This is a genomic window from Actinoplanes sp. NPDC051475, assembly GCF_040689425.1.
Classification (GTDB): domain Bacteria; phylum Actinomycetota; class Actinomycetes; order Mycobacteriales; family Micromonosporaceae; genus Actinoplanes.
In genome coordinates, this window is the sequence record NZ_JBFAZZ010000002.1 from 56,841 (window position 1) to 113,843 (window position 57,003).

Consider the following 57,003-nt stretch of genomic DNA (forward strand, 5'->3'; position numbering starts at 1 on the left):
CGCAGCGTGCTCAGTACGGTTGATAACCAGTCCGACCGGCGGCAAGTGGTGCGCACCATCGAGGTGTCGTTCAAGGCATTCGAAGATGAAATAACATACCTCTCCGAGGGTCCGGAGTATGACTACATCATCGAAGGCCAGCAGGTCGGCATCGCTACGGAAACGACTCGACGATTCGAAGGAGCTGCTCACGAAGACATTTCGTCCGACTCTGCCGGCAAGTCCCGGGCATGGCCTGTGCGAGGGGAGATCCACGGCAGTTTGGGGAGCGGGGCAACGATCAACTTGACACTGTCCACAGCCGTACACCTGGAACCGCGCTCGCTTACGACAATCGAGCTGACCATCGGTCGAAGCGTTTTCAATATCGGCGGCCTTGCCTGCGACGACACCAGCGGCCTCGGCGCGGGGGCCGCCGCCGACTTCCTGCATGCCAACGTGTACAGCGCCAGCCCATACGAACTATCCGCTATATGCCCAACCGAGAAAGGAGTCCGCTTCCGCTGGATCGTGCCGGCCTCGGTCAACGTCAGGATGACCCTTTCCAACGGCACGAGAATCGCACGTCACGCCTAGGACTGCAGCCCGCATGTCCGCCGGCCACCGGTACCGGCCGAATCACCCACGCTCGGGCTCGGACACCAACAGTTCGAAGCCCTGATTACAGCCGCCCGGTACTCGGTGAACATCAATGACTTCGCGCTGATCGCGATGCTGGGCCTGCTCGGCCTTTGGATCTTCGAAGCCTCCGGCGCGAACATCGGCAACCTCGGCGAGGAACACGGCCACCATGTGCTGAAGATCCGCGGCATGGGCGAGAAGACCGCTCTGATTCGCCTGCCACCGGCGGTGGCCCGCGCGATCGACCGAGCCGTCGGCGGCCGTGAGCACGGGCCGATCCTGCGCAACACCTACGGCACCCGGATGGACCGGCACGCCACGAGCCGCCGCCTGAAGGCCCTAGCCGACGGGGCCGGGATCCGGATCGCACGAATGCACCCGCACATGTTCAGGCACACGTTCGTGACCACCATGCTCGACGCCGGCGTCGGCCTGCGCGACGTGCAGATCGCCGCCCGCCACGCCGACCCGCGAACGACCATGCGTTACGACCGCGCCCGCAAGAACCCCGACCCGGCACCCCAACTACATCCTCGCCGCCTGCGTGGCATCCGGAACCTGAGCAGCCGACACGCGGAACTGCCGAGATGCGTGCAGCGGATCTTGTGCAACAACAGCCTGGTTGGGTCTTGCGAGATGACTCCGAGAGGACCTGCCATCCGCGAACGGCGGAATCACACCGCCACAACGGCCCCGGTGTCAGCCGACAAGATCTACTACTGTCGGAACGTGAAGCGTAAGCACATAGGGTTCACCGTCGCGGTGGTCGTCAGTATCGGGCTGGCGGTGAGCGTTGCTCTGTTACGTCAGACTGCTGACGCGGCTGAGACGCCGCCGTTGCTGGCGAGCGACCTGGTGGTCGACGAGTCGGTGCCCGAGTACAAGTTGTTGCAGGACGCCCTACGTATCGACCTGGATCGGCGGGCCGGGGAGAGTCAGCATTTCGCCCTGGTGCCGAAGACCCGGCCGCCTGACCTGCTGAGAATGAGCATCGGATCCGATGGGACCCATTCGGTGGTGGATACGTATCAGTTCGGCCAGCAATGGCTGCACAGCCTCGTGGAGCTGGCCGCGCAACCGACCGACACCTGCGAGGGTATCCGGGACGAGCAGTCGTCCGGGATGTGCGTCAGGGACGGATCCCTCACCCGAGTTGCTCCGGAGATGCCAAGTCTTCGGCACGTGACGGTGTATTTCACCGGCAACGTCAGCACCACACCGAAGGTCGGGGACCCCGAAACCGACAGGGCCCGAACGTTCTGGACCGAAGTCGAGATGGTGCCCCTCGATGAGGCCGCCTGGTTCACCGACGTGGTCACGCGTGGCAGGGCCGCCCTTCAGAGGTAGAAGGTCCGGCCGGCGCCCTGATTTGCCGCAGCACGGGCGTTCAGTGGGGGAACGCGCGTGGGATGCGGGGGGAGACTTCGTTGCGGAATGCCTCGATGCGCCCCGTCACCTGGCGCCTGCCGAGGGTGTGCTCGATGCGGTCCAGGTACAGGCATCGAGCGGCAAGCTTGTCCAGATCGACGGTGAAGTAGATCGACATCAGCGGGTTGACGAACAACGGGCTGCCGCTGGTGCGCTGGGTGAACTGAACGTCGCCGAACGCGCCGCGGGTTGCGGCAGCGATCTGGCCGTTGACGATGCTCGGCCGGGCCGGGGTGGCGGCTTGAGCGTCGGCGACTGCGTCGCGGTACAGCGCGGCCTCCCGGCTCGCGTTGGGTATGGAGAGCGCGCCCAGGTAACCGCCGTCGCGGTCGAGCGCTGCGATGTTCTCCAGTACCTGCACATGGTTGACGCCGTCATAGGCGTCTATGCCGAAGCCGAGACAGGTCACCAGCTTGACCGGCAAGTCGAGACCTGCGACGGCGCCGAGGCTGGTGATGTCCTCCACCGGCGTGCCGAGGGTGCTTTCGTCCCCGCGTAGCAGGATGTCCGTGCCGCCGTCGACCAGCACCACCGCGTCGATGCTCAGACGCTCGATGAGGTACCGGTAGGCGTCCCGCAACAGCTGGACACCGAGCGGAGGAAGGGCGTACACCGTCGACGGCAGATCATGAGCCGCTAGCCATCGGGCGAGCGTGCCCTCAGGGAAGTACCAGTCCGAGCTGGTCGTGTCCGGCGTGACCTCCACGACGTGCTCCGCCACCCACGAGTCACGATCAATCAGTACGAGTTCGGAGAACGACAAGTTGGCCAGATGCACCTGCACGCCGCTGCGCCACAACGCGATGGCCAGCGGCAGACCGGCATACACATCGAATCCGCCGCCCGCACCGGCGATGAGGACACTGCGGGCCGAAGCCAAAGCGGCAAACAGCGGCGGAGTGGTCAGCGAAAACGTCCTCGAATCAAGAGGCGGCATGGCAGGGCTCATCACCCGCACCATGATCCGTCACCCTCGCAAACCACCCCACGAGTGGTGCCGCCGCCGGTGGACGGCAGATGCGCTCAGGAGAGGGCCTGCGCCGTACGGATCCATCGCTGCCCGACGTGACGTAACGTCGCCGGCCAGCCGTGCCCAACTAAGCGTTGCACTGGCCGACCAGCCGTTGCAGTCACAGCGCGGACGCCCGGCGAGAGGATCAGCGGGAGGCGGCTCGGCGGTATTGGCGGATGGCGAGGGGCATGAAGACCGCCAGGGCCACGCCGCTCCAGATGAGGCTGTAGATGGCCGGGTGCTGGAGGGCCCACGTGTCCGGGACCGGGACGGCCGGGTTGGTGTTGCCGAAGAGCTCGCGCGCCGCCTGGGTCACCGCGGACACGGGGTTCCACTCGGCGATCACCTTGACCACCGTGGGGAGGTTGTCGGTCGGTACGAACGTGTTGGCGATGAACGTCAGCGGGAAGATCACGATGAAGCTGGCGTTGTTCACCACCTCGGGCGTGCGGACCGACAGGCCGACGACCGCCATGATCCAGGAGATCGCGTATGCGAAGGTCAGCAGGAGCAGCACCGCCAGGATCGCCTCGCCCGGCGACGAGCGGATCCGCCAGCCGACGAGCAGGCCGGTGGTCGCCATGACGGCGAACGTGACGAGGTTGATGCCGATGTCCGCCGCCGTGCGGCCGAGGAGCACCGCCGAGCCCGACATGGGCAGGGTGCGGAACCGGTCGATGATGCCCTTCTGGAGGTCCTCGGCGAGGCTGGCGCCGGTCCACGTGGCGCCGAAGACGACGGTCTGGACGAAGATCCCGGCCATCAGGAACTCGCGGTAGTTGACGCCGGGGACCTCGATCGCGCTGCCGAACACGTACGCGAAGAGCAGGACGAACATGATCGGGGACAGGGTCGAGAAGACCAGGACGTCCGGGACTCGTTTGATCTTCAGCAGGTTGCGGCGGGTGATGACCGCACCGTCCGCCAGCGCGGTGGCGACTCCGTTCATCGCACGGCCTCCTTCTCGCGCGGTGCCGCGGCTTCGGGTGCCGCGGCGTGGCCGGTCAGTTTGAGGAACACGTCGTCGAGGGTGGGGCGGCGTACGCCGACGTCCAGGACGCCGATGCCGCTCTCGTCGAGGCGGCGCAGCGCCTCCACCAGCACCGTCGCGGCCGGCCTGCCGCCGTCCACCGGGGCGGACAGCTTGCGGGTGTGGTCGTCGGCGCTCACCCTGCCCCGGCTCACCTGGTCGAGGATGCCGGAGGCGGCCCCGATCTGCGCCGGGTCCGCGATCACCATCTCGATCACTTCGCCACCGACCTGCGACTTCAGTTCGTCGGCGGTGCCCTGGGCGATCACCCGTCCGTGGTCCACGACCACGATGGAGTCCGCGAGCCGGTCGGCTTCCTCGAGATATTGCGTCGTCAGCAGCACGGTCGTGCCGCCGGCCACGAGGTCGGCCAGGGTGCCCCACATCTCCGTGCGGCCGCGCGGGTCCAGCCCGGTGGTCGGCTCGTCCAGGAACAGCACCTGGGGCCGCGCCACCAGGGCGCCCGCCAGGTCGAGCCGGCGCCGCATGCCGCCCGAATAGGTCTTCACCGGCCGGTTGGCGGCATCCTCCAGCCGGAATTGGGCCAGGAGCTCACGGGCCCGGTCGGCGGACGGGCGGCGGCCCAGGTGATACAGCCGCCCCACCATGTCCAGGTTCTCGAATCCCGTCAGATATTCGTCGACCGCCGCATACTGGCCCGAGACGCCGATGCGTTCGCGGACCCGTTTCGGCTCGCGAAGCACGTCGATCCCCATGACCTCGGCGTGGCCGGAGTCCGGCCGCAGCAGGGTCGTGAGCACCCGCACGCATGTCGTCTTTCCCGCCCCGTTGGGTCCGAGCAGGCCCAGGACCGTGCCCTCCGGGATCTCCAGATGGAGCCCGTCGAGCGCTTTGACCTCCCCGTACGTCTTCACGAGGCCGTCCGCCACCACCGCCGTCGTCGTCATGGTGGCCGACGCTACGCGCGCCCTACGACAATTTCCGCCCCGATCGATGTCTGCCCGGTCGATGAGCGCGGGAGGCCGGGGGTGGACGTGGCGGCGTCCACCCCCGACCTCGTCCGAGGGCGTTGCGTCCGGCCACCGCAGCGGCGGGCGACCGGACATCTCGCATTGGCCGTCCACTGTAGGCGAGTCTCCTCGCCGGCGCCTCAGCTTCGCGTCGTCGCGCGCGGGCAGCACGCCGGCGATTCGCCGGGAAAGTCTGACTCGACGGAGATGTCGCGCAGGTCGATGCCCTCCGCCCGCTCGAGGAGGATGGGTGACCACGAGTCGCCCGTGCCCGCGCCGCGCAGCCGGCAGTTCCGGATCACCGTGTCGCGGTAGCGCAGCACGCTCACCACTCCGTCGATCTCGCTGCGACCCCATCCGGCGGCGCGGACCGCGTACAACGGGCCGTGCCAGTGCACGCACACGTCCGAGACGTCGATGGCCGCGCCGACCACGTCCGAGGTCACGAACCGGTCGGTGTTGTCGCCGGGCAGCAGCCGGAAACCCATCTCGACGTCGCGCAGGCAGGCGCCCTCGACCCGGACGTCGTGCACCGAGCTGAGGTAGAAGCCCTCGATCGCGTCGCTGACCCGCAGGTCGGTGACGGTGAGCCGGTGCGGGTGGTAAGTGGGCCCGGTGATCGTCGAGACGTCCGCACCGACCGCGCCCCAGTGCACGGCGACTCCGGTGTAGCCGCCGCGGATCGTGAGGTCGTGCAGGGTGATGTCGTGGACGGCGCCCATGAGCGCCACGCAGTTCGCGTGCTTCTCGGTGGGCCGCTCCACGTGCACCCGCCGGACGTCCACACGGGCGATCCACTCGGGCGTCTCTTCGTAGAGGTAGTCCCCGATCGTGATGGCGGTGCCCCGGTCGCCGCCGTGTTCGCCGGGGTCGGCCGGCGGCGGGCGCAGGCCCAGGTCGCTCACCGACACGTCGGAGCCGACGACGTGCAGGACCGGGTGCCCGGTGGTGCCTATCGACTCGAGCCAGGTGCGCGGCCGGCCACCGTTCGCGCCGACCACCTCCGAGCCGCGGATGGTCCAGCCGCCGGGCACGCGCAGGCCGTCGCTGACCACGTACGTGCCGGGTGGCAGCTCGAGCTTGCCCGCCGGCGTGGAGTCCAGCGCCTGCTGGAGCAGGCGGCGGTTGCGGTCCGGGTCCGCCCCGAGCGCCGGCCGGTGGATCATCGGCCCGGGACCGTGATCCGGCAGGACAGCCCCCGGTCGCCCGGGTCCAGGCCGATCAGAATCGGACCCTCCGACGGAGTGGTCCGGCGCAGCTCCAGCGCGGCGGCCTCGCGTTTCACCAGCTCCAGATTCACGGGTACGCCGGTGAGCAGGTCGATCGCGCGCACACCGGTCGCGGAGCCGGGGCGGGACCGGTGCACCTCGGCCAGGACCCGGGTGCCGGCGCGGCGGGCGGCCCGGAGCACCTTGAAGCCGGCCCGGGCGGGCTTGCGGCGGGTCAGCCTGGTCGAGGGCGAGCGCGGCAGGGGCGGCGCCGGGGTGACGGGGGACACCTCCAGCCGGAATTGCTCAGGGCCGCCGGGCGGCAGCAGCGCCAGGTCACAGCCCGTGGGTCCGTCCGGCACCGGTGTTGCGGTCGTGGCCGGCTGTGCCCGTACCGATATCTTGTCGATCCGCACGCCCAAGGCGGAACGCGCGGCGACCCGGCCGTGCACCCAGTCGGGCCGCGGGGGTTCAGCGAGCTCGACCATGAGCAGGCCGTCGCCGTCGAGATCGGCCGCGGCCAGGTCGAACTCGACCGTGACCTTCGCTCCCCCGGCGTGGCGCAGGCCCTGCCGCCGCGCCAGCACGGCGGCACCGCGCAGCTCGCCCTGCGCCCGGACCAGGACCAGCCGGGGCAGCTCGGGGGCGAGCCGCGGCGGGCGCACCCGGTCGGACCACCACCGGGTGCCGGTCTCGTCGAGGTGGATCACCACCGAGATCCGGGTCGGCACGCCCGGGCTGCTGACCTTGAGGCCGACCGCGCCGTGGTCGCCGGTGACCCGCCCGAGGATGGCGGCGCCGCGCACGACCTGGTCGACGATGCACACGCCGGGGTCGCGACCGCTGCCCACCTCGACCGGCAGCCCCTCGATAACGTGCTGCGGTTCGTCGTAGTCGGTGGCGAACCAGGAACCGATCATGCCCGAAAATCCGTCCGGGTCAGCATCGGTTCCTTGCGGGTCCACATCCGCTCGACCGAGGCGTAGAGCGGGTCGGCGTCGGCCTCGATGTGCCGGAAGGTGGCGCGCATGGTCTTGAGCAGCGTGTCTGCCGGCCAGACCTCCCACTGCGGCACCAACGGCGTCACCACGTCGGTGCCGCTGCGGTAGAGCCACAGCCAGAGCCGGGCGCGCCGGACCTGTTCCTCGCTGACCAGGTCGACTCCGTCGCGGATGGCGGAGATGCTCTGCTCGAGGGTCTTCCAGTAGGCGTCCTGATCGTCGACGACGGTGGAGAGCCCGCACGAGCTCCACTCCGACCAGCCGGCCTGGATGACCGGGATGCCGTACGCGGGCAGCTCGTTGCTGACGCTCCCCCGGACCGTGACTCCGAGGTCGGTGAGACTCCACAGCGCGTTCTTGCTCAGCGTGGCGCTGGGCCGGAACGCCATGTGCTTCACGCGCTTGTACTTCGCCGCGACCGAGTCGAAGAAGCCGGTGGAGTCGTAGAGCGCCTGGCTCGGGTGGTCGAGGAAGAGCCACTGGGCGCCGGTGTTCTCCGCCGCATGCGCCGCCGTGTCAGCGAACCAGTCGGCGAGGCTGGGGAAGAGCTCACGGTTGGTGCCGAGCGCGTCCGAGACCGCATGGTTGAAGACGGTCACGACCGGCCGGGCCGGGTCGAAGCCGATCCGGTCCACGACGTGGGTGCGCAGGCGCGCCCGCTCGGCGGGGTTGTTGAGGTCGACGGAGGCGGTCACGCCGCCGCGCCACCAGCTCGGCCGCCCGAGGTTGACCTTGGCACGCCACGCGACCAGCTCGGCGCTGGGCCGCAGCTCCTCCTGCCGGGACCAGACCTGCGTCTCGAAGACGTCGCCGATGTGCCGGGTCAGCTCCTCGCGGAACGTGCCGGTGCCGGTGTCGGTCTCCGGGAAGAGCCCGTACGCCTTGAGGCACCCGGTCTGCTGCATGTGGATGATCGGGATCCGGGCGCGCCGGGCCGACTCGACGGCGAGCCCCCACTGGTCGTAGTCGACGTGGCTGGTGACCAGCGCGACCACGTTGCGCCGCATCAGCTCGTCGTAGAAGTCTGCGAGCCGGGTGGCGTACGTGTGCCGGAGCTTGTAGTCCGCCCGCGACCGGTAGCCGTCGGGCAACCGCGGCACCTTGGCGAGCCGGCAATAGGTCGCATCGGCGTACGCGACGACGGTCTCGTCATCCCGGGCCGGCGTGTCCGAGCGGCGGACCCGGTCCCAGACGTCGATCACCTCGGAGGCGGCGAAGGCCTCCGACACCTTGCGGACCACGTCCACGTCGAAGCCGCTCCACAGCGTCCTCGACCACTGGTCCTCGACGCCGGTCAGCACCACCATCCGCGCCGGATGCACGCGCCGGATGGCATTCGCGAACGCCAGGTTGCGCAGGTTGACCCGGATGTCCTGGTGGAACGCCTCCACCAGGATGACCGCGTCGTCAGCCGGCCGCGGGAGGTTCTTCTCCCAGTACACAACTGCCGACTCGAGGAACCACTGGAGTTCCTTCGCGTTCGCGTTCAGCCACACCGTTGCTCGCGCCTCTCAGATCAGGTCCCAGGACAGCGGCGATCCCTTGGCCGCGTCCCGCTGGAAGGTGCGCCCGAGCACCATGCCGATGGCGTCCGGGGCCAGGCCGCCGGTGGGCCGGATGGAGCGGACGTTCTCCTCGGTGACGGGATCGCCCGCCTTGACGTCGGCCACCACGAAGAGCGAACGCCGGAAGCGCAGTCCCTCCCGCTCCGCTTCGGTGGGGCCGATGGAGGTGGTGCCGAGCGCCTGCCAGGCCCGCTCCGACTCGACGACCAGGGCGGCGAGCTCCTGCGGCTCCAGGGAGAACGCCGAGTCCACGCCGCCGTCCCCGCGGTCCAGCGTCACATGCTTCTCGATCAGGCAGGCCCCGAAGGCCACGGCGGCCACGGGTACGCCGATGCCGAGCGTGTGGTCGCTCAGGCCGATCGGCACCCGGAAGGCCTCGGCCAGCACCGGGATCCGCCGCAGGTTGGTGTACTGCGGCGGGGCCGGGTAGGAGGCGGTGCAGGAGAGCACGACGATGTCCTCGGCGCCGGCGGCCCGGGCGGCGTCGACCGCTGCGGCGATCTCCTGCACGCTCGCCATGCCGGTGGAGATGATCAGCGGCTTGCCGGTGCTCGCGCAGAGCCGGATCAGCGGCAGGTCGGTGATCTCGGACGAGGCGATCTTGTACATCGGCGCACCGAGTTTCTCGAGCAGCTCCACCGCCGTGCGGTCGAACGGGCTGGAGAACGGGGTCAGGCCGCGCTCGCGGGCCCGCTCGAAGATCGCGTCGTGCCACTCCCACGGCGTGTGCGCCCGCTCATAGAGCTGGTAGAGGTACTCGTCGCCCCACAGCTCGTGGCCCTTGGAGATCTGGAACCGCGGGTGCTTGACGTCGACGGTCATGGTGTCGGCCGTGTACGTCTGGATCTTGATGGCGTGCGCCCCGGCGTCGGCGGCCGCGTCCACCAGGGCGAGGGCCCGGTCGAGCGAGCCGTTGTGGTTGCCGGACATCTCGGCCACGATGTACGGCCGGTGCCCCGCACCGATCTCCACGTCGTCGACGTTCACTGCACTCTCACTTTCTCGATCCACACCACGGTCTGCGGCGTGCCGTCGATCAGCCGTTCGTAGCGCTTCGTCTCCCGGAACCCGAAGCGCCGGTGCAGGGCCAGCACCTGGGCGTTGACGGCCAGCGTCTCGCCGCCGAGCCGCTCGAGCCCGAGGTCGTCGAACGCGTACCGGACCGCGGCCCGCTCGAGCCGCATCCAGGTCGGCAGGAGAGCGCCGCCCAGGCCTGCGACGTCGAGGTAGAAGCTCCAGCTCGGCGGGTCCTCGCGCAGGTCGAAGACGACGACCCCCTTGTCGTCGAAGATCAGGAGGTGCCGCCGGGGGTCCCCCATGGCGGCGTCCCACCACTTCGCATGCTCTTCCGGCGAGATGACGTGGGTGGTCAGGCTGACCGAGCGCACGTCCGGGTGGTTGCGCCAAGCGAGCACGGTGTCGCGATCAGCATCGACAGCAGCACGCAACACTCGGGGCACACCTCTCACGTTGTCCTGGTGGAGGCGTCACCGTATGGTCGCCGCTTGAGCCGGCTGTGGCGCGGAGGCAAGGGCCGGGCGAACCGCAGGTGACAGCTCGGGGTCGCGCTTGCCGATCCGGTACGCCTGCCGCAGCCCCGCGTACAGCGGGTAGCTCCCGATCCGGACCAGGCGGTGCTTGACGCCCGGGTGGCCCGGATAGTCGGCGGGCAGGTAGCGGCGGTACTGCGTGACCAGGCGCTTGAAGAAGGCGCGCCGTCGCCCGGGCTGGAGGCGGCCGTCGTTGCCGGCCACCACCAGGAGGTGGTTCATCATCAAGGTGAACAGCTGGTGACACAGCCACGGCTCGGGATTGCGGGCGGCGACCCAGGCGAACATGCGGTCGTACTGCTCGAAGGCCTCGAAATGCCGCTCGCTGCGGGTGGCGGTGATCGCTCCCAGGCGGCCGATCCGGTAGTGGTAGCAGACCCGATCGAGGACGGCGATGCGGTCCGCCGCGATCAGCACCGGATTGCTGAACGGGACGTCCTCGTACCAACCGGGCAGGAAACGCAGGTCGAGCTCCTCGAGCAGGCCGCGGCGCACGACCCGGTTCCAGGCGGTGTGCTGGAGCTTGATGAGGCTGGTGAGGCGCGGGTCCTTGAGGACGCCGCTGCTGGCGTCGGGCTCCAGCCGCCCGTTCTCGTGCACCCTCAGGTGGTCGACCAGCAGGACGTCGGGCCGCTCCGCGCGCAGCCGGTCCAGCACCGCGCGGACCGAGCCGGCCGGGAGCCAGTCGTCGCTGTCGACGAACCAGACGTACTCGCCCCGGGCCTCGGCCAGGCCGGCGTTGCGGGCGAGCCCCAGGCCCACGTTGTGGCTCAGGTGCACCACCCGCAGGTCGCCGTGGCGGTCGGCGTACGCGTCCAGCATCGCCCCGCACCCGTCCGGCGAGGCGTCGTCGACCGCGATCACCTCGACGGCCGCCGACTCCTCGGCGGTCAGGCCGGCGCGGATCGACTCGAGGCACTGATACAGGTAGCCCTCGACCCGGTACACCGGCACGACCACCGACAGCAGCACGGTATTCATGCCGATCACGCTCGACCCCCGGGGTGACCAAAGGTGAAACCCCGGTTGTCCGGAACACGTCCGCGGTGAGGCGGGCCGCAAATTCTCACGCCGGCGGCCCAACGACCGATCAGTGCAGTACCGAACCGGAAGCTGAGGGAGTGAGCGTGCACAAAACGGACCGGCTGCTGCGCGCCTCCGGCATGTGCGCACTCATCGCGGCCCTGTGGTTCACCGTCAACCTGGTGCATCCAGTGGGGCCACGCGTGCTGCTGTGGTTGCCCACCGCCGTCGCCGCCTGCTTGCTGGTCGCCGGTTTCGTGCGTACCGCGCGGACTGAGTCGTTGCTCCCGGCCACCCGACGGTTCTGGCAGCACCTGACGGTCGCCGCGGTGGTCATCGGCGTCGGCGTGTCCTCGCAGGCGTTCGACGTCCTGGCCGAGGCGCACCCCCGCGGGCCCCAGACCGGGCCGGTCATGCTGATCGGCTCCGGCGTCGGCGTCTTGATCATCATGTACGCGCTCTTCCGGCTCCCGCTCGGCCGGCAGTCCGCCGGTGAACTCCTGCGCGTCGTGCTGGACGCCGCCACGCTCATGCTGGCCGCCGCGGTGTTCCTCTGGCACTTCTCGACCCGCTCGGCAATGCACAACGGTGACGACACGGGCATCTTCATGTCGCTGCTGGTCACCATCATCGCCCTGCTGGCCGTCTTCGCGGTCGCCAAGTTTGTGCTCTCCAGCCACTCGCACGTCGACAACGAGGCGCTGCGGCTGCTCGCCGTCGCCATGTTCGTAGGTGCCGTCGCCCCGATGTTCCGCCCCTTGTTCGAGGAGGTGAACCCGCACCTGTTCCCCGACATGGCGAGCACCCCGATCGTCTACTACATCGCCCTGCTGGCGGCCGCGCGGCAGCGGGTGGCGCCGGGCGGTAAGCGGCGTGGGGCGGTGGTGCCACGGCAGCGGTCGTTCAGCGTGCTCCCGTACGCGGCCGTCGCCGCGGTCGACGGGCTGCTCGTCTCGGTGACCTGGTCGCACGGCGCGGACGAGATGGTCGTGGTCGGCTCCGCGGTACTGCTCACCGCGCTGGTGGTGCTGCGCCAGCTCACCGCGTTCCGGGACAACAGCCGGCTGCTGGCCCGCCTCGACCACAGCGCCACCCACGACGGCCTCACCGAGCTGCCCAACCGGGTGCTGTTCCACTCCCGCCTCGAGAAGGCCCTCGACGCGACGAGTGACCGCCCGGTGGCCGTCGCCCTCATCGACCTCGACGACTTCAAGGAGGTCAACGACACCCTCGGGCACGAGGTCGGCGACCTGCTGCTGGTCGGGGTGGCGAAGCGCCTGGAGGGCTGCGTCCGCGCCGAGGACACCGTTGCCCGGCTCGGCGGCGACGAGTTCGTCGTGGTGCTCGACGACGCCGACCCGGCCGCCGCCGACCTGGCCGCCGAACGCATGATGAACGCGCTGCGCCAGCCCGTCTACGCCGACGGCCACGAGCTGCCCATCCGGGCCAGCATCGGCATCGCCGACGGGCGTACCGGCGACCGCGCCTCCGTGCTGCTGCGCCACGCCGACATCGCAATGTACGCGGCGAAGAACCTGCCCGGCACGGCCTGCCTGCACTACGACCCGACCATGTCGGTCAGCGGCAGCGACCTCGGCACGGAGCTGCGCGACGCGATCACCGGCGGCCAGCTCTTCCTGCTCTACCAGCCGATCGTCTCGCTGGACGACGGCCACATCATGGGGGCCGAGGCGCTGGTGCGCTGGGCCCACCCGATCCGGGGCACGCTCGCGCCGGACGCCTTCATCCCGGTCGCGGAACGTACCGGCCTGATCGTGCAGCTGGGGCACTGGGTCATGCGTACGGCGTTCGCCCAGCTCGCGGAGTGGAACGTGATGCACGGTGACGCCGCCCCGCAGGTGCTGAACGTCAACGTGTCGGCCCGTGACCTGCGCGAACCCGGCTTCGCCGAGCACGTGGCGGGGCTGCTCACGGAGTTCCGCCTGGCCCCCGAGCGCATCGTCCTGGAGATCACCGAGACGATGGCGCTGGAGCCCGGACCCTCCGTGGTCAACCTGCTCCGGCTGCGGGGCATGGGCGTACGCGTGTCGCTGGACGACTTCGGCACCGGCCACTCGACCCTGACGCTGCTGCACGACTGCCCCATCGACGAGATCAAGCTCGACCGCTCGTTCACCCAGTCCCAGGTCGACGACCGCCCGCCGGTCTCGGCGGCGGTCATCCACCTCGCCCAGGCGCTCGGCCTGCACGCGGTGGCCGAGGGCGTGGAGACGGCCGACCAGGCGGAACAGCTGTTGTCGCTGGGCTACATCGCTGCGCAGGGCTACCACTTCGCGCGCCCGATGCCGCCGGCCCGGCTCAGCGAGCTGCTCGCCGCGAAGAAGTCCCTGATCCCGTCCGCGGAGACCGTTTCGACGGCGTGACCGCTCCGGAAGGGTTGCATCGGCCGAACCGGGGGTACATCGCGGTCGTAGGCAACGCTTCCCCGGGAGGTTTCCATGGGTACCGATGACAAGATCGACAACAAGGCCGAGGAGCTGGGCGGCAAGGTCAAGGAGGGCGTCGGCAAGGCGACCGACGACGAGAAGCTCGAGGCCGAGGGCAAGGTCGACCAGAGCAGCTCGAAGCTCAAGCAGGCCGGCGAGGACATCAAGGACGCTTTCAAGAGCTGACGTCCCACGCATCGAAGGGCGACCGCCGTGGCGGTCGCCCTTCGCGCGTACTCAAGCGGTGGGCACCAGCTCGCGGTGCTGGTCCGCGGGCACCGGCGCGGCCGGGGGCGGCTCGTGCGCCACCTGCGGAAGCCACTCCAGCCAGCGCGGCAGCCACCAGTTCCGCTCGCCGAGCAGCGCCATCACGGCCGGCAGCAGCACCGCCCGGATGATCGTCGCGTCGAGCAGCACCGCCGCCGCCAGCCCCACCCCGAGCTCCTTGGTCGAGATCAGCGGCAGCGTCGCGAAGAGGGCGAACACTGCCACCATCACCACCGCCGCGCTGGTGACGACACCGGCCGTGCCACCGACGCCGCGGGCCACCGCTTCCCGGGTCGGCAGACCCCGGTCATGCCCCTCGCGGATGCGGCTCAGCACGAACACGTGGTAGTCCATGGACAGTCCGAACAGGATGATGAACAGGAACAGCGGCATCCAGTTGGTGATGCCGCCGGCCGCCCGGAAGTCGAGCAGCGACTCGAAGTGGCCGTACTGGAAGACGTACACCAGCATCCCGTACGCCGCCGCGACGGAGAGCAGGTTGAGCACGACGCCGGTCGCCGCCACCACCACCGAGCGGAACGAGACCAGCAGCAGCACGAACGCCAGCCCGAGGACGAAGCCGAACACCCACGGCAGCGACGCGTCCAGCCGGCGGTTGAAGTCGACGTTGCTCGCTGTGTCGCCGGTGACCGCCACCGTCACGTCCGGGAGCCTGCCGAACGCCTGCGGCGCCACGGTCGTGCGGAGAGTCTGCAGCGCTTCTTCCGACGTACGGTCACTGCCGCTTCCGGGCAGCCCCACCGAGACGACCGCGACCGTGCCCGCCGGATTGACCCGGACGTCGATCGGCTCCCGCAGCCGGCCCGTGGCAACCGCAGCCCGTTTGAATCCGGCCAGTGCGGCCTCGAACTCCGGCCCGCGCACGGTCCGCGCGCGCACCACCACCTCGGCGGGCGAGGTCTCGCTCGGGAAGGCCGCGTTGATCCGGTTGAACGCCTGCACGATGGGCGCATGCGGGGAGAAGTCCTCCAGCCCCTCCCCCTTCGTCCGCAGGTCGAGCATCGGCGCCGCCAGCGCGGCAAGGGCCGCGACCGCCACCAGAGCCGAGAGCAGCGGCTTCGCCAGCACGACCCGCAGCACCGCGGTCCAGACGCGCCCCTCGGTACGCCGCCGGTACAGCCCCGGGATCTTGATCGCGTCGACCCGGTCGCCGAGCGCGGAGAGCAGCGCGGGCAGCACGGTCAGCGAACCCAGGACGGCGGTCGCCACCACGAGGATGGTGCCCACCGCGAAGCTCTGGAACGTCGCGTCGTACGTGAGGAACATCCCGGCCATGGCGACGATCACGGTGAGACCCGAGACCCAGATGGACCGGCCGGAGGTCTGCGCGGCGATGACCAGCGCGCGGTGCGGATCGGCCCCCTGGCGGCGCTCGTCACGTTCCCGGCGGATGTAGAAGAGGCAGTAGTCGACGCCGACCGCGAGGCCGACGAGGAGCATGACGTGCATCGTGGTGTCGACGGCCGGCACCAGGCGGCTCGCCCCCGCGAGCAAGCCGACTGCGGCGACCACGGCGGTGACGGCCAGCCCGACCGGCAGCAGCGCGGCGACGACCGCGCCGAACGCCACCAGCAGGATGCCGATCGTGATCGGGATGGACAGCATCGACAGCCGGTTCAGGCCCTCGTCGAGCGAGTCGCCGATGAGCTTGTCACCGCTGGCGTCGCCGGCCTCGGCGACGTAGTGGCCCGGATGCCGCCCCTGCACTCCGGCCACGGCGTCGAGCAGCGGCTGGACGCGGTCCTTGGCGGTCTCGGCATCGCCCTTCATCGTGAAGGGGATCAGCGTCGAAGCGCCGTCCGGCGAGACCAGCGGGTCACTCACGGCGGCGACCTCCGCCTGCGCCTTCAGCGTCCGCGTGACATCGTCCACCACGGCGTCACGGCGCGCGCCCTGGACGAGGACCATCTCGCCGGCCGGGCGTGCGGGAAAGCCGGCCTGCTCGACGATCCGGTCCGCCCGTCCCGACTCGCCGTGCCCCTGATCGGCGGCAGACGCCTCCCGGGTGCCGAGATGTCCACTGAGGATGGCGATGCCGACGACGAAGGCGATCCACCCGAGGATCGCCAGAGTGCGGTGCCGGGCGCTCCACACGGCGGCACGGGCCGCTATCCCGGTGACGTTCTCCCTGTGTTTCATGACATCCGACGTTAGGAATTCGAAGGCTCCGAGACGACCCGGCCAGCCACCCGGTGCCGGGTAGGGCTAGCACCACCTCCGCGTGCGAGGCTGTCCGGATGTGGGAGACCGTGACGACCGGGCTGTCCGGCGCGGTGGTGACCCGCCGGGCCGGCGTCTACCGCAAGACGTCGGACGACCAAGGCCACGACCTCGTCGCCGAGGGCGAGCGCCTGAGGTGGCTGCGCGCCCGCGGCATCCCGGCGGCCGAGGTGCTCACGTGCCGCCCCGGCCTGCTCGAGACGGCCGAGGTCCCCGGGCGGCCGGCGTCCGAACACTGGCCCATGGCAGACCGCCCACGGATCGTCGACGCCCTGGCCGACTTCACCCGCCGGCTGCACGCCCTGCCGGTGGCGGAATGTCCCTTCGACCGGCGACTGGCGGTGACCATACCGGAGGCCCTGGCCGCGGACGTCGCCCTGGACATGCTCGACGCCGAACGCGCCGGCTGGGACCGCGACCAGCTCGTAGCGCGCCTGGTCGCCACCCGCCCGGCTCTCGAGGACCTAGTCGTCTGCCACGGCGACCTCTGCCTGCCGAACGTCCTGCTGGACCCCGTGACCTGCGAAGTCACCGGCGTGGTCGACGTGGGCCGGCTGGGCGTGGCGGACCGCTGGGCGGACCTGGCCCTGACCACCCGGTCGCTTGTCGGCGACGGCGACCGCTTCCTCGACCGGTACGGCATCCCTCTCGACCCGGCGAAGCTGGAGTTCTACCGCCTGCTCGACGAGTTCTTCTGACCGGTCAGCTCTGCAAGTAAGTCAGCACGGCGAGCACGCGGCGATGCTGTTCCTCGTCCGGCGGCAGGTCGAGCTTGGTGAAGATGTTGCGGACGTGCTTCTCCACCGCGCCCTCGGTGACCACGATCTTGCGGGCGATCGCGGTGTTCGACCGTCCCTCGGCCATGAGGCCCAGCACCTCCCGCTCGCGCGGCGTCAGGTTGCGCAACGGGTCGTCGCGGCGCCGCCGGACCAGGAGTTGGCCGACGACTTCCGGGTCGAGGACGGTCGCACCGGCGGCCACCCGGCGCAGGGCGTCGAGGAACTCGCCTACCTCGGAGACCCGGTCCTTGAGCAGGTAGCCGACGGCGCCCAGCCGGTCGGCGAGCAGGTCGTCGGCGTACTCGACCTCGACGTACTGGGACAGCACCAGGACCGGGCTCCCCGCCACCCGCTTGCGGGCCTCGACGGTGGCGCGCAGCCCCTCGTCGGTGTGGCTGGGCGGCATCCGTACGTCGACGATCGACACGTCGGGCTCGTGCGCGACGATCGCCTCGACGAGCGCCGGGCCGTCACCGACCGCGGCCACGACGGTGACGCCGTTCTCCTCGAGGAGCCGGACCAGACCCTCGCGCAGGAGCACGGCGTCGTCGGCGATCACCACACGCATGCCGAGGAGCCTAGCGAGCCGCGCCCGTGAACCGGTGCCGTGGTCCGTCCGTTGGTGCGGTGACCGCCGCCGTGCGGCTCAGCACCGCGTCGGACATCACGGCCGGCAGACGAACGCGAGGACTCGGATGGCAGTGGGCAAGCTGCGGAAGGCCGCGGCCGTCAACGACGCGCAGAAGGCGATCACCCAGCCGAACGCGACGCACATCGTGCTGGCCGCGATCAGCCTGATCGGCTTCGGGCCCGTGATCGCCATGGCCCTGCTCCTGCTCATCGTGATCATCGCGATCACCGGTTCCGCGGCGTCGCAGCCCGACCCCAACTCCTCCAGCGGCGCGGGGGACTTCGCGAGCGCGTACATCGGCGGTGACGGCAAGGGGACCCTCGCGGAGGACAAGCTGCCCGACAAGAGCCTGGCGGCGCCGATCAAGAAGGCGGCGAAGGAGTGTGATCTGCTCAGCCCGGCCGTGCTGGCCGCGCAGATCGACGTGGAGTCCGGGTTCGACGCGAAGAAGGTCGGGCCGAACGGCGAGAAGGGCATCTCCCAGGTGCCGGCCGAGGCCTTCACGAAGTTCGGCAAGGACGACGACGACAACGGTACGGTCTCCGCCCTCGACGCCGAGGACTCGATCTCCGCCCAGGCGCGGTACCTGTGCTCACTGGGCGACGAGGTGCAGAAGCTGCTCGACGACAAGAAGGCGATCGGGGACAAGCTGACCCTCACGCTGCTCGCCTGGGACAAGGGCATCGACCACGTCCGGGAGGTCGGCGGCATCAAGGGCATCGACCTGCGCAGCTATCCGTTCCAGGTGCGGTCGCTGTTCGCCAATTACGTGACGGGCGAGCCCGAGCCCAGCGCCTCGGCCACCTCCGGCTCCGCGAAGCTTCCGGCCGGTTCGGGACCGGTCACCGAGGCCCAGTTCGACGAGATGTTCCCGGGGCGGAACCCGCTTTATTCGTACGCCGGACTGGTCGCCGCGATGGGCAAGTTCCCGGACTTCGCCGGCACCGGCGACGACACCCTCCGCAAGCAGGAGGTCGCGGCGTTCCTGGCGAATGTGAGCCACGAGTCCGGCGGCCTGAAGTACGTCGACGAGGCGAACACGGCGAACTGGGGCCACTACTGCGACGCCTCGCGATCGTACGGGTGTCCCGCCGGCCAGACCGCGTACCACGGCCGCGGGCCTTTGCAGCTGAGCTGGAACTACAACTACCAGGCCGCGGGTGACGCCCTCGGCATCGACCTGCTGCACGAGCCGGACAAGGTGGGCACCGACGCGTCGGTGGCCTGGCAGGCGGCCCTGTGGTTCTGGATGACCCAGAGCGGTGCGGGACCGATGCCGGCGCACGCCGCGATCACCGGCGGCGCCGGGTTCGGCGGGACGATCCGCAGCATCAACGGCTCGCTGGAGTGCAACGGCGGCAACGCGGGCCAGGTCCAGAGCCGGGTCAGCCTCTACCGCACCTTCACCGGCAAGCTCGGCGTCGAGCCCGGCGAGAACATCAGCTGCTGACCCGAACGCCGAGGCGCGGCGGTTGTCAAGATCCTAATTCTCCCTCTGTGCCGGCGGCCGGCCGCTTCCCTATGGTCACGGCGGCAGCGTCGTGACCACGGGACCGGTCACGACGCTCCCCTGACCGCTGCCCGGCGGTCTGCTCAACGGGGGTCCTCACCGCAGGTGAGGGGAATTGCTCATGAGGGAGATATGAGGCGAACGACGTTGCGCTGGTACGCCACCGCGGGGCTGCTGGGGCTGGCACCGTTCACGGCGGTGTGGGCCGCGAGCCCGGCCGCCGCGGCCACGGTGGACGTCCAGGCGACCATTGCCGGCGGGACGCTCAGCATCACGTCCGCCGGCGCGACCGGTGACGAGATCACTGTCTCGGGGCCGGTGACGTCCGCTGACGGCTCGTGGCTGACCGTCGAGTCCCGCAAGGGGATCGGCTCGCCGCAGGGTGGATGCAAGGTGACGGACGCCCGGCACGTCAAGTGCGGCACGAACGCGTCCTCTCGGGTCGTCGTGTCGTCCGGGGACGGCGACGACCGGGTGACCGTGGAGACGACGATCCTCACCGTGGTGCACGGTGGCGAGGGCGCGGACGGCCTGTTCGACGGGGCCGGCAGCAACGAACTGTGGGGCGACGGCGGCCCGGACTCCCTCCACGGCGGTGCCGGAGACGACAGGCTTTCCGGCGGCGACGGCGGCTCGGCGGCGCCGGCAACGACCATCTGACTCCCGGGGACTACCGGACGGGGAAGCCTGACAGCTCCGTCGATGTGTACGACGGCGGGGCGGGCACGGATGTCCTCGCCTACGACGCTTCTCCCCTGGCGGTGACGATGAGCCTGGACGGCGCCGCCAATGACGGCACGCCGGGCGAGACGGACAACGTGCTGGAGGTCGAGAACCTCGACGGAAGCGCCTACGGCGACACCCTGACCGGCGACGGCGGGGCCAACCAGCTCAAGGGCCTCGGCGGCGACGACGTCATCGACGGTGGCCCGGGCACCGATCTGCTCGACGGCGGCGACGGGCGGGACACGCTGCAGGTGAGCAGCGCGAAGGAGGATGACGGCTGCGAAGCCGACTCCGACGACGCCGTCGTGAACTGCGCTCGGCTCAGCATCGCCTAGCGGTCGTCCCCGTCGTGGCCGCCCGGCAGCGCGCCCGAGACCACATTGCCCGCGTGGCGGGCGGCGCTGGGCGCAGCCTGGGAGGCGTGCCCGGCGACGTAACCCACTGCCGCCGCCGCGGTGCCCACTGCCGTGGCGGCGCCGCGCATCGCTCCGGCAGCGACCCGCGCGCCGCCGCTGCGGCCCGAGGATCCGTTGCTACCCGACGAGCCGTTACTGCCCGAGGAGCCGTTACTGCCCGACGAGCCGTTACTGCCCGACGAGCCCTTGCCGCCCTGGGAGCCACGGGCGCCGGCGGCGGAGGCGCCGCCGCTCGGGCCGCCTTTCTTGCCGCCGCCCGCCAGCGACGCGGCACCGGCCGCGCCCGCCGCGATCGCGCCGGTGGCCAGTTTGCCGGCGGCACCCGCTCCGCCCGCGGCGACGCCGGACACGCCGTCGGACGAGCCGAGGGCGGCCGCGGCCGGGACGACCAGGCGCAGGAGGGCGGGCAGCGCCACCGCGGACAGCAGGAGTACGCCGCAGCCGGCGATCTTCTGCTGGTCGCCGTTCGCGCTCGTCGAATTGATCATCACTGTGCCGGCGTAGATGACGAGGCCGGTCGCCGGTTTGAAGACCAGCCAGGCGACGAGCCACGCGATGTGCTTGCGCCACCAGGACCCGCCCCACTCGGTCATCGAGGCCGCCGCGGAAAGGGGCAGGGTGGCCGTGAGCACGACCATCACGCCGAGGCGGATGTAGAGCAGGATGACGTGGATGATGCCCGCGATGATCAGCAGCAGGCCCACAATGATCAGCAGGAACGCCGTGCCGCCGCCCGTACCGCACTCGGCGATGGTCTTGATCTGTTCCTTGACGCCGGCTTCGTAGAGGTAGTTCGTGTAGGTGTCGCCCTCCTTGGCGAGCCGGGTGATGACGAACGACGCGGCACCGCCGACGAGGATCATCTTCACCAGGCCCTTGAGCGCCGTGATGCCGGCCTGCCCGCGGCGTTCCAGGGCCATCCGCGCGGCGGAGAACAGCAGCGACGCGACGGCGATGGCGACCACGAGCCAGTTGAGCTGCGTACTGATCTTGGTGACGGTGGCCTCGTCGCCGAAGGTCGGGATCTTGTTGGCCACGTCGGAGAAGAGGCTGATGGCCGCCTTCAGGATCGCGCTGGCGATCGAGCTGAGGATGCCGTCGATGCCCTGGTCGAAGAACGAAACGGCGCCTGACATGCTCCCGAAGTACATGGGGTCGCCGCTGGAGCATTCCGCCATCTCACACCTTCCACATCACGAAGCCGCCGTTGGCCGTGACGGCCGTGACCGGCGTGTGCAGTTCGCCGCCGGACAGCGGCCGGAGCTTCCAGTCGCCGCCGTCCCACGCGACCGTGAAGTCCGCGGTGCCGTAGACGGCCGGTGACTGCCGGATCAGCAGGCGTACCGTCGCGGTCTCCGGGGCGTACGACAGCAGCATGAAGCCGGCCAGCGTGTTGGCGGTGTACTGCGCCGACGAGACCGGCATCGAGGACCGCCGGGCCACGAACACGTCCCGGTCCACGCCGGGGACCACCTGCTGCTCGGTCACGGTCTGCCACTCGGCGCCGCTCATGTGCCGGGGGATGACGTTCGCCGCCATGACCGCGCCCATCGGCGTGTGCGCGAAGCACCACAGCACCGGTCCGCTCTCCTGCACCGGCCCCGCCGACGGGGACACCGGGATCTTCGCGCCGTTGAGCGGTCGCCAGGTGACGTCCTCCGGCGCCTGCTGCGGCGGGCGCTGGTCCCCGTCGTCGGTACGGCAACCGGCCGGGCGGGACTGCCCGTCGGCGACGCCGGGCACCAGGGGACCGGCCGCCGCCCGGGGCTGATCGTCCGTCCCGTCGCCGGAGACGCCGACGACCGCGGTGACGGCACCCGAGCACAGCACGAGTCCGAGGAAGGCGGCCGACAGCTGCCAGCCCCGTTGGTGCCAGAACGGCCGGTCGTCCGCCGTACCGGAATCGGTTCTGCGCATCAGAAGAAGAAGTTCACGACCGGGCCGGCGACGGAGACGAGCACACAGCCGCCGAGCACCATGCCGAGCCGGCTCATGTGTTCCGAGGTCTCGCCGCGCTTGTGCGAGATCGCCATCATCATGCCCGTGATGAGGACGCCGGCCACGCCCGCCGCGGTGCCGGCCCAGGCGACCAGGCCGAGACCCTTGCCGACCGCGGTGATCAGCTCGCCCGGCGCGGTCTTGACCGGCGTGGGGACGCCGCCGCCTCCGCCGGGCGGCGCCGGTTCGGCCAGCACTCGGCCCACTGCGGAGTAGTAGAGACCGGACATGGACATGGTTTCTCCCCTTGGGTGTGGATGGTGAGCAGCGCAGGCCGCGCCGGTCAGACGAGGTCGAGGAAGGCGACGATCGGCCCGGCGGTCGTCCCGATGAAACAGCTGACGGCGACCAGGAACGCCCCTCGCCAGTGGGTGCTGAACTCCCCCGGCTCGCCCCGCCGCAGCTGCAGGGACATGCTGACGCCGGTCAGGACCAGGCCCGCCACGCAGCAGGCGCTGACACACCACGCGAGCAGGCCGAGCAGCGACATCATGTCGCTGTTGGGGTTGTTGACGTCGATCGCGTACGGAGACATGGGCTTTTCCGAGAACTTGCGTCCCGGAGCATCGCTGGTCGGCACGTGACAGTCCACTTTGGTGGCGTTGATGATGCCCTCGGCGGTGCACTGATGACCGCCCGTGATGACGTTGCCGTCGTGGGTGTGCTCGCCGAAGATCTCGAAGTCGAGATAGACGACGTCGCCCTCCTTGTACTCGATGTAGAGGGTCGCCGTCTTGCGGGCGTTCAGCCGGCCCGAACAGGAGCGTTTCGTTCCCGAGGTCGTGGTTCTGATGCAGAACTCGGTGTCCGCGCCCATCTTGTTGTCGACGTCGACCTTGTAGACGTTCGCCGAGTCCGGCACGTTGCAGGACATGTGGGGTGAGGTGACGGTGCCGGTCAGCTTGCAGTTGGAGGCACCGGTGATGAGGTTGCCGTCGTGGGTGTGCTCCCCGAACACCTCGTAGTCGAGATAGATCTGGTCACCCTGCTTGTAGTCGATGTACAGCGTGTCCGTCTTGCGGGTGTTGATCCGGCCGGTGCAGTCCCGCACCACCCCGGAGGTGGTGGAGCGCAGGCAGAACTCGACGTCCGCGGCCATCTGGTTGTCGACGTCCAGCTTGAACTTGTCGTCGGCCCGGGCCGGGGTCGACGCGAGCGCGCCGAGCCCCACCACCGCCGTCGCGGCGAGGACGATGACGGCTATCCATCGCCACGCTCTCGTCGTCACAGCCGCTCCTCCCGTCGCCCGGTTCCGGCCCCGTTCGGACAGCAACAACGGGCGCCCCGGTACGCCGGTTCACGGGTCGCGGATTTCTTTCAGGCAGCGGCGACGGCGGCGTGCACGGCCGTCGCGATGTCCTCCAGCGGGTCGTCGTGATCCCCGCTGAGGTGGTTCCTTGTCGCCGCCACGGCCAGGTTGAGCTCGGGGTGGAAGCCGGTCAGGCCGCCGCCCGCACTGCTCCAGCCGACGCGCGTGGAGCCGGGGCGGGCGGCGTACCCGAGGGTCTTGGGCAGGTCGGCGCCGATCGTCCAGTCCGGGCCCGTCGTCGCCACGGCGCTGATCGTCCGGAGCCGCTCCGGGGAGATCAGCCGTACGCCGTCCACCTCGCCCATCAGCGCGGCGTACACGCGGGCGATGCCCCGGGCGCTCATGACCGCGGTCGACGGGATGTCGGCGCGCAGCAGGTCGCGGCGGTTCGCGAGGGTGGCGTCGGGGCGTATCCCCATCGGGTAGACCCGGTCGAAGTGCTCCACCCGGGCGCTGAGCCGGTCCAGCGCCGCCGACCAGCTGCGGTCCTTGAGCCGGGCGACCCGGTTCACCAGCTCCGGGGGTACGCCGAAGAACAGCTCGCGGTCGACGCCGAGCGGGCGGGAGATCTCCTCGGCGAGGACCCAGCCGATCGGCCGGTGCGTGACCCGGCGGACCACCTCGCCGACGAGCCAGCCGTACGTCCACTCGTGCAGGCCGTGCTGCGTACCGGGCGTCCACACCGGGTGCGCGCCCGCGATGGACCGGCACATCTTGTCCCAGTCGAGCAGGTCCTGCGGCATCGTGTACGCGGGCAGCCACGGCACCCCGGCCGCGTGCAGGAGGACGTGCCCGAGCGTGGTGTCCTGCTTGCCGTGCCGCCCGTACTCCGGCCACACGTCGGCGATGCGTAAGTCGTAGTCGAGATCCCCCCGCCCGGCCAGGACGTGCACCACCGTGCTGGCCAGACCCTTGCCGGACGAGTAGTTGAGGAAGGGGGTGTCCGGGGTGACCGGGGCACCGGTGGACTCGTCGGCGAGCCCGGCGGCGGCGTTCACGATCAGCCGCCCGTCCAGGTATGCGGCGAACTGCACCCCGATCTCGCGCCCGCCGTTGACCAGCGCGTCGAGCCGCCGCTGCACCTGCTCGTGCAGGCCGGTCTCTTTACCCACGAGGTCAGCATCGCGCACCGGCAGCACCCGGAGGCGGAAATCAGGTGGGGTTAACCCTACCGCCGGTCGGGCGGTCTGCGGGATCGGCCGGGAGGCGTCCGGTGACTAGCGTCGACGGCATGACCACCAGCATCGCCTCGGCGCCGGAATATCGGTCCCCGGTCCGGCGCCTCGTGCGGCAGATCGGGCTCGACACCCAGTTCATCCTGCTCGGCTTCCCGCTGGGCATCGTCACCATCGTCCTCTGCGTCACCGGGTTCGCCCTCGGCGTGGGCACCGCGATCATCTGGGTCGGCGTTCCCGTCCTGCTCGGCACGCTGATGCTGGCGCGCGGTTTCGCCACCGTCGAGCGGGCGCGGATCGGCCCGGTGCTGGGGCGGCGGCTGCCGCATCCGTATTACAAGCGGGCCCGGCCGGGCGCGAGCTTCGGCAAGCGGGTCCTCGTCCCGCTCAGCGACGGCCAGGCCTGGCTGGACCTGCTGCACGGCGTGTTCCGGTTCATCCCGAGCACCATCGCATTCTGCTTCGCGGTGACCTGGTGGGCGGGCACGCTCGGCGGCCTCACGTTCCCGCTGTGGGACTGGTCGATCCCGCGCGGCCCGGACAACTCGGATCTGCCGGAGCTGCTCGGCATGGGCGACGCCTGGTCCACCCGGATCGTCTTCCACCTGGCGCTCGGCTTCTTCTTCCTCGGCACCCTCTATCCGGTGCTGCGCGGCACGGCGCTGATGGAGGCGCTGTTCGCCCGGGGGCTGCTGAGCGGCGTCACCGAGCTGCGGGAGCAGGTCGCCGAGGCGGAGGCCGCCCGCGACACCGCCCAGGCCCAGAAGGCGGCCGCCGTCTCGGCGGAGGCGACCGCGCTGCGCCGGCTGGAGCGCGACATCCACGACGGCCCGCAGCAGCGACTGGTACGCCTGGCGATGGACCTCGGCCGCGCCGAGCAGCAGTTCACCACCGATCCGGAGGCGGCGCGAGCCACCGTGGCGGAGGCGCTGGCCCAGACCCGCGAGACGCTGGACGAGCTGCGCGCCCTCTCCCGGGGAATCGCCCCGCCGATCCTGGTGGACCGGGGCCTGCAGGCAGCGCTGACCGCGCTGGCCGGGCGCAGCACCGTTCCGGTGGACCTGGACGCGCCGCCGATGTCGCGGCTCGACCCGGCGGTGGAGACCACGGCGTACTTCGTGGTCGCCGAGGCGCTCACCAACGTGGCGAAGCACAGTCACGCGGCGGAGGTGCAGGTCAGCGTCCGGCGCGCGCCGACCGGCCTGATGATCACGGTCGCCGACGACGGGGTGGGCGGGGCGAGCCTCGCCAAGGGGCACGGCCTGGCCGGGCTGGCGGACCGGGTCGAGGCGGCCGGCGGGGTCATGAACGTCGAGAGCCCCGACGGCGGCGGCACCACCCTCACCGCGGTCCTTCCGCTCTAGACAGCGGGCTTGCGCGCCCCGGCCGAGCGCCGGGGCGCGGCCGAGCGTGGCGGCGCCGTCCGCATCCGGTCGCGGACTCGGCCGAGGATCTCTGTGATCGCCGCCATGTCCTTGCGGCTGAGCGAGCTGAGCAGCAGCCGCTGCACCACCTCGATGTGCCCCGGCATGACCCTGCCGAGCCGCTCCCGGCCGCTCGGCGTGAGGGCCACGACGGTGCTGCGCTCGTCGTCCTCCGCGGGCGCCCGGGTGATCAGTCCCGCCTTCTCCAGCTGAGCCGCCTGGTACGTGAGGCCGCTGCGGCTGTAGACCAGGCCGTCCGCGAGGTCGGTCATGCGCAGGTGACCGGCCGGCGAGTCGGCGAGCCGGGCCAGGATCTGGAACTGCGGGCCGCTCAGCCCACCGTCGACCCGCAGCTGCTGCTCGACGGCGTGCTCGAGCAGACTGCCGACCTCCTTCAGGGCGAAGTAGGCGGCGAGCTGTTCGGCATCCAACCACGTGGCATCGGTCACGCCCCATTCTACTTGCTTCGAATTCGAAGCGTGCTACGGTCGCAAAGTGCTTCGAGTTCGAAGCAAATTGATCGTAGGAGGAACCATGCGCGCCATCCGCTTCCACGACTTCGGCGACCCGGGCGTGCTGCGTCCGGACGAGATCGACCGGCCCGTCGCCGGCCCGGGCCAGGTGCTGGTCAGGGTCGCCGCCACCTCGTTCAACCCGGTCGACGCCGCGCTGCGCGCCGGCTACCTGCGCGAGGCGATGCCGCTCACGCTGCCGCACACCCCCGGCGTCGACGTCGCCGGCACCACCGAGGACGGGCGCCGGGTCATCGGGTTCCTGCCGATGACCGAGGCGGGCGCCGCCGCCGAGTGGGTCGCCGCCCCGGCCGACGTACTCACCGCCGCGCCCGCGAGCATTCCGCTCGCCGATGCGGCCGCCGTGCCGGCCGTCGCACTCACCGCCTGGCAGGGCCTCTTCGAGCATGCCGGGCTCCAGGCCGGGCAGCGCGTGCTGATCAACGGTGCGGGCGGCGGCGTCGGCGGCTATGCGGTGCAGTTCGCCAAGGCGGCCGGTGCCCACGTGCTCGCCACCGCGAGTGCCCGCAGTGCCCGGACGGTGCGGGAGCAGGGCGCCGACGAGCTCCTCGACTACACCGCCGGCCCGGTCGCCGACACCGTGACCGAGCCCGTCGACGTAGTGCTCAACCTGGTCCGTGCGGACGACGCGGCGATGGCGGCTCTGGTCCGGCTCGTGCGCCCGGGCGGCGTCGTGGTGACCACCGCCTCCCCGGCGCCCGAGGACACCGAGCGCAAGGTCAGAACCGTCAGCATGTACGTCCGCAGCGACGCCGCCCAGCTGGCCCAGGTCGTCGAGCGCATCGACGCCGGCGCGGTACGCGTCGACGTCAGCGCCCGGCACCCGCTCGCGGACCTGCCCCGGGTGCACGAGGCGAGCGAGGCCGGCCGGCTCCGCGGCAAGGTCGTCATCGAGGTGGCGCCGTGATCCCGCCGAGCTCGTAGACGCCGACCGGGCCGGACGTGTAGCGCAGCCGCGCCAGCCGGGCGAGCAGCGGGGAGACCGCACCCGCCCGGCTGTCGGCGAAGAGCCACCTGACGCCGGCATCGCGCAGCGCGTCCAGTCCCAAGGGATATGCCTCGGTGAAGACCCGCTGGTTGAGCTCGTACCGCACCGGGTCCGGCGGAGGCTGCAGGACGTACTTCAGGCCGTCCAGCCCGTTGGCCGCGACAGCGGCGTCGGAGTAGGCCCAGCTCTCCACCAGCGTGCGCCGGCCCCCGAGCCCGGCCACCCAGAAGGCCCGGGCGTCGCACGGCTGGTAGCGGCCCATCGGTACGCAGTGCACGTTCGTGGCGACCACGTCATCGGCGGCGGCGTGGTCGTCCAGCCACAGTGCCGCGCTCATCTCCTCCCGGGTGACCAGGCGTGCGGTCGGCGGCTGTTCCCGCCCCGCGTCCAGGGCTTCCTCGACGGACACGGTCACACCGGTGGCCAGACCCGCCCCCAGCACCGCCGCGACGATGCCGGCCCCCAGCGCCCGCGGCCGTCTGCGCAGGATCAGCAGGACCGCGGCGGCCGCCGCGACGAACGGCAGGGTGCGCAGGACCGGCAGGGCGATCGTCCAGCCCCACTCCGCCAGGGAGGTCTGATCCTGCGGGGGCGGCACCGCGGGTGCGAGCACGGCCCACGCCGCGCCGGCCGCGAAGCCGGCGACCGGCACCCACCAGCGGCGGGTCAGGCCGGCGAGCAGCCAGGTGGTCAGCACCGCGCCGAAGGGCGCCGCGCAGAGGAAGAAGTAGAGCTGGCTCGCCGACGGATGCCAGAGCAGCCAGGCCGCGGCCGTACCCGCGGCGGTCATCCCGGCCAGCAGCCACGCCGCCGGGTCGCGCCGCAGCCCGCGGCCCGGCAGCCCGGCGATCCCGAGCAGCCGCGGCGACTGGGAGACCAGCCACCACACGATGATCCCCGAGATGAGATACCAGCCACCGGCGTCCGCCTGCTGGACCCCCGGCGGCAGCAACCCGCCCGGGACCACCCCGTCGAAGCGGCCCAGGCTCGTGGCGTACGGCTCCATCCAGCGCAGCAGGCTGAGCGGCTGGACGCCGAGGGTCCCCGCTCCCCCGCCGGCGAACAACCGCATCCCGGCCAGCATCGCCACGATCACGAGTGCGAGGAGCCCGGCCGTCGCCCGCAGCCGGGCCCGGTCCCGGGCGACCGCGACGCCCGCGAGGAGCAGGCCCACGACCAGCGGCGGGAGGGAGCTCGATTTGGCACCCGCACAGGCGAGCGCGAGCGGGGGGACGAGGATCCAGGCCACCCCGAGCCGCTCGCCGCGCAGCACGTCGACGGCGATCACCACGAGCAGCGCCAGCAGCGGCATCGCGTACGTCTGGGAAGGGCTCGAGAAGGACAGCGACGTCCCGCCGTACGCCTCGATCGGCGCACCCAGAGCGAGGGGCAGGCCGAGCAGGGCGACCCCGGCGGCCGGCGGCCCTGCCCACCACCGGCCGCTCACGTCCCGGGTCAGCGCGGCGAGCACGAGCACCGCGACGGCACCGATCGGCACCATCCACAGCCGCAGCAGCACGGTGGTGGGCGCGATACCCGTGATCATGCTGGCGGCGGCCATGTCCGCGTCCGACAGGTAGTGGTAGCGCAGCGTGTCGCCGGCGAGCTGCGGCACCTCGAACGGCATGGACCGGGTCATCTCGTGCACCAGCGCCAGGTGGTACATGAGGTCCGGGTAGTAGACGGTGTCGGCGGGCGGCAACGGCGTCGTGGTCCACGCGGCCACTCCCAGGGCGACGACGCCGATCAGCACCCCGCAGACCATCCAGGACCAGCGCAGCGGCAGCGGCTGCGGCTCGGCGATCCGCCAATGCCGGCGCAACGCGGGTACGGCCACGAACACCGCGATGACCAGCACAGGCCACCAGCGCAGCAGCGGCTGCAGGCCCGTGGCCGCGGCGAGCACCCAGCCCGCGAGTTGCACGACGAGTCCGGTGGCGGCGCCGAGCCCCATGTCCTCGGGAAGGTTGCCGCGGCTGCCGCGGAGCGCGCGGTGCACGAGCGTGCCCGGCACGACGATCCCGGCGAGCAGATAGGCGCCGTAGACCGCGACGTCAACGCCGGGTGTTCCGGTCGCGAGCAGCGCGCCGGCGAACACGGCCGCCGCGACGACCCAGGGCAGCGGTCTCAGGACGCCGGTCACCGCGCCGCGGCAGCCGGACGTTGCTGCGGCGCTTCGATCGAGTCGGATGCGACGTGGAAGGGCGGCCGGCTCTGCACCGTACGGTAGATCCGCGCGACGTACTCGCCGAGCAGGCCCAGGCAGATCAGCTGCACCGCGGCGAGCAGGAGCACGGCCAGGAACAGCGATGTCCAGCCCGGGATCACCGTGCCGTTGGCCCACACCACGATCCCGAAGACCATCAGCGCCAGGCAGGCGAGGAAGGCGAGCGCGCCGAGCCAGGTCGCTATCCGCAGCGGCGCCGCCGAGAAGTCCGCCGCGCTGTCCCACGCCAGCTCGACCATCTTGCGCAGGGGGTACTTGGTGTCGCCTGCGGCGCGCTGCTCCCGTACGTAGGAGACCGAGCCGGACGCGAATCCGAGGGACGGCACGAGCAGCCGGTACACCGGGGTGCGCTCGGGCAGCGCCCTGAGCACGTCGACCGCCTCGCGGCTGAGCAACCGGAAATCGCCGGCCTGGGACGGTACGTCGCCACCGATGAGCCGGCGCATCAGGCGGTAGTACGCGCCCGCGGTGTACCGCTTGAACGGGGTGTCGGTGCTGCGGTCGGCGCGGACGCCGTACACGACGTCGAGACCGCGGTCGCGGGCCAGCGTCAGCATCTCCGGGATGGTCTCCGGCGGGTCCTGCAGGTCGGCGTCGATGCTGACCACCCAGTCGCCGCGGGACCGGTGCAGTCCCGCGGTGAGCGCCGCCTGATGGCCACTGTTGCGCCGGAGCTTGACCAGGCGCAGCTCCGGCCAGATGCCGCAGTGATCGAGGAGCAGCGCGGCGGTCCGGTCGGCGCTGCCGTCGTCGACCGCGACCACCTCGTACGGCACTCCCATCCCGTCCAGCACCGGACGCAGCCGGGCGACGAGCGCGGGGATGACCGCCTCCTCGTTGTACATCGGCACCACGACCGACAGCACGATGCTGCTCACCACTACGTCTCGACGGTGGTCAACCGGGTGAACTCGCGGGGCAGGTCGTAGCCGTCCCAGATCGCGCTGAAGGTGAGAGCCGAGCCGAACGGCACGATCCGGTCGACCCCGCGGCCGCCCAGCGCGGTCGCGAACGCGTGCAGGTCGGGCGCCGCGAACCCGAAGTGGCTGAAGGTCTGGTCCTGGCGGTTCATCGCCGGCACGAGCTCGCCCAGGGTGGCGACGTGCGCGAACGGGAACGCGCCCGCCCCGATCCAGCGCCGTGGCGCCTCCGCCACGCCGGTCAGGGACAGCGAGGTCACCGCGTTGCCCGGGAACGCCAGCGCGGACACCGCCCCGCTCGCCGCGAGCCCGTACGCGTTGACCCGTTTCTCCACCGCCATCGCCGCGTCGACCACCCAGCCGCGACGGTCGACCACGTCCCCGAGCTCTTCAAGGAACTCCTCGCGCGAAGCCGCAGCGTCGGCCGGCGTACCACCGACCAGGAACACCGTGCGTGGCGAGGAACACGCGGCCTGGTCGAACCAGTACGCGTCGTTGGAGAACCCGACCACGGCGGCTCGGCGGGCACTCGCATCGGCGGCGTGCCATCCCGGAACCGAGAGCGCCGCCCACGAAGTGCGGTCCGGGAACGTCAGGTCGCGCGCCGAGGGACGCAGCGGATGCCGGCGGATCGCCTCGACGGCCGAGTCGCCGCCCCAGATGACCCGCAGGTCACACCACGCGCTCAGGTCGGCGGTCAGCTGGTCGTTGCGGCCGTACGTGACCATGCGCTGGGTCCGCCCGATCACCGGGTCGGCGTCGGCCAGGGTCGTGTTCAGCGCCGCCAGCACGGTCTCGGCGGCGCCGGCCGACCGCGACGAGATGCGGACGACGTTGTGGTTCCCGGCGAGCGCGGACAGCGCCCAGGAGTACACGAAGATGGTGTCCACATTGGCCGGCGGCACGTGGAAGACGGTGCCGCGCGGGAAGACGTACGTGTCGTCGTCGCGTTGCATGCGGCTCACGGCCCGGTTGAGCTCGGCCGGCCGCAGGAAGTAGCCGAGCGAGCCCAGCTCCGGATGCCGCCGGGCGACGGCCGGCGCCAGCAACCGCCGCGCGAAGCGGCTCAGGAAGTCCACGACCCGCGGATCGCCGACGGTGAGCCGGTCGTCCGACGGAGCGGTCAGCTCCCCCGGCTCTCCGAACCGGAACCTCATGCTGAGCCGGCTGGGCATGCCCTCCTGGCCCTCACCGTCGCGGCCGACGGCAGCTCGCGGCGAGCGTGGCTCGGTGCAGTCGGTCATGCCGCCTCCCGATACGTGTCGCTGCAACCCCGGGCCTCGGCGCGCGGCAGCCGCCCGATGACGGAGAAGCGCTTGCCCGGCCAGTCGCCGTCGTCGACCCCGTCGAGGACGCCGAGGTCCTCGGTGAGCAGCACGTGGCCCGGGTACGAGGTCGGCAGCGTGCTCACGACCTCGATGAGCCCCGGCTCGCCCACCGGCTGCTGCTCCCACGTCCGCGGGTTGCGGATGATGACGTCGGCGAAGTCCGGGCAGTAGAGCGATCCGCCGGACGGCCCCTCCAGGAAGATCGTGCCGATCTGCTCGACCATGCCGTAGAAGTTGTGCATCCGGGTCAGGCCGGTGTCGTCGCGCAGCCGCCGGCGGAACTCCTCCGGCGAGACGGCCTGGTCGACGAGCTTCTTCCAGCCACCGGAGTGGATGAGGATGCCGTTGCTCAGGTCGAGGCCGTGCTCGCGGGCGACCTCGTAGAGGTGCAGCCAGACGAGGTAGGTGAAGCCGAAGATGAGGAACGGTCCGGTGCCGTGCCTGTCGAGGAACGTCCGCAGCGCGGGCAGGTCGGGCCGGCCGTCGACGTCGAGCGCCCAGGCATGGTCGCGGCCGAACGTCGCCATGCCCAGCACCCCGGCGCCACGGGCGCTGAACGAGCGGCGGTCCTTCAGGATGCCGCGCGAATCGGCGAGGATCATCGGCAGCCGCTTCGGCCCCAGCACCGTCTGCAGGGTCGCCCCCAACTGCCGGGTCTGGGTCGCGGCCGCCGCCTTGTCCAGGTAGATCCGGCTGACCTCGCCGGTGGTCCCGCTCGATGTCAGGACCTTGAACACCTCGTCGTCCGGGATGCTCTTCAGTTCCAGGTTCTTGAAGAGGCGTACGGGCATCCACGGCAATCCGGCTACCGTCTCCGCGGACGTGAAGCCCGACGCGGTGAGGATGCGGTCGTACTCGGCGCAGTGGGCGCGGTGGTGCTCGGTCAGCTCGGAGAGTTCCTTGTGCAGCAACGCCTCCCGAGCGTCCTGCCCCTGGGTGAACAGACTCATCGGAAGGCCTCCAGCGACCGGTAGTCGATCTTGCCGGTGGGCAGCAGCGGCAGCGCGTCGATCCCGCGGACGTCCAGGCCCGAGAAGTGGGTGCCCAGGAAGACCGCCAGCTCCTCGCGGACGGAACGGGTGAGCTCGGCGTCCGCGCCCTCGACGAACACGTGCAGCTTGTCGTCGCCGGCCACCGCCGCCACGGTGCCGTGTGCCGCCAGGCTGCGCTCGACGTCGTCGAGGTTCACGCGGACGCCGAAGACCTTGCCGATGCGCTTGAGCCGGCCGGTGAGGAACAGGAAGCCCTCGTCGTCGAGGTGGCCCAGGTCGCCGGTGCGCAGCACGCCGCCCAGGTCGTCGCCGCGGGCCAGGTCGGCGGCGCTCTCGGCGTACCCCATCATGACGTTCATCCCGGTGTAGACGACCTCCCCGTCCGCGATCGAGATGTACCCGCCGGGGATCGGGAGGCCCGCGGAACCGAGCTTGTCCTTGATCCGGTCGGGCGGGAGCACCGTCATCCGGGCGGTCGCCTCGGTCTGGCCGTACATGACGAAAAGACGGCCGTCGACGGCCGCCATCCGCTGCGCGAAGTCCTCGACCAGCTCGGGTCGCAGCCGCCCGCCGGCCTGGGTGAGGGTCCGCAGGCTCGGGTGCGCCGCCGGGTCGAAGCGCAGCCGGCGCAACATCTCGTACTGGTACGGCACCGCGGCGAGCGAGGTGACGCCGTGCCTCCCGACCGCGCGCCAGAAGTCGCGCTGCAGGATGCCGCTGCGCTCGAGCACCACGGTCGCGCCGCGCAGCAGGTGGCTGTTGAGCACCGACAGCCCGTACGTGTAGAACAGCGGCAGCGTGGTCGGCGCGATGTCGTCGGCGGTGATGCCGAGGCTCTCTCCGATCGCGGCCGCATTGGTGAGCACCGCGGTCCGGGACAGCCGCACCAGCTTGGGATTGCCCGTCGAGCCGCTCGTGGTGAGCAGCAACGCCAGCTCCGGGTGCGGCTCGACGGCCGGCGACTCGCGGATCCAGGTGTCGTCCTCGGCGCGGTAGCCGTCGGGCGGCGCCGAGGTGACCCCGGTGACCTGGACCGGCTCGAACCGCTCGATCAGTGCGAGCAGCACCGCCCGGTCGAGGTCCGGGTCGAGCAGCGCGACGGGCCGGCGGGCGACGAGCGCGCCGAGATACCGGGCCACCGCGCCCACCTCGGTGGGGGTCAGCGCGAAGACGACGCCCGGCGGCAGCTTTTCGAACCCGGCCGCCACCGCGTCCACGTGGCTGCGGCGCAGGACCGCACCCGTCGCGGCGTCGAGCACCCGGGCTCCGTGATGGAGCAGGTTCACAGCGTGAGTCCTCCGTCGACCCCGAGCACCTGCCCGGTCACGAACCGGGCCTGCCCGGAGAGCAGGAACGCCACGACGTCCGCGACCTCGTCGGCCTCGCCGAGCCGGCCGAGGGCGGTGGCGGAGACCCGCTTCGCGCGGCCCTCGCCGTCGAGCGTATCGAGCATGTCGGTGGCGATGAATCCCGGCGCCACGGCGTTGACCCGGATGCCGCGCGGGCCGAGTTCCTTGGCGGCCGAGCGGGCGAGGGCGCTGACCGCGGCCTTCGACGCGGCGTAGACCGCCTGACCTGCGACGCCCTGAGTGCCGGTGATCGACGAGACCAGCACGACCGCGGGGTTGCGGCCCCGGCCGAGCAGGCGGACCGCTCCCTGCAACGTGTACACCGCACCCACCGCGTTCACGGCGAAGAGCCGCTGGACCGTGGCGTCGTCGGTCATGCCGAGCATTCCGGCCGCGTGCGTGCCGGCGTTGACCACCAGGGCGTCGATCCGGCGGAAGCGCTCGAAGGCGACCCGCATCATCGTGCGGCCCGTCTCCGGGTCGGCCACGTCGCCGTGGGTGGCGACGACCTCGACGCCGTACTTGTCGGCGAGCTGGGCCGCCGCCGCCTCGACGACGTCGGCGCGGTGGCCGTGCACGACAAGGTCGTGGCCCTGCTCGGCGAGTCGCTGGGCGACCGCGCGCCCGATGCCGCGGGATGCGCCGGTGACGAGCGCAACCCGATCAGGCATCGAAGTCCACCCCGTATTTACCGAGAATTCGCATGGCCTCGTGGAAACTGGACATATTGATCACGTCGTCCGTGTCGATCATTACCGAGAATTCATCTTCGATGGCGGCGACGAGCGACATGTGGGCCAGCGAATCCCACTTGTCATTGTCCTGATAGTGCAGTTCGTCCACGGGAGCGTCCGGCGGCAGATCCAGCGACGTCCGGAATGCTTCACGCAGTCTCTGCAGCTCAATCACGGTGTTACTCCCAGGGCGGATGGACGAAGGAAACCACCTTGCCCCAGCGGTCGCTACGCGGTGACAACAACGAGTTGAACTCGCCGTGAATTGAACCTGGCATTTGTTCCAGCCCCTGGAATCGCCGGTCGGCGTGGTTATGCTTTCGCCGTTCATTGCCCGTGCCCACCCCCCGGGAGCAATTACATGAGTGTGTTGAGTGGATCGTCGATCCTGGTCACCGGCGCTACCGGTTCGTTCGGGAAGGCATTCCTGGGCCACGCACTGGCGCATCTGGACCCGCAGCGCATCGTGGTGTTCAGCCGCGACGAGCTGAAGCAGTACGAGGTCCGCCAGATGTTCGGCGACGATCCGCGGCTGCGCTTCTTCCTGGGCGACATCCGCGACAAGGACCGCCTCGACCGGGCCATGCACGGCGTCGACCACGTGATCCACGCGGCCGCACTCAAGCAGGTCGACACCGCCGAGTACAACCCGTCGGAGTTCGTCGCGACGAACATCAACGGCTCGCAGAACGTCATCGACGCCGCCATCAACGCCGGGGTGCAGCGGGTGGTCGCCCTGTCCACCGACAAGGCCTCCAGCCCGATCAACCTGTACGGCGCCACGAAGCTGGTCGCCGACAAGCTGTTCATCGCGGGCAACCACTACGCCGCGACCCACCCCACCCGGTTCTCGGTGGTGCGCTACGGCAACGTGATGGGCAGCCGTGGCTCGGTCGTGCCGCTGTTCCGCCGGCTCAACGCCGAGGGCCGGAGCCTGCCGATCACCGACAAGCGGATGACCCGCTTCTGGATCACCCTCGAGCAGGCGGTCCGATTCGTCGTCGACTCCTTCGACGTCATGCAGGGCGGCGAGCTGTTCGTGCCGCGCATCCCGAGCATGCGCATCCTCGACCTGGTCGAGGCGGTCGCGCCGGACGCCCCCACGCACGAGACCGGCATCCGCCCCGGCGAGAAGCTGCACGAGGAGATGATCGCCTCCGACGACAGCCGCCGGACGCTGCGTTTCCCGGACCGCTACGTCGTCCAGCCCGTCGTCGCCAGCTGGGGCTACGAGACCCCGAAGGGCGGCGAGCCGGTCGCCGACGGCTTCAACTACCGCTCCGACAACAACGACCTGTGGCTGGAGGTCGACGAGATGCGCGACCTCATCGGGGACAAGTGATGCTGCCGTACGGACGGCAGCACGTCACCGAGGACGACGTCGAGGCGGTCACCGCCGCGCTGCGCAGCGACTGGCTCACCACCGGCCCTCGCGTGGAGCAGTTCGAGAAGGATCTGGCGGAGGTCGCCGGCGCGCCCTGCGCCGCGGTCATCAACGGCACCGCGGCGCTGCACACGGCGTATGCGGCCGCGGGGATCGGGCCCGGCGACGAGGTCATCACCACCCCGATGACCTTCTACGCCACCGCCGGCACGGCCTCGATGCTCGGCGCGACCGTGGTCTTCGCCGACGTCGAGGAGGACACCGCCAACCTCGACCCGTTCGCCGTCGAGGCGGCGGTGACCCCGCGCACGAGGGCGATCACCGCGGTGGACTACGCCGGCCACCCCGCCGAGTACGACGCCCTGCGCAAGGTGGCCGACAGCGTCGATGCGGTGCTGATCGCGGACGCCGCGCACGCCATCGGGTCGACGTACTGGGGAAGGCCGGTCGGCACGCTCGCCGACCTGACCACCTTCTCGTTCTTCCCCACCAAGAATCTGACCACCGGCGAGGGCGGGGCGGTCGCGTCCACGGATCCCGAGCTGCTGCGGCGGGCCCGGGTGTTCCGCACGGTCGGCCTGGTGCGGGACCGGGCTCGGATGCGCCACCCGGACGAGGGCGGCTGGCACCAGGAGGTGCACGAGTTCGGGCTCAACTACCGGCTGCCCGACGTGCTCTGCGCGATGGGCAGCTCCCAGCTGCGCCGGCTGCCCGCGTTCAAGGCGCGCCGGCAGCAGCTGAGCGCCCGCTACGACGAGTTGCTCGCGGACGTGCCGGGACTGCGGCTGCCTGCCACGCGCGACCACGTCGACCCGATGCGGCATCTCTATCCCGTACGGGTGCTCGACGGCCGCCGCCGCGAGGTGTTCGACCGGATGCGCGCGGCCGGCGTCGGGGTGCAGGTCAACTACGTGCCTGTGTACTGGCACCCGGTCTACGAGGACCTCGGCTACCGGCGCGGCATGTGCCCGAACGCGGAGGCCTTCTACGCCGAACAGCTGTCCCTGCCGCTCTTCTACGACCTCACCGACGCCGAGCAGGACCGCGTGGTCGAGACCCTGCGTACCGTTCTGGAGAGCTGAACCCGTGCACCACGCGAACCACTTCTACGGCCACGCGCACGTGCTGGCCGCGTACTGCGGGCTCGACCCCGACGATCCGCCCCGGATCAACGGCTACCTGCAGCACGGCTGGAACGTGGTGGACGGGCTCGGGGCGGGGACGCCGTACGTCTCCGGCCGCCCGATCTTCGTCTGGTCGGAGCAGACCCGGCGGCGCGCGTGGTCGATGGGCCGCCGCTACGCCACCACCGTGGGCGCGCCCTTCCTCTACCTGCTCGAGATGGCCGGACCCGACGACGGTACGCCCCGCGAAGGCACGATCTGGTACCCGTTCCACGGCTGGGAGGGCCAGCACATCGCCGGGAACCATCAGCGGCTGATCGACGAGATCCTGGCGACCGAGGACGGCCCGGTCACCTTCTGCCTGTACTGGCACGAGTACCGCGACGACCGGACCCGCCGCCGCTACGAGCAGGCCGGCCGGGTGATCTGCCACGGCTACCGCGGCCTGCGCTGGCAAGGCACGGACACCCGCTTCCTGCACCACCAGCTCGACGAGCTGCGCCGGCACCGCCGGGTGGCCTCGAACCGGCTGAGCAGCGCGGTGCTCTACGGCTCCGCGGTCGGCTGCGAACCCGCTGTCTACGGCGATCCCATGCAGCTGGCCGGCGAGGAACGCACGATCGCCGAGCGCATCCGCCGCCAGTGGCCCGAGCTGCACGGCCAGGCTCCCGACCCGCAAGCCGCCCGCGAATCGGCCCTCGCCGAGCTGGGCGCCGGTGTGCTCGCCTCCCCGGCGGAGCTGCGCGAGACCCTCGGGTGGGCACCGCGATGACGCTTCGACACATCGGTGGCGAGATGGCCGGCTGGTCCGACGCGACGCCCGCCGGGGGTCAGGCGTACGGCTACCTGATCGAGGCGCTGCGCCCGCTCGTCCCGGCAGGCGCGCGGGTCCTGGTGGCCGGGCCGCACACGCCGGCGCTGATCGCGGCGCTGCCCGGAAACGCGAAGATCACGTGCCTGGTCCGTGGCGAACTGGACGCGGACGCGCTGATCGACCATGACGTGACCATCCTCTGTGGATCACTGGCGAAGCTCACCGACCAGTTCGACGTCATCGTCGCCCTGGACGGCGTGGCCCGGCTCTCCGCGGTGGAGGGCCCGCAATACGACTGGGCGGAGAGCGTGCAGGCGCTGCACCGGGCCCTGCTGCCCGGCGGCGCCCTGCTGCTCAGCGTGGAGAACGAGCTCGGTGTGCACAAGCTCGTCGACCGGACCACCGTGACCTCCGCGCACACGGACGCGGACTGGCGCCCGGTCGGCGAGTACGACGACAAGCCCGGCACCCCCGCCCGCCTGCGCGACCGGCTCACCGCCGACGGCCTGACCGTCACCTGGCTGGGCACCGCCTGGCCGCTGCCGTCGGCACCCACGTTCGTCGCGGACGAGTCGGCCCTCCGCCACGGGCCGGCGGGAGCCCTCGCCGCCGCCGCGTCCGGCGCGGCCGGTGTCGCCTACGCGGGCCGCCGGGTGCTCAGCGACCCCCGGCGCCTCAGCTCGGCCGCGATCCGCGCCGGACTCGGCGCGGAGCTGGCCCCGGCCTGGGTGGTGCTCGCCTTCCGGGGCGCGGCCGGCCCGGTGCGCCTGCCACCGGCGGTGCTCGGTGCCGGCCCGTTGCCGGAGCTCCCACCCGGACGGCTGCTCGAGGAACTGCTCATCGGTGCCTGCCTGCGCCATGACCTGCCGGAGGTGCGGCGCCTGCTCACCGCCTGGGTCGCCGAACAGCCGACGACGACGGCCGACAACGTGCTGGTCGACGGCGCCGCGTTCGCGGTCCTGGACGACACCCGTCCCGGAGTCGAGGCCGCGGTGGCCGTCCGCCGGTTCGCGGCGATGCTGCTCGCCGGCGGATACGAGCAGCCGTGGCCCGCCGCCGGCGACACCGAATCGCTCACCCGCGTACTGCTGGCGGCCGCAGGACTTCCCACCGGCACCGTCGCGGCGGACGACGTGCCGCTGCCGGCCCCCGACTCGGTGCGGGAGCACGAGGAGCGCGTACGGCGGCTCGAGGAACAGCTGACCGACGCGGCCGTACGGATCCGGCACGTGGAGTCGGAGCTGGTCAGCCGCGACCGCGAGCTGCGCCGCGCCCGGCTCCAGATCGACATGTTCAGCGGCAAGGCCGGCTACCGCATCACCCGCCTCGGGGCGCGCGCCGCCCGCAAGGCCGTCCGGCTCCTGAAGAACCGATAAGGATCTCTATGCGTACCCTCGGCATCGTCCAGGCCCGGATGGGCTCCTCCCGGCTGCCCGGCAAGGTGCTGCGGCGCCTCGGCGGCCGCACCGTGCTGGACCGCGTGGTCCGGGCGGCGCGCGACAGCGGCGTCCTCGACGGCCTCGTCGTGGCGACCACCACGGAGACCCGCGACGACGCGGTGGCCGCCGAGTGCGAGGCGATCGGCGTCGCCGTGCACCGTGGACCCGTCGACGACGTGCTGACCCGCTTCATCGGCGTGCTGGACGAGCGCGAGGACGACCCCGACGCGGTCCTGCGCTTCACCGCGGACTGCCCGCTGCTCGACCCCGAGCTCATCATGCTGGCCGCCGACGTCTTCGCCGCCACCCCGGACCTCGATTACCTGAGCACCTCGATCGCCCGTACGCTGCCGCGCGGGCTGGACGTGGAGATCGTGCGTACCGAGGTGTTGCGGCAGATCGACAAGGTGGCCGCGGAGCACCATCGCACCCATGTGACGTCGTACGTGTACTCCCACCCGTACGATTTCACGGTGCTCGGCCTGACCCTCCAACCCGACCTGTCGCACCTGCGGCTCACCTTGGACACCGAGGACGACTGGCGACTCATCGAGGCGGTGGTGGGGCACTTCGGCGACCGGCCGGTGCCCGTACGCACGCTCGCCGACTGGCTCACCGACCGTCCGGAACTGGCCGGGCTGAACGCGCACGTCCGCCAGAAAGAGCTGACGCAGGCGTGAGAATCGGGGTTCGATGTGATGCGGGGGCCCGGACCGGCGTCGGGCACCTGGTCCGTTGCGTGGGGCTGGCCGAGGAGCTGACCTCCCGCGGGGTGGCCGTGCACTTCCTCAGCGACCTCGGCGGCCTGGACTGGGCCGCGCAGCAGCTACTCAGCCGCGGGCTGCCCTGGCACTCGGCGCCGTACGACCCGGCCGGGCTGGTCGCGGCGGCGGACCGGCTCGAGCTGGACGCGGTCGTCGTCGACTCGTACGAGCTTCCGCCCGCGCACGCGGCGGCCGTGCGCGCGTCGGGGCGGACGGTGCTGGCAATCGTCGACGGCGACCTGCGGGGCATGCCCGCCGACGTGTACGTCGACCAGAACCTCGACGCCGACCTGGCCGCACCGGAGCTGCCCGCGGACGCGATCCGGCTGGCCGGACTGGACTACGCCCTGCTGCGACAGGCCATCAGGCGGTTGCGCCCGCCGTCCCCGCCGGTCCCCCGCGCGGCCGAGGCTCCGCGCGTGGTCGCGTTCTTCGGCGGCACGGACGCGTACCGGGCGGCACCGGTCGTGGCCCGGCTCCTGATCCGCACCGGCATCGACTGCACGGCGACCGTCGTGGCGGCGAACCCGGGGCTCCGCGCCGAACTGCTCGCCCTCGAACCCGGCGCCGGGCAGCGACTGGACATCATCGAGCCCACCGACGACCTGCCGAAGCTGCTGGCGGATGCCGACGTCGTGATCAGCGCCAGCGGCACCTCGACCTGGGAGCTGCTCTGCCTGGGACTGCCGGCAGCGCTGGTCCGGGTGGTCGACAACCAGATCATCGGGTACGCCCGCACGACCGCCCGCGGCCTCGCGGCCGGCCTGGGCCACCTGCCCGCCCTGCGCGAGCCCAAGGACGCCGCGGCCGCCGTCGACGTGCTCCGGAGGCTGCTGGTGAGCCCGCCGGCCCGCGCAGCCCTGGCCGCCAAGGCTTGGGCCGCCGTCGACGGCCAGGGCTGCTCCCGGGTCGCCGACGCCCTGCTCAAGAACGAGTAGGGCGCCGGATCGGTTGACCGATATTCAAGTCATCTTTATATTGCCCGCATGGCGAAAGCGATGCGGGAACCGACCTTCTGGATCCTGACCGCCCTGGCAAGCCACCCGCTGCACGGCTACGGGGTGCTCCAGGAGGTGGCCCGGCTCTCCGACGGCCGGATGAAGCTCCAGGCCGGCACCCTGTACGCGGCCCTGGACCGGCTCGCCGCCGAGGGGCTGGTCGAACCCGACCGCGACGAGATCGTCGACGGGCGGACCCGCCGCTACTACCGGCTCACCGACCAGGGCGCCGCCGCGCTGGACGTGGAGACCGAACGGCTGCGCACCAACGCCCTGACCGCCGCGCGGCAGTTGTCGGTGCGCCACGGGCTGGAGCAGACCGCGTGAGCGGCTACCAGCTGGTGCTCCGGGCGTACCCGAAAGGGCCCCGCAGGGAAGAGCTCCTCGACACCCTGACCGAGGGCGGCCGCACCCGGCCGACCCCCTCAGCACCGCCTACCTGGGCGCCGCCCTCGCGGCCCGGATCGGCTGGGAGGACGGCCCGGAGTTCCCGGCCGGCGCCCGCCTCGCCGCCATCCAGGACTCCGTCTTCCCGGGCGTGACGCACTGGGCGGAGCGCGACGGGGACCGGCTGTTCATCGACATCAGCGAGCCGTCGACGACCGAGGTGCTCGACCGCGGCCCGGCTCGCGGCGGCCGGCTGGGACGTCGGCAAGACGGTCCCGATGGGCTCCACCGTCATCGCGACCGGCGAGCTCGACCAGGACGGCACCCGGCTGACCGCGACCCGCGGCGAGATCGTCATAGAGGTCGAGACCTCGACCGCGGTGGTGGACACGCCGCCGGGCAGCTTCGACGTGACCGCCACGCTGACCCGGATGACGCCCCGCTGGCTCTCCCTGCTGAGCTGGGGCGGATGGCTGGCCGGCGCGCTGCTCGGGTGGTTCGTCACCGGATGGGTGAGCCGCCGCACCGAGCGGGCGACCGGGGCGATCCGGTCGCTGACCCGGGAACCGGTCGTCATCGCCCTGGTCCCGCTCACCCCGCTGACCCTGATCGGTACGGCCGGACTGGTCGCGGAGACCCTGCGGGCCGACTCGCCGGGCTGGCCGTTCTGGTCGCTCAGCATGACGTACGGCTGGGGCGTCACCCAGTTCGCGGTGCTGATGTGCCTCGTGTCGGTGCTGGTGGCGACGGTCGGGGGCCGATCCGCCACCCGCACGGCCGCCCAGCGCTCGCAGGCGTCCTCGCCGCCCGGATCGGCGCCCGCGCCGCCGACGCGTTCGCCGCCGGGCCCGACCTCGGGGCGGTCGCCACGGTCGCCTACCCGGGTACGCCGGTGAGCATCGAGAAAGACCTGTTCCCGGCCGACGACGAGCCGGCGGTGCTGAGCTTCCTGATGGCCCGCGACGACGTGGAGCCGACCCGGATCATCACCCCGCGGATCCCGGCGACCGGGGCCGTCGGGCCGTACCGCGAGCAGGCCCGGGCCCGGATCGCGGCGGCGGGCTGGTCCATCGGCGCGGGTATCCCGGACGGCGGCATGGCCTTCGACGCGACGAGGGGCGGCATCCGGTTCGCGTTCCACGCCGACGCGTCCGACGGAGGCCTCGTCACGATCCCGCTGTGGGTGCGTACCGTCCTGCAGCTGGCCGCCGCCACCGGCACCGCCACGGTCCCGCTCCCGGTCGGCGAGCTGCTGCTCGGCCTGGCCCGGTGGCCCGCCGCCCTGGCGCTGCTGCTGCTCGCGGCCGTCATGATCACGGCGAGCCGCGGGCCACGAATCCCGCGAAACGGCTAAGCGGTTCCAGGGGCACGCCGAACAGACCGGCAGACTCCGCACCCGCGCCGAAAGGAGATCACGTGGCCACCGTGCTGATCGCCGACGACGACGCCGACCACCGTGACCTTCTCACGCTGGCGCTGCTTCGATGCGGCCACGACGTGGTCGAGGCCGCCGACGCCGACGCCGCGCTGCGGGTCGTCGAGGCCGGCGGGATCGACGCCGTGCTGCTGGACATACGCATGCCCGGCACCTCCGGCATCGAGCTGTGCCGTCTCCTGCGCGCCGGCCCGGCCACCGCCGACCTGCCGATCATGCTGGTCAGCGCCGACGTCAACGGCCACCGGATCCTCGCCGGGATGGACGCGGGCGCCGACGACTTCCTCGCCAAGCCCTACCAACGGGCGGAGCTCGCGGCCCGGGTGACGGCGTTGCTCCTGCGCCGGGAGCGTCCGTCCAGCAAGTCCGCGATCGCGGCCCGGACGGCACTGCTGGCGGCCCGGGCGGCGGTTCCGCGGCCGGTGGCCGTACCGGTCCTGATGGAGCTGTCCCGCACCGCCTGATCATCGGGCGTAATGTCCCGGACATGGATCTCGGCGGCACCGCAGGCGTCCGCTACCGCACCGCCGCCGGCCGGTGGGTGCTGCTCGCCACCGTGCTCGGGTCCAGCCTCGCCTTCATCGACGCGACCGTGGTCAACATCGCCCTGCCGACGATCGGCGAGGACCTCGACGCGAGCGCCGCGGGCCTGCAATGGACCGTCAACGGGTACGCCCTCAGCCTCGCCGCCCTGATCCTGCTGGGCGGCTCGCTCGGCGACCGCTACGGCCGCAAACGGGTCTTCATGATCGGGGTCGGCTGGTTCGCGGCCGCCTCCCTGCTCTGCGGCGTGGCCTCGTCGATCGAACTGCTCATCGCCGCCCGCGTCCTGCAGGGCATCGGCGGCGCACTCCTGACCCCGGGCGCCCTCGCCATCCTCGAGGCGTCGTTCGCGCGGGAGGACCGGTCGCGGGCGATCGGCGCCTGGTCCGGGCTCGGCGGCATCGGCGGCGCGCTAGGACCGTTCCTCGGCGGCTGGCTGGTCGACGTGGCCGACTGGCGCCTCATCTTCCTGATCAACGTGCCCGTGGCGCTGCTCGTGGTCGCCGTCTCGGCAAGGCGCGTGCCCGAGTCCCGCAACCCCGAAGCCGCCCAGGAGCTCGACGTGGCCGGGGTGATCCTGGGCGCCGCGGGGCTGGGCGGGCTCACGTACGGCTTCACGGCCTGGCCCGCGGACGGTCCGGGCAGCACCCCGGTGGTGGCCGGGCTCGCGATCGGTGTCCTCGGCATGGCGGGCTTCGTCCTCCGCGAGCTCCGCGCCCGGCATCCGATGCTGCCGCTCACCATCTTCCGCTCCCGGGCGTTCACCGGCGCCAACCTCGTCACCTTCCTGGTGTACGCGGCCAACGGCGGCGTCTTCTTCCTGGTGGCCGTCAACCTCCAGGTGGTGGCCGGCTACAGTCCGCTCGCCGGCGGCCTCGCCCTGCTGCCGATCACCGTGCTGATGCTGCTGTTCTCGGCCCGGGCCGGGGCGCTCGCCCAGCGGATCGGGCCGCGCATTCCGATGACCGCGGGCCCGCTGGTCTGCGCCGCGGCGCTGGTGTGGATGTCCCGGATCGGTCCCGCGGCCGCCTACCTGACCGACGTACTGCCCCCGGTGATCGTGTTCGGCCTGGGCCTGTCCCTGCTGGTGGCGCCCCTGACCGCGACGGCGCTCGGCGCCCTGGACGACGCGCACGCGGGCATCGCCAGCGGCGTCAACAATGCGGTGGCTCGCGCGGCCGGGCTGCTCGCCGTCGCTGTGCTGCCGCTGGCGGCGGGCATCGGCGCCGGCAGCCTGACCGACGCGGCGGACCTCGCGCCCACGTACCGCACGGCGATGCTCATCGGTGCGGGCCTGATGGCCGGGGGCAGCGTCCTCGCGCTGTTCTTCGTGCCGGGACGGCTCGCCGACGGACGGTGAACCGGCAGGCCCGGCGGCCCGTCGTAGCGGTATGCCTTCCGACGACAGCTGGACGCACCATGCCACCGCCGACCTCGCCAGGCTCCGACAGGCCGGCAGGAATCGTCCCGGTTCCATCCGCCTCGGCCAGGCCGAGCGGTACGTCGACCGGCTCGCCTCGCCGAACGGCGATCTGGAACCGAAATGGCGCGATTATCTCCGCCGTTTCGTGAACGCCTTCCGCGGGCGGCCCGCACAGATCTCCCCCGAGCCCGAGACCGGCGCGGGGGCCGGAGCCTCGACGAGTGACCCTCCTTCATGGACGGAACAGGCCAGGCAGTTCGCGCCGCACATGCTGCGGGTGGCTCGGCAACTCGACGAGCTCGACGCCGCCCTTGTCGCGAACCCGCGAAACGACGTCTTCCGGCGGCTCTTCTACGGCGGACGCCTCGAGCAGACGAAGAGCTTTCACGAGGAAGCCACCACGGCCCTGCAGAAGGCCGTCGCCGCCGGGGAGGAACGGGTGGCGCAGCACGACTTCGATCAGCGGGTGCGTACCGCACCGGCCCCGGCGCAACCGACTCTTCCGAACCTCGTCGCCCAGGCCGCGCAGGCGGACGTCGAACGGCAACGCGCCGGACTTCCGAACGGGCAGCAGCCCGCGCAGCCCCTGGCACGCCCGGGCCTCACCCGGGCGGCATCGACGCCCACACCGAAGAAAGCCGCCCGGCTCTGAAGATCGTCAACCACAGGGAGCAGCCCCGATGACCCAGGTAGCGAACGAACCCGAGACCCAGACGCCCTCCTTCATCCTTTACCAGGACGGACCCGGCTACGGCGAGACCCTCGACCGCCTCGCCTTCTGGGTGCACAACCTCCTGATCCCCGTGTACGGCCGCGAAGTCACGTCCGCGGCGCCGTGGTGCTCCCAGTGGTGGCGGCACGCGGAGGCGGTGGCCCAGCTGCACGCCCTCTCCATGGCATGGCAGGAGATGACCGGCGCGGCCAGCAACCTGAGCGGCCCGGCAACGTGGCACCGCGACTTCCTCCAGCCGGTGATGACCTCGCTCCGCGACCCGGCGGGGCCGTTCGCCGGATGCAAGCCGGGGTCGCACCGCGACAAGCAGGCGCCACCGGTCGAGCCACTCGCCTTCTGAGCCGGCGTTCAGATCAGGCCGGGCAGGCGGTCGAAGCGGGCCGCCGCCCCGGCGCCGGTCCGCGGTTGCGGCCGGGACAGAGCCCACCGGCGCAGCTCGCCCAGCAGGGTGGTCACGGCCTCCGCATCCGCCGGAAGCGGAGCCGGATCGATGCCGCCGTCCTCCGCCGGATCCAGTTCGCGCAGCAGGATGCTCCCCCGCTGCCGGCCTGCGGGCGGCCGCAGCTCGAGAACCTTGAACATCGTGCCCGGCCGGAACACCACACGGTCGGTCACGGCGGCGTCGCCCTCCGGCTCAAATGCCCCGGTACGGGCGGCCGTCAGCGACCAGATCAGCACGTTGGTGTCCCCGTCCTGCTCCGCACACGGCTCGGTCAGCGCATGGACGAAGCCCCAGTCGGCGATCAGCCTTGCGTCCTGGTACATCTCCCATTCCTGCGGAGCGGGCGTACGGGCATAGGTCACCGCGCCGGCGTAGCGGGGCAGTCGCTCGAGGGCGGCCGAGGCCAGGTCGGCGAGCCGCCGGTGGTCGCCGTCGTCGCCGTTGCACAGCAGGGGGTCGAGCCCGGTCCCGCCACGGGTCAGATACCAGCACAGAGCGGCAGCCTCCGCGACGGCACGGCCCGAGCGAGCGTCACCAAGCTCCCGCTGTCCATCGAGGACAGCGCCCGCCGCCCGGCAGAGAGAGTCGATGCCGGCCGCCGGATCGAGACCTGCCAGCGTGCGGCGCAACCACTCATGGTCCTCGTCCGCCGGCGGCGCCTCCGCGGCCGGCAACGCGACCGGCGGAGCCAGCGGCGAGGAAACCGGCGGCGGCGCGACAGGCGAAGACGACAGCGGCATGGGCGCGACCGGCGGCGATGACAACGGCGTGACGGTCGCTCGCGGAAGTATCTCGGCAGGTTCAATTGCCCGCGGCGGCGACGCCAGCTCAACCACGCTCGGCGGTTCCGGCGCTGTGGTTGCCGCAGCGGCGTCGCGGGATGCCACCGGCAGCGGCGTCGGCTCGTTCCAGCGCTCGGGTTCCGGCGCCGGCGCGACGAAAGCCTCCTCGGGTTCCGCGCGGATCAGCTCCGCCGCCGGCCGCGCCCGGCTGGTCACGCGGGCGTCGTTCAGCCGTTCGGCGAGCCGGCGGGCCACCGGCAACAACCCGTCCTCGAACAACACCGCGCAGTGGTCCGGATCGGCGGCAAGCCCCCGTACCCGTTCCGCATGCTCGGGGGCGTGCGCAGGCCGTACCCAAAGCCCCGCCTCCACGATCTCGACCAGCACGTCGCTGTCGGCCCGGTAGGTCAGCGGCGCCACCTCCGTGCCCAGATCGAGCGGCACCCGGTGGGCGAGGATCACCGGGCGCCGGGGAAGCGATACCGGCAGGATGCGCGGCGAGAAGCCGAGTTCGCGGGTGAAGGCCGGCCAGCCCGGCTCCCCGTCGGCCCGGACGGGATACGCCGCCTCCTCGTACGGTGCGGTCAGCGGCAGGCCGGCGAAGCACACCACAGGCGCGCCGAGCACATCGGCGAGTGCCTGACCGAGGCGATCGCCGTCCGGCGTGGTGACCGGGCCGTACGCGGCGAAGCGCAGCCGGGTGCGCTGGTCATCGGTCAGGTCGTTCCACAGCCGGCGGACCTCGTCGAGACCGAGCGGTGGCGTACCCGGGCAGCCCAGCACGACGGTCAGCGCGTCCGGGTCGCAGGGTGACGCGGTCTCCAGCAGGGTCCGGTGCCGCTCGACGCGCTGCGGGTCGCGGGTGTCGTGGATCCACAGGCCGCCGGTCAGCGGTTCGGCGCGGGTGGTGGGGCCGAGCGTCCGCGTCTCGACGGCCGCGGCGTCCCACGCCGGGGCGGGATACCGCTTGGCGTACCAGACCGGGGGCTTGCCCGGGCGGAACCTCAGCCAGCCGCTGTCCGGGGACGAGTGCGCGAGCACGGTCCCGGACGGGCCGACGGTGAGCTTGCCGTCCGGTGCGTGCACGACGCAGCGCAACAGCTGCGCCAACCACTGCGCGGTCAGTCCGGCGGTGCCCGGGCCGCTGCGGCAGGTGACGAGCCGGACGCCGCGGCGCCGGCGGCGGGGCCAGGTGCGCACCAGCGACTGCCAGACCGCGAACGGTACGCCGTCCGGCAGGTCCAGTACGACGATGTCGTTGCCGGGGTCGGCGGCGATCCGCAGAGCCAGGTCCCGGGCCTCGTCGCTGACCGGCTCGTCCGGGTGCAGGACGAGGGCGTTGCCGATCCGGTCCTGCAGGAGGGCGGTGCCCGGGACCACGCGATGGTCGAGCGTGCTCGTCATGGCTGTGAGACCTTTCGATCGGACGCGCCGCTACGACGCGAGGTACCACCAGTCGCGCGCGGTGATGTCGTCGCAGGCGCGCAGGACGATGCGGGCGTCCGCGACGACCCGGCCGTCCGCGACGTCGACGCACGTGCCCGCCTTTCTGCTCGCCAGCCGTCCCGACTCGATCGCGAACTGTTGCGCAGGGCCGCCGTCACAGGTCGCGAGCTGAACGGCCGCGTCCTTCGCGAGGGCCAGACAGCGGGAACCGAGGTGGAGGGCGCCGTCCGTGGCGGGGGTGAAGCGTTGGGTCGGCGAGCCGTCGCAGGGCGCCACGGTCAGTGCCGATCCGTCGGCGTCCGCCCGGGCCGCCAGGCACAGCGCCGCATCCTCCGAGACGATGCGGGGGCCGTACCCGACGTCGCCGGCCGATTGACCGGAGAGCGCGACCGTGAATCGTTCCGGGGGCCGCTCCTTGATCACGGCCAGGGTGACCACCGAGCCGATCGCCACCAGGGCGATCCCGCAGGCGGCGGCGATCAGCAGCCGGCCGGCCCGGCCGAGCCGGACGTGCCGCCCGGGGCGAAGTTCGAGTGCCTGGCTGGCCCACTGGTGGGCGAGCGTGGAGGTGGGCCGGGCCGGAACCGGCCACCATCGGGGAAGGTGTCCCCGGCGTGCCGTCCGGACGGCCGCGGCAAGCCCGGCAGTCAGGGTGAGTACGGCGACGACGAGCGCCGCCCACATCGGACCGGTCATCACCCACCGTCCCAAGCGGGTGCGACCTGGAACTCGTCGCCACGCGGCTTGCGGTACGCCGGCCGCCGCGACCAGCTCGCCGCGGCGCGCTGGGTGATGGCCTCGACCTCGGCCTTGGCCGCATGCGAGATGGGCCCCGCGTCGGGCTCCTTGTACCAGGGACGCAGCCGGATCAGCGCGGGCCGGACACCGGTCGCGAGCAGCAGCGCGGTGCCCTTGGGCAGGGCCCTGATCTTGTCGGCGGGCAGCACCTGCTCCTGCCGGTACGACATCGAGCGCGACGACCCGTCCCGGCTCTTCGACCAGCTGGGCGTCTTCACGTCGTGCTGGCCGACCAGGCGCGCGATCTTGTCCACGAAGTCGGCGTCGTCGAGGCCCGCGCCCAGCAGCTTGACCGTCGCCGCGCTCCACAGGGCGTCCATGCCCGGTTCGCCCCAGACGCGTACGCCCTGCCGGTAGCTCTGCAGCAGGGTCACGACGTTGATGCCCCGGGAGCCGAAGTGGCTGTAGAGGTCGGGCAGGTCGCTGATGCGGCAGACGTTCGCCGCCTCGTCGAGCACCGCGGTCATCGGCGGGTCGAGCCGCCCGCCCATGCGCTCCGCCGCGACCACCCCGGCCCGCATCGTCGCGTCGGCGAGGCCGGCGATCACGCCCGCTGCCGAGCCACCGCCGTCCTTGGACAGCAGGTAGAGCGTGTCGCGGCCGAGCACGTGCTCGTCGGGGACGAACTCCGGCCGGGCCGGGTCCGGGCTGACCCAGGCGAGGATGCCGGGGTCGAGCAGACACGCGACGCACTGCCGGGCGGTTTCGTAGATGCCGTCCCGGGTCTCCACCGCGCCGCGCACCGTACCCTGCAGCTGTTCGGCCATGGCCGGCATGCCGACCTCCCGGAGCAGGTCGATCGGCGCCCGGTCGGCCGGATCGGCGAGCCAGCCGAGCAGGTCGGAGACGGACGCGCCGCCGCGGGCCGCGGCAAGGAACAGCGCGGTGAGCGTGTTCTGCGCCGCGGAGATCCAGAAGTCCTTCTTGGACGAGTCGTCGTTGACCGAGCTGACGAAGTGCCCGGCCAGCCGGCGGGCGCCCTCGATGGTGTCGCAGTCCGCAAGCATGTCCCACCACATCTCCCGGGGCGTGTGGGCGATGCCCTGCGGGTCGAAGGTCCAGACCTTGCCGACCTTCGTCCGCTCCTGCCGGGTGACCGTGTAGACGTCGGACTTGTTCGAGGTCAGCAGCACCGGGCCGCGGGCACGCAGCAGCCGCGGGATGGCGATGCCGGTGGACTTGCCGGCGCGTGGCGCCATGAGGTCCAGCTCCACGTCCTCGAAAGACGACCGCAGCTCCGGCCCGTTCGGCATCAGGTCGCCGAGGAGGTTTCCGGCCTCGTCCGGATGGACGGTACGGGCGCTCTTGATCGACGGGCGCAGGTCCCGGGCCCTCGCCTCGATCCCCTTGGGCATCAGGCTCTGCATCTCGCGCCGGGTCGCCAGCCCCTTCGTGGGGTTCGTCATCCGGCCGGCGATCTTCCGGCCGAGCAGGAGCACCACGAGAAGCACCAGCGCGAGGACCACGGTGACACCACCGAAGAGTGCCCACGACGGCGCGCCCGGCCAGGCCGCCGCGGTGTTCCCGGACAGCACCTGGAGGTAGACGGCGAGGTCGAACGCCGGCGGGTGCCAGCCGTGCCCGGTGACCGCGGCGCCCAGCGTGCCACCGAGGCCCACGACGCCGAGTACGACCATCGCGAGCAGGGCGCATCCCGGGACCAGCCAGGGCATTACGTCGTTGCCCATGCCCCCGCCGCGCGGTGAGGAACTCATGCCGTCCCCCCGTCCGAGTCGCCGGCTGCCAGTTTCGCGTCGGCCTCTGCGCGCTCGGCCGCCACGCGTTCGGCGTACCCGTTGGAGACCCAGCGGCTGTTGGTGTCATGCAGGTGGCGCTCGGTGTCGGTGATCGCCACCCGGATCGGGATGCCGGGGCGGCCGCCGACCTTGATGAGGAAGCGGCCGCGGCCGGGCGGTTCCTCGTTCTCGCCGTTCTGCGCCCAGCCCGGCGGCGACGACCAGGAGGAGACCAGCTCGATCTCCCGGCGGGACAGTCCGACGACCTTGCCCAGGTCCTCCATCTCGGCGCGGGGCAGCCCGGCGCAGGCCACCATGCCGGCCCGCTCGACGAAGCCGCGCGCCTTGGCCTTGTCGGACTCGTTCCCCAGCGCCTCGGCGTCCTTGAGGGTGTGGGTGATCTTGGAGTCGGCCAGGCCGAGCGACCGGTTGAGGCGGGTCAGCGCGTCGATGCGGTCGACGATGCCGGAGGCGGCCCGCAGCGGCCGCCACAGCTCGTCCAGGACGGTGAAGAACCACCGGCGCGGCGCCAGGCCGGCGTCGGCCAGCGCGTGCGAGGCGGCGACCGTACCCAGTCCGTCGGACCATGCGGCGAGCATCGCCGCGGCGGTGAGCTGGCTGTCCGCCTCGCCGATCCGGGAGATGTCGATGCACACGGCCGTCGCGTTCGGGTCGATGTGCGTGGAGGTCTCGGACGCGAAGGTGTCGCCGAGGGGTCCGTCGAGGATGCCCAGCAGCGACCGGTGCAGCGGGTCCACCGCGTCCCGGTAGCGCGCCTCCTGGCCGCGGTCGAGGGTGATCTGCCGGACTCGCGGCGGCCCCTCCTGGAGCACCGCGAGCAGGTCCGTGAGGTGCACGGCGTGCCCGGGGACCGTACGCTCCCGCAGGTGCCGCAGGCAGGCCGACAGTACGGACTGCTCGTGGTCGGTGATCGGCGCACCGCGCACGATGGTGAGCAGGGCGGCGACCATGTTGAGCACCCGGCCGTGGGTCTCGGCGGCCAGCGCCTCGCCGGCCTGACCACCGATCTTCGCCGCGGCGGCCCCCATCGCGCCGGGATCGAGCACGTTCAGGCCGCCGACGCCGCGGGCGATCTGGATGACCTGACCGCCCAGGGCCCGGACGGTGTCCGCGTAGTCCGGCTTGAGGTCGCCGAGCACCAGCGGGACGACGCCCTGCGCCGACAGCCCGATGAGCATCCGGTTGATCAGCGTCGACTTGCCGAGGCCCGGCATGCCGAGCATGAACAGCGACGGGTTGGAGATGTACCGGGCGCGGGTGAACCAGTTGAGCGGGTCGCCGCACACGGTCGCGCCGGTCGCGAGGTGCTGGCCCAGCGGCACGCCGGTGCTCGGGGCGCCGGATCCGGAGGCGAAGGGCCAGAGACCGCAGGCCTGCACGGTGGTGGCGCGCCACATCGTGGGCGGGTCCATCGTGGCGACCCGGCCGCCGCCCGTGCCGTACGCGCCCCGGTGCGGGACGGTGTCCGGCCGGTCGGCCTTCGCGGCGCGCTCCTTGCGCCGGGCCTCGATCAGGTCGATGCGGGCCTTCCGCTTGGCCGCCTTCTTGAGCGCGCGCGGCGTCTGCTTGCCTACTTCGTCGATCTCGGGGTCCTGCTCGCCGGCCGGCGGGACGACGAGGCCGCTGAGCCCGGTAGCCGGGCCCGACGCCCCGCGCTTCCAGCCGGCGCCGAGGTCCAGGACCCGCAGCCGGGTGCCGCCGGTGGTGGTCACAGCGCCTCCTGCAGCTCGTGCGGCACCATCGTCTGCTCCCAGGGCAGGATCCCGACCGGCAGCGCGCAGCTGAACGCCGCGGCCTGCATCCGGTCGGCCGGCCGCATGGCGAGGCGGGTCGCGCCCAGCATGTTGCGCATGGTCACGTCGGCGTCGGCGACGTCCTCGGCCGAGTCCACCGTCACGGTCACCACCATGGAGAACTCCACGAGACCGGCGCCGGCCGCTTCCTCGGAGGCCGTCTGCTCAGCGGCGTCCACTTCGGACGCGGCCCGGGCTCGTACCAGGCCCTTCGTCGAGTTGGCCATGAACTGGGCGGCGCGACGGTCGGCTTCGACGATCTTCGCCGAGGTGGCCGGGTCGATGGGCCGGTAGAGCAGCGCCACCCGCTTGCGCCGGATGCTCGGGGCCGGGTCGAGCAGCGTCCGCAGCACGCTGGAGCGTACGGTGCCGCGGGGCGCCAGCGTCAGCAGCCAGCTGCGCGAGACCCCCGAGTCGTGCCGGTACGCGTTGACACTCTCCACCGTCGCCGCGGGTCCGGCGTCCGACCAGTCGAGACCCGTACCGCCGTGCCGGGCCCGGATGTCGAGCACGTCGGCCGAGACCGCCGGGTCGTAGGCGACCCGCACCACCTCCGCGATGCGCTCGGCCGACAGTGGCTCCGCGGCGCCCCCACCCGCGCTGACCAGGCCGCTGACCAGGCCTTGGATGCGCAGCGCGAGGTCGGTCAGCACGTCTTCCGTACCGCGTTTCTGGCCGCCGGGCAGGCCGTAGGTCAGCGTGATGTAGGTGTTCATCTCGGAGGAGGCGTCGGGATAGCGCTCCACCACCTCCTCCATCACCGCCCGGGCGGCCGGCGGCGCGTCCGGCGAGATCCGGGTCAGCACCTCGGTCGCGAGCCGGGTGCCGGGATCCGGCGCCGTCTCGACCACCACCGAGGCGCCGCGCAGGCCGGGCTCGTGGGCGAGCCGGGACAGCCAGTCGCCCCAGAGCGCCACCCAGATGTCGACCTGGTCGGCGTCGACCAGGGAGCCGCCGTCGGGCTCGCAGCCGAGGACGATCGTGTACAGGTTGCGGTAGCGGTGGTGCAACACACCGAAGGGCCGGTCGTACGGGTCGCGGCCCTCCAGCATGGTGACCTTGCTGAGCATGCCCGGGGGCCGAAACCGCCCGCCGGGCCGCGCGGACAGCGGGCCCGACACGTAGAGGTGCTCCCGCTTCGCCTTGCGCCGGGTCCATCCGATGCGGATCGACATCAGGTTGTAGACGTTGCGGCCGTCCTGGGTGCGCAGCGCCAGCGGCACCAGCGCCAGGGCGATCGGCAGGAACACGATGAACGCCGCTTCCAGGGAGATCAGCGACGCGAGCAGCACCACGACCAGCCCGCCGAACATGCCGATGGTGCCGACCAGGCCGAGCGACCCCAGGCCGGCCTTGCGGGGCCGCCGCCAGTTGCCGTACGTCCGTGCCCTGACAGCTTCCGTGGTCACGACTCTCGACCCCCATTTCCGGTGACTTGCCAGCTCGACAGCCAGACAACGGGCGCCCGGTGATCCCGGTTCACGGCTGCCCTTTTCTCCGGCCTCACTTGCACAGTTCGCCGAGCTTCTTGGCCGCGCCGGTGAAGGCGGCGCCCTCTTTCTCGGCGGTCGCCAGGTGGGTCACCGGCAGATAGGCGGCACCGGCGTCCGCCAGGTGCTGGATGGCCGACCGCAGGCGCTCGTCGGAGGAACCGAGGGCGAGCTGGGAGAGCCGGTCGGTGGACTTCTTGACCCGCACGCGCATCGGGGCCAGGTCGCTCTCCGAGTACGCGGGGTCCTTGCCCGGCTTGGCGACGTCCATGAGGGCCTGCAGGACGTCGTTGAACGCCTCGTTGGCCTGCCGGCACGCGTCGGCCTTGCTCACCGACAGGATCGCCGCGCGGCTCACCAGCCCCGACTCGACCGGCGGCGGCGCGGCCGAGGACGCCGCCCCGGCGGGCGGGGGTGACATCGGCGGGGCGCCGCCGGCCGGGCCTGCCGACGGATCGCCCTGGCAGGCGCCGACGCCGGCCACCGCCGTCACGAGTACGGCCGCTCGAACCGCTGTCCACTGCAGAGGCTTCATGTCCACCACCCTGTCCGTCGTCAGTTCGCCAGACGAACGGACGAATGGTGGCCCGGGTTCAGATCATCCCGGCGCGGAGGGCGTAAGCGACGGCGTGCGAGCGGTTGCGCAGGTGCAGCCGGTGCGTCAGCCCGTAGATCACGTTCTTCACGGTGCGCTCGGAGTAGCAGAGCTCCCCCGCGATCTCGCTGGTGTCGAACCCGTCGGCCATCAGCCGCAGCACGTCGATCTCGCGCGGCGTGAGGCCGGCCGCGCCGAGGCCGTGCGGCGACAGCACCTCGCGCTGCAGCCGCTCGATGTGCTTGAGCAGCTCGCCGACGAGGTTGGGCGGCATCATCCCGCCGCCGGCCGCGGCCGCGAGCACGCTCTTGGTCAGCCGCTCCGCGGTCACCGCCGACCGGGGCAGCACCGCGACGACCCGGCACTCGACCGCGGTCAGCAGCTCGCTCTCGCTGATCTCGTTGGTCACCAGCACCACGGGCGCGCCGGAGTCGGCGGCCGCGCGGCGCAGCACGGCGACCACCTCCGGGCTCAGCCGCTCGGCGGCGACCACGAGGACCCTGGCCTCGGCGCGGTCGGCGGCGCGCAGCAGGGTGAGCTCCGGCCGGGACTGAAGAAGACCGGCGAGCCCCGCGTGGCTGAGCGGGTCCGTCGCGTGCAGGGCGACCCGAACCTGGTCCACAGCTACCTCCAGAGATCGTTCAGTGGCGGGAGCCAGTCTCCGTAAGCGGCCTTCAGAAAATCTTCATGCGACCTTCATGCCCAGCTCAGGCCGCTACTCGGCGGGCCGGGCGCAACTCGCCTCGTGCAGCGCCCGGATGTACTTGGGCAGCTCGACGGCGGCGAGCTCGAGCTGGCCGGGCGCGAGCTGGTCCAGGAAAACGGCGTCGATGACGTCCGGCGCGAGCTCGTCGGGAAGCTCGTCGACGCGTTGCATCGGCTGCTGCTGCCAGATGCGGATGATCCGCATGCGGGACCGGATCTGGGCGAGGGTGGACTCCAGCCGCGCGATGATCTCGTTCGCCTGGCCCGGGTCCACGACGAGCCGGCCCTCCGCGGCGAGCTTCAGGAAGAGCTCGCCGGCGAAGGGCAGGGGAGGGATGTCCCCGCTCATGGGTCCTCCCTCGGCTCCCCACCGGGCCGGCCGGCGGACGTTTCGACAGGGAGTCGACCAGAACGAGCGGCGGCAGGGAAGGGCCGCGGGCCCGATGTGCCCGCTACGACGCGCGGGGCTGCCCCGCCGTCGGCGTCAGCTCGCGACCGGGCCGGGCTGCGCCGGCGGTGAGAGGTACGCGGAGACGACCGGACCCTCGCCGGCCTGCACCACCGTGAACAGCGACAGCGCGGAGAGCGGCACCTGGACGTCGCCGCTGAGCTCCTGCACCTTGCCGTCGCTGGTCCAGTTCAGCACCGGCAACGCCTGGCCGTCCGTGGTGACCGCGTGCAGCCGGTATCCCCGCCCGATCTTGAGCCCATTGACGGTGGCGCGGATGGTGACCACGCCGTCCTCCCG

Annotated in this window: 55 protein-coding genes and 1 pseudogene (2 of these 56 running past the window's edge); 23 read left to right on the plus strand and 33 right to left on the minus strand. The window is 71.7% G+C overall.

What is annotated here, in order from left to right; translation table 11 throughout:
- Both AB0368_RS04785 and AB0368_RS04790 read left to right on the plus strand, forming a co-directional pair.
- Positions 1-576 carry the 3' portion of a hypothetical protein gene (locus AB0368_RS04785; RefSeq protein ID WP_366152441.1) on the plus strand. 501 nt of this gene lie to the left of the window's left edge, so 576 of the gene's 1,077 nt are visible here — the last part of the coding sequence; its start codon lies off the left edge, out of view; the stop codon is at positions 574-576.
- Positions 577-648: 72 nt separating this feature from the next.
- Positions 649-1,968, plus strand: a pseudogene (locus tag AB0368_RS04790) (tyrosine-type recombinase/integrase); the annotation flags it as partial.
- 40 nt (positions 1,969-2,008) lie between these two features.
- Here the strand turns inward: AB0368_RS04790 and AB0368_RS04795 are convergent.
- From AB0368_RS04795 to AB0368_RS04835, 9 genes are all read right to left on the minus strand, one after another.
- On the minus strand, positions 2,009-3,010 hold the full coding sequence (locus AB0368_RS04795; RefSeq protein ID WP_366152442.1) for a DUF1152 domain-containing protein: 1,002 nt from the start codon (positions 3,008-3,010) through the stop codon (positions 2,009-2,011).
- Between the two features lie 196 nt (positions 3,011-3,206).
- On the minus strand, positions 3,207-4,010 hold the full coding sequence (locus AB0368_RS04800) for an ABC transporter permease (protein WP_366152443.1): 804 nt from the start codon (positions 4,008-4,010) through the stop codon (positions 3,207-3,209).
- Positions 4,007-4,999 (minus strand): ATP-binding cassette domain-containing protein, encoded by a 993-nt coding sequence (locus AB0368_RS04805; protein ID WP_366152444.1) that lies wholly within the window; start codon positions 4,997-4,999, stop codon positions 4,007-4,009. The genes AB0368_RS04800 and AB0368_RS04805 overlap by 4 nt, the downstream gene beginning before the upstream one ends.
- Positions 5,000-5,202: 203 nt before the next feature.
- On the minus strand, positions 5,203-6,228 hold the full coding sequence (locus AB0368_RS04810; RefSeq protein ID WP_366152445.1) for a hypothetical protein: 1,026 nt from the start codon (positions 6,226-6,228) through the stop codon (positions 5,203-5,205).
- The gene (locus AB0368_RS04815) at positions 6,225-7,190 is read right to left on the minus strand and encodes a hypothetical protein (RefSeq protein ID WP_366152446.1); all 966 of its coding nucleotides are present in this window, start codon (positions 7,188-7,190) and stop codon (positions 6,225-6,227) included. The genes AB0368_RS04810 and AB0368_RS04815 overlap by 4 nt, the downstream gene beginning before the upstream one ends.
- On the minus strand, positions 7,187-8,767 hold the full coding sequence (locus AB0368_RS04820; RefSeq protein WP_366152447.1) for a hypothetical protein: 1,581 nt from the start codon (positions 8,765-8,767) through the stop codon (positions 7,187-7,189). Before AB0368_RS04820 ends, AB0368_RS04815 begins: the two co-directional genes overlap by 4 nt.
- A gap of 15 nt (positions 8,768-8,782) precedes the next feature.
- Positions 8,783-9,823, minus strand: coding sequence for a pseudaminic acid synthase (gene pseI, locus AB0368_RS04825; protein WP_366152448.1), 1,041 nt, complete (start codon positions 9,821-9,823; stop codon positions 8,783-8,785).
- Positions 9,820-10,287, minus strand: a complete 468-nt coding sequence (locus AB0368_RS04830) for a GNAT family N-acetyltransferase (RefSeq protein ID WP_366152449.1) — start codon at positions 10,285-10,287, stop codon at positions 9,820-9,822. Before AB0368_RS04830 ends, pseI begins: the two co-directional genes overlap by 4 nt.
- Before the next feature lie 36 nt (positions 10,288-10,323).
- On the minus strand, positions 10,324-11,367 hold the full coding sequence (locus tag AB0368_RS04835; protein WP_366152450.1) for a glycosyltransferase: 1,044 nt from the start codon (positions 11,365-11,367) through the stop codon (positions 10,324-10,326).
- A 146-nt stretch (positions 11,368-11,513) separates the two neighbouring features.
- Between AB0368_RS04835 and AB0368_RS04840 the strand changes: the two genes are divergently transcribed.
- Both AB0368_RS04840 and AB0368_RS04845 read left to right on the plus strand, forming a co-directional pair.
- The gene (locus AB0368_RS04840) at positions 11,514-13,793 is read left to right on the plus strand and encodes an EAL domain-containing protein (protein ID WP_366152451.1); all 2,280 of its coding nucleotides are present in this window, start codon (positions 11,514-11,516) and stop codon (positions 13,791-13,793) included.
- A 75-nt stretch (positions 13,794-13,868) separates the two neighbouring features.
- Positions 13,869-14,042 carry a CsbD family protein gene (locus AB0368_RS04845; RefSeq protein ID WP_366152452.1) on the plus strand — a complete coding sequence of 58 codons (174 nt, stop codon included), beginning with the start codon at positions 13,869-13,871 and terminating at the stop codon, positions 14,040-14,042.
- 51 nt (positions 14,043-14,093) lie between these two features.
- Here AB0368_RS04845 and AB0368_RS04850 read toward each other — a convergent pair whose 3' ends face one another.
- On the minus strand, positions 14,094-16,283 hold the full coding sequence (locus AB0368_RS04850) for an MMPL family transporter (RefSeq protein WP_366152453.1): 2,190 nt from the start codon (positions 16,281-16,283) through the stop codon (positions 14,094-14,096).
- A gap of 98 nt (positions 16,284-16,381) precedes the next feature.
- Here AB0368_RS04850 and AB0368_RS04855 point away from each other — a divergent pair, with 98 nt between their 5' ends.
- Positions 16,382-17,062: an APH(3') family aminoglycoside O-phosphotransferase gene (locus AB0368_RS04855; RefSeq protein WP_366152454.1), complete on the plus strand. Its 681-nt coding sequence runs from the start codon at positions 16,382-16,384 to the stop codon at positions 17,060-17,062.
- Positions 17,063-17,066: 4 nt separating this feature from the next.
- Here AB0368_RS04855 and AB0368_RS04860 read toward each other — a convergent pair whose 3' ends face one another.
- Positions 17,067-17,711 carry a response regulator transcription factor gene (locus AB0368_RS04860; protein ID WP_366152455.1) on the minus strand — a complete coding sequence of 215 codons (645 nt, stop codon included), beginning with the start codon at positions 17,709-17,711 and terminating at the stop codon, positions 17,067-17,069.
- Between the two features lie 127 nt (positions 17,712-17,838).
- On the opposite strand from AB0368_RS04860, the gene AB0368_RS04865 reads away from it, so the two are divergent.
- The 3 genes from AB0368_RS04865 (at position 17,839) to AB0368_RS04875 (ending at position 20,345) form a co-directional block, all read left to right on the plus strand.
- Entirely contained in the window at positions 17,839-19,224 is a 1,386-nt protein-coding gene (locus AB0368_RS04865; RefSeq protein WP_366152456.1) for a glycoside hydrolase family 19 protein, read from the plus strand.
- 192 nt (positions 19,225-19,416) lie between these two features.
- Positions 19,417-19,944 carry a hypothetical protein gene (locus tag AB0368_RS04870; protein WP_366152457.1) on the plus strand — a complete coding sequence of 176 codons (528 nt, stop codon included), beginning with the start codon at positions 19,417-19,419 and terminating at the stop codon, positions 19,942-19,944.
- 44 nt (positions 19,945-19,988) lie between these two features.
- Positions 19,989-20,345: a hypothetical protein gene (locus tag AB0368_RS04875; protein WP_366152458.1), complete on the plus strand. Its 357-nt coding sequence runs from the start codon at positions 19,989-19,991 to the stop codon at positions 20,343-20,345.
- On the opposite strand, the gene AB0368_RS04880 is transcribed toward AB0368_RS04875, so the two are convergent.
- From AB0368_RS04880 to AB0368_RS04900, 5 genes are all read right to left on the minus strand, one after another.
- Complete coding sequence (locus AB0368_RS04880; RefSeq protein ID WP_366152459.1) at positions 20,342-21,562, minus strand: hypothetical protein; 1,221 nt, start codon at positions 21,560-21,562, stop codon at positions 20,342-20,344. The genes AB0368_RS04875 and AB0368_RS04880 overlap by 4 nt on opposite strands.
- A 43-nt stretch (positions 21,563-21,605) precedes the next feature.
- A complete protein-coding gene (locus AB0368_RS04885; RefSeq protein WP_366152460.1) occupies positions 21,606-22,343 on the minus strand; it encodes a hypothetical protein in 738 nt (245 codons plus the stop codon).
- A complete protein-coding gene (locus AB0368_RS04890; protein WP_366152461.1) occupies positions 22,343-22,660 on the minus strand; it encodes a hypothetical protein in 318 nt (105 codons plus the stop codon). Before AB0368_RS04890 ends, AB0368_RS04885 begins: the two co-directional genes overlap by 1 nt.
- A 47-nt stretch (positions 22,661-22,707) precedes the next feature.
- Complete coding sequence (locus tag AB0368_RS04895) at positions 22,708-23,652, minus strand: hypothetical protein (protein ID WP_366152462.1); 945 nt, start codon at positions 23,650-23,652, stop codon at positions 22,708-22,710.
- An 89-nt stretch (positions 23,653-23,741) separates the two neighbouring features.
- Positions 23,742-24,845, minus strand: coding sequence for a serine hydrolase domain-containing protein (locus AB0368_RS04900; protein WP_366152463.1), 1,104 nt, complete (start codon positions 24,843-24,845; stop codon positions 23,742-23,744).
- Between the two features lie 119 nt (positions 24,846-24,964).
- On the opposite strand from AB0368_RS04900, the gene AB0368_RS04905 reads away from it, so the two are divergent.
- A complete protein-coding gene (locus tag AB0368_RS04905) occupies positions 24,965-26,272 on the plus strand; it encodes a sensor histidine kinase (RefSeq protein ID WP_366152464.1) in 1,308 nt (435 codons plus the stop codon).
- Here the strand turns inward: AB0368_RS04905 and AB0368_RS04910 are convergent.
- Entirely contained in the window at positions 26,269-26,781 is a 513-nt protein-coding gene (locus AB0368_RS04910) for a MarR family transcriptional regulator (RefSeq protein ID WP_366152465.1), read from the minus strand. The two genes, AB0368_RS04905 and AB0368_RS04910, sit on opposite strands and share 4 nt — an antisense overlap.
- Before the next feature lie 85 nt (positions 26,782-26,866).
- Here AB0368_RS04910 and AB0368_RS04915 point away from each other — a divergent pair, with 85 nt between their 5' ends.
- Positions 26,867-27,772, plus strand: coding sequence for an NADP-dependent oxidoreductase (locus tag AB0368_RS04915; RefSeq protein WP_366152466.1), 906 nt, complete (start codon positions 26,867-26,869; stop codon positions 27,770-27,772).
- Here the strand turns inward: AB0368_RS04915 and AB0368_RS04920 are convergent.
- From AB0368_RS04920 to AB0368_RS04950, 7 genes are all read right to left on the minus strand, one after another.
- Positions 27,753-29,996, minus strand: coding sequence for a hypothetical protein (locus tag AB0368_RS04920; protein ID WP_366152467.1), 2,244 nt, complete (start codon positions 29,994-29,996; stop codon positions 27,753-27,755). The genes AB0368_RS04915 and AB0368_RS04920 overlap by 20 nt on opposite strands.
- The gene (locus tag AB0368_RS04925; RefSeq protein WP_366152468.1) at positions 29,993-30,958 is read right to left on the minus strand and encodes a glycosyltransferase family 2 protein; all 966 of its coding nucleotides are present in this window, start codon (positions 30,956-30,958) and stop codon (positions 29,993-29,995) included. The genes AB0368_RS04920 and AB0368_RS04925 overlap by 4 nt, the downstream gene beginning before the upstream one ends.
- 2 nt (positions 30,959-30,960) lie before the next feature.
- A complete protein-coding gene (locus AB0368_RS04930; RefSeq protein WP_366152901.1) occupies positions 30,961-32,157 on the minus strand; it encodes an acyl-CoA reductase in 1,197 nt (398 codons plus the stop codon).
- Between the two features lie 83 nt (positions 32,158-32,240).
- A complete protein-coding gene (locus AB0368_RS04935; RefSeq protein WP_366152469.1) occupies positions 32,241-33,278 on the minus strand; it encodes an acyl-protein synthetase in 1,038 nt (345 codons plus the stop codon).
- A complete protein-coding gene (locus AB0368_RS04940) occupies positions 33,275-34,606 on the minus strand; it encodes an AMP-binding protein (protein ID WP_366152470.1) in 1,332 nt (443 codons plus the stop codon). The genes AB0368_RS04935 and AB0368_RS04940 overlap by 4 nt, the downstream gene beginning before the upstream one ends.
- Complete coding sequence (locus tag AB0368_RS04945) at positions 34,603-35,340, minus strand: SDR family oxidoreductase (protein WP_366152471.1); 738 nt, start codon at positions 35,338-35,340, stop codon at positions 34,603-34,605. The genes AB0368_RS04940 and AB0368_RS04945 overlap by 4 nt, the downstream gene beginning before the upstream one ends.
- Entirely contained in the window at positions 35,333-35,575 is a 243-nt protein-coding gene (locus tag AB0368_RS04950) for an acyl carrier protein (RefSeq protein WP_366152902.1), read from the minus strand. Before AB0368_RS04950 ends, AB0368_RS04945 begins: the two co-directional genes overlap by 8 nt.
- A 195-nt stretch (positions 35,576-35,770) precedes the next feature.
- On the opposite strand from AB0368_RS04950, the gene pseB reads away from it, so the two are divergent.
- From pseB to AB0368_RS05015, 13 genes are all read left to right on the plus strand, one after another.
- Positions 35,771-36,745: a UDP-N-acetylglucosamine 4,6-dehydratase (inverting) gene (gene pseB / locus AB0368_RS04955; protein ID WP_366152903.1), complete on the plus strand. Its 975-nt coding sequence runs from the start codon at positions 35,771-35,773 to the stop codon at positions 36,743-36,745.
- The gene (locus tag AB0368_RS04960; protein WP_366152472.1) at positions 36,745-37,869 is read left to right on the plus strand and encodes a DegT/DnrJ/EryC1/StrS family aminotransferase; all 1,125 of its coding nucleotides are present in this window, start codon (positions 36,745-36,747) and stop codon (positions 37,867-37,869) included. The genes pseB and AB0368_RS04960 overlap by 1 nt, the downstream gene beginning before the upstream one ends.
- 4 nt (positions 37,870-37,873) lie before the next feature.
- The gene (locus AB0368_RS04965; RefSeq protein WP_366152473.1) at positions 37,874-38,683 is read left to right on the plus strand and encodes a hypothetical protein; all 810 of its coding nucleotides are present in this window, start codon (positions 37,874-37,876) and stop codon (positions 38,681-38,683) included.
- On the plus strand, positions 38,680-40,101 hold the full coding sequence (locus tag AB0368_RS04970) for a hypothetical protein (RefSeq protein WP_366152474.1): 1,422 nt from the start codon (positions 38,680-38,682) through the stop codon (positions 40,099-40,101). The genes AB0368_RS04965 and AB0368_RS04970 overlap by 4 nt, the downstream gene beginning before the upstream one ends.
- 8 nt (positions 40,102-40,109) lie before the next feature.
- On the plus strand, positions 40,110-40,844 hold the full coding sequence (locus AB0368_RS04975) for an NTP transferase domain-containing protein (protein ID WP_366152475.1): 735 nt from the start codon (positions 40,110-40,112) through the stop codon (positions 40,842-40,844).
- Positions 40,841-41,866 (plus strand): spore coat protein, encoded by a 1,026-nt coding sequence (locus AB0368_RS04980; protein ID WP_366152476.1) that lies wholly within the window; start codon positions 40,841-40,843, stop codon positions 41,864-41,866. The genes AB0368_RS04975 and AB0368_RS04980 overlap by 4 nt, the downstream gene beginning before the upstream one ends.
- Before the next feature lie 48 nt (positions 41,867-41,914).
- Positions 41,915-42,253 carry a PadR family transcriptional regulator gene (locus tag AB0368_RS04985; protein WP_366152477.1) on the plus strand — a complete coding sequence of 113 codons (339 nt, stop codon included), beginning with the start codon at positions 41,915-41,917 and terminating at the stop codon, positions 42,251-42,253.
- 338 nt (positions 42,254-42,591) lie between these two features.
- The gene (locus AB0368_RS04990; protein WP_366152478.1) at positions 42,592-43,209 is read left to right on the plus strand and encodes a hypothetical protein; all 618 of its coding nucleotides are present in this window, start codon (positions 42,592-42,594) and stop codon (positions 43,207-43,209) included.
- Positions 43,206-43,667, plus strand: coding sequence for a hypothetical protein (locus AB0368_RS04995; RefSeq protein WP_366152479.1), 462 nt, complete (start codon positions 43,206-43,208; stop codon positions 43,665-43,667). Before AB0368_RS04990 ends, AB0368_RS04995 begins: the two co-directional genes overlap by 4 nt.
- A 62-nt stretch (positions 43,668-43,729) precedes the next feature.
- Complete coding sequence (locus AB0368_RS05000) at positions 43,730-44,212, plus strand: response regulator (protein WP_366152480.1); 483 nt, start codon at positions 43,730-43,732, stop codon at positions 44,210-44,212.
- A 23-nt stretch (positions 44,213-44,235) separates the two neighbouring features.
- On the plus strand, positions 44,236-45,651 hold the full coding sequence (locus AB0368_RS05005; RefSeq protein ID WP_366152481.1) for a DHA2 family efflux MFS transporter permease subunit: 1,416 nt from the start codon (positions 44,236-44,238) through the stop codon (positions 45,649-45,651).
- A 31-nt stretch (positions 45,652-45,682) separates the two neighbouring features.
- Complete coding sequence (locus AB0368_RS05010) at positions 45,683-46,366, plus strand: hypothetical protein (RefSeq protein ID WP_366152482.1); 684 nt, start codon at positions 45,683-45,685, stop codon at positions 46,364-46,366.
- A 28-nt stretch (positions 46,367-46,394) separates the two neighbouring features.
- Positions 46,395-46,787, plus strand: coding sequence for a DUF4913 domain-containing protein (locus AB0368_RS05015; protein WP_366152483.1), 393 nt, complete (start codon positions 46,395-46,397; stop codon positions 46,785-46,787).
- A gap of 8 nt (positions 46,788-46,795) precedes the next feature.
- On the opposite strand, the gene AB0368_RS05020 is transcribed toward AB0368_RS05015, so the two are convergent.
- From AB0368_RS05020 to AB0368_RS05060, 9 genes are all read right to left on the minus strand, one after another.
- Positions 46,796-49,075: a hypothetical protein gene (locus AB0368_RS05020; protein ID WP_366152484.1), complete on the minus strand. Its 2,280-nt coding sequence runs from the start codon at positions 49,073-49,075 to the stop codon at positions 46,796-46,798.
- Between the two features lie 30 nt (positions 49,076-49,105).
- Complete coding sequence (locus AB0368_RS05025) at positions 49,106-49,813, minus strand: RICIN domain-containing protein (RefSeq protein ID WP_366152485.1); 708 nt, start codon at positions 49,811-49,813, stop codon at positions 49,106-49,108.
- A complete protein-coding gene (locus AB0368_RS05030) occupies positions 49,813-51,630 on the minus strand; it encodes a TraM recognition domain-containing protein (RefSeq protein ID WP_366152486.1) in 1,818 nt (605 codons plus the stop codon). The genes AB0368_RS05025 and AB0368_RS05030 overlap by 1 nt, the downstream gene beginning before the upstream one ends.
- Entirely contained in the window at positions 51,627-53,384 is a 1,758-nt protein-coding gene (locus AB0368_RS05035) for an ATP/GTP-binding protein (RefSeq protein WP_366152487.1), read from the minus strand. The genes AB0368_RS05030 and AB0368_RS05035 overlap by 4 nt, the downstream gene beginning before the upstream one ends.
- The gene (locus AB0368_RS05040) at positions 53,381-54,874 is read right to left on the minus strand and encodes an SCO6880 family protein (protein ID WP_366152488.1); all 1,494 of its coding nucleotides are present in this window, start codon (positions 54,872-54,874) and stop codon (positions 53,381-53,383) included. Before AB0368_RS05040 ends, AB0368_RS05035 begins: the two co-directional genes overlap by 4 nt.
- Before the next feature lie 94 nt (positions 54,875-54,968).
- Positions 54,969-55,490 (minus strand): hypothetical protein, encoded by a 522-nt coding sequence (locus AB0368_RS05045; protein ID WP_366152489.1) that lies wholly within the window; start codon positions 55,488-55,490, stop codon positions 54,969-54,971.
- Positions 55,491-55,548: 58 nt separating this feature from the next.
- On the minus strand, positions 55,549-56,172 hold the full coding sequence (locus AB0368_RS05050; protein ID WP_366152490.1) for a response regulator transcription factor: 624 nt from the start codon (positions 56,170-56,172) through the stop codon (positions 55,549-55,551).
- A gap of 93 nt (positions 56,173-56,265) precedes the next feature.
- The gene (locus AB0368_RS05055) at positions 56,266-56,604 is read right to left on the minus strand and encodes a hypothetical protein (RefSeq protein WP_366152491.1); all 339 of its coding nucleotides are present in this window, start codon (positions 56,602-56,604) and stop codon (positions 56,266-56,268) included.
- A 135-nt stretch (positions 56,605-56,739) separates the two neighbouring features.
- Positions 56,740-57,003: the 3' portion of a zf-HC2 domain-containing protein gene (locus AB0368_RS05060; RefSeq protein ID WP_366152492.1), read on the minus strand. 537 nt of this gene lie beyond the right edge of the window; the window shows 264 of its 801 coding nt (coding positions 538-801); the start codon falls outside the window, past its right edge — the gene reads right to left on this strand; its stop codon occupies positions 56,740-56,742.

Excerpts from the sequence above, each read along its gene's own strand:
- AB0368_RS04795 (WP_366152442.1), bottom strand. The coding sequence starts at position 3,010 with ATGGTGCGGGTGATGAGCCCTGCCATGCCGCCTCTTGATTCGAGGACG.
- AB0368_RS04800 (WP_366152443.1), bottom strand. The coding sequence starts at position 4,010 with ATGAACGGAGTCGCCACCGCGCTGGCGGACGGTGCGGTCATCACCCGC.
- AB0368_RS04805 (WP_366152444.1), bottom strand. The coding sequence starts at position 4,999 with ATGACGACGACGGCGGTGGTGGCGGACGGCCTCGTGAAGACGTACGGG.
- AB0368_RS04810 (WP_366152445.1), bottom strand. The coding sequence starts at position 6,228 with ATGATCCACCGGCCGGCGCTCGGGGCGGACCCGGACCGCAACCGCCGC.
- AB0368_RS04815 (WP_366152446.1), bottom strand. The coding sequence starts at position 7,190 with ATGATCGGTTCCTGGTTCGCCACCGACTACGACGAACCGCAGCACGTT.
- AB0368_RS04835 (WP_366152450.1), bottom strand. The coding sequence starts at position 11,367 with ATGAATACCGTGCTGCTGTCGGTGGTCGTGCCGGTGTACCGGGTCGAG.
- AB0368_RS04845 (WP_366152452.1), top strand. The coding sequence starts at position 13,869 with ATGGGTACCGATGACAAGATCGACAACAAGGCCGAGGAGCTGGGCGGC.
- AB0368_RS04850 (WP_366152453.1), bottom strand. The coding sequence starts at position 16,283 with ATGAAACACAGGGAGAACGTCACCGGGATAGCGGCCCGTGCCGCCGTG.
- AB0368_RS04855 (WP_366152454.1), top strand. The coding sequence starts at position 16,382 with ATGTGGGAGACCGTGACGACCGGGCTGTCCGGCGCGGTGGTGACCCGC.
- AB0368_RS04860 (WP_366152455.1), bottom strand. The coding sequence starts at position 17,711 with ATGCGTGTGGTGATCGCCGACGACGCCGTGCTCCTGCGCGAGGGTCTG.
- AB0368_RS04865 (WP_366152456.1), top strand. The coding sequence starts at position 17,839 with ATGGCAGTGGGCAAGCTGCGGAAGGCCGCGGCCGTCAACGACGCGCAG.
- AB0368_RS04870 (WP_366152457.1), top strand. The coding sequence starts at position 19,417 with ATGAGGCGAACGACGTTGCGCTGGTACGCCACCGCGGGGCTGCTGGGG.
- AB0368_RS04880 (WP_366152459.1), bottom strand. The coding sequence starts at position 21,562 with ATGTCAGGCGCCGTTTCGTTCTTCGACCAGGGCATCGACGGCATCCTC.
- AB0368_RS04885 (WP_366152460.1), bottom strand. The coding sequence starts at position 22,343 with ATGCGCAGAACCGATTCCGGTACGGCGGACGACCGGCCGTTCTGGCAC.
- AB0368_RS04890 (WP_366152461.1), bottom strand. The coding sequence starts at position 22,660 with ATGTCCATGTCCGGTCTCTACTACTCCGCAGTGGGCCGAGTGCTGGCC.
- AB0368_RS04905 (WP_366152464.1), top strand. The coding sequence starts at position 24,965 with ATGACCACCAGCATCGCCTCGGCGCCGGAATATCGGTCCCCGGTCCGG.
- AB0368_RS04915 (WP_366152466.1), top strand. The coding sequence starts at position 26,867 with ATGCGCGCCATCCGCTTCCACGACTTCGGCGACCCGGGCGTGCTGCGT.
- AB0368_RS04930 (WP_366152901.1), bottom strand. The coding sequence starts at position 32,157 with ATGAGGTTCCGGTTCGGAGAGCCGGGGGAGCTGACCGCTCCGTCGGAC.
- AB0368_RS04935 (WP_366152469.1), bottom strand. The coding sequence starts at position 33,278 with ATGAGTCTGTTCACCCAGGGGCAGGACGCTCGGGAGGCGTTGCTGCAC.
- AB0368_RS04945 (WP_366152471.1), bottom strand. The coding sequence starts at position 35,340 with ATGCCTGATCGGGTTGCGCTCGTCACCGGCGCATCCCGCGGCATCGGG.
- AB0368_RS04960 (WP_366152472.1), top strand. The coding sequence starts at position 36,745 with ATGCTGCCGTACGGACGGCAGCACGTCACCGAGGACGACGTCGAGGCG.
- AB0368_RS04970 (WP_366152474.1), top strand. The coding sequence starts at position 38,680 with ATGACGCTTCGACACATCGGTGGCGAGATGGCCGGCTGGTCCGACGCG.
- AB0368_RS04975 (WP_366152475.1), top strand. The coding sequence starts at position 40,110 with ATGCGTACCCTCGGCATCGTCCAGGCCCGGATGGGCTCCTCCCGGCTG.
- AB0368_RS04985 (WP_366152477.1), top strand. The coding sequence starts at position 41,915 with ATGGCGAAAGCGATGCGGGAACCGACCTTCTGGATCCTGACCGCCCTG.
- AB0368_RS04990 (WP_366152478.1), top strand. The coding sequence starts at position 42,592 with ATGGGCTCCACCGTCATCGCGACCGGCGAGCTCGACCAGGACGGCACC.
- AB0368_RS05005 (WP_366152481.1), top strand. The coding sequence starts at position 44,236 with ATGGATCTCGGCGGCACCGCAGGCGTCCGCTACCGCACCGCCGCCGGC.
- AB0368_RS05010 (WP_366152482.1), top strand. The coding sequence starts at position 45,683 with ATGCCTTCCGACGACAGCTGGACGCACCATGCCACCGCCGACCTCGCC.
- AB0368_RS05015 (WP_366152483.1), top strand. The coding sequence starts at position 46,395 with ATGACCCAGGTAGCGAACGAACCCGAGACCCAGACGCCCTCCTTCATC.
- AB0368_RS05020 (WP_366152484.1), bottom strand. The coding sequence starts at position 49,075 with ATGACGAGCACGCTCGACCATCGCGTGGTCCCGGGCACCGCCCTCCTG.
- AB0368_RS05025 (WP_366152485.1), bottom strand. The coding sequence starts at position 49,813 with ATGACCGGTCCGATGTGGGCGGCGCTCGTCGTCGCCGTACTCACCCTG.
- AB0368_RS05030 (WP_366152486.1), bottom strand. The coding sequence starts at position 51,630 with ATGAGTTCCTCACCGCGCGGCGGGGGCATGGGCAACGACGTAATGCCC.
- AB0368_RS05045 (WP_366152489.1), bottom strand. The coding sequence starts at position 55,490 with ATGAAGCCTCTGCAGTGGACAGCGGTTCGAGCGGCCGTACTCGTGACG.
- AB0368_RS05055 (WP_366152491.1), bottom strand. The coding sequence starts at position 56,604 with ATGAGCGGGGACATCCCTCCCCTGCCCTTCGCCGGCGAGCTCTTCCTG.